General features: G+C 46.2%; 47 protein-coding genes and 4 tRNA genes (1 of these 51 running past the window's edge). 37 read left to right on the top strand and 14 right to left on the bottom strand.

Annotated features, from left to right (window positions below; genetic code table 11):
* The first annotated feature begins 16 nt into the window (after window positions 1–16).
* The 7 genes from AC58QM_RS33870 (at window position 17) to AC58QM_RS33900 (ending at window position 4,807) form a co-directional block, all read left to right on the top strand.
* Window positions 17–96: transfer RNA gene (locus tag AC58QM_RS33870), tRNA-Leu, on the top strand.
* 43 nt (window positions 97–139) lie between these two features.
* A tRNA-Gly gene (locus AC58QM_RS33875) sits at window positions 140–214 on the top strand.
* An 11-nt stretch (window positions 215–225) separates the two neighbouring features.
* Window positions 226–302: transfer RNA gene (locus AC58QM_RS33880), tRNA-Arg, on the top strand.
* 19 nt (window positions 303–321) lie between these two features.
* Window positions 322–395 (top strand) — tRNA-Pro (locus AC58QM_RS33885).
* Window positions 396–525: 130 nt separating this feature from the next.
* On the top strand, window positions 526–1,725 hold the full coding sequence (locus AC58QM_RS33890; RefSeq protein WP_497289122.1) for an MFS transporter: 1,200 nt from the start codon (window positions 526–528) through the stop codon (window positions 1,723–1,725).
* Between the two features lie 69 nt (window positions 1,726–1,794).
* Window positions 1,795–2,673, top strand: coding sequence for an aldo/keto reductase (locus AC58QM_RS33895; RefSeq protein WP_497289123.1), 879 nt, complete (start codon window positions 1,795–1,797; stop codon window positions 2,671–2,673).
* Window positions 2,674–2,794: 121 nt separating this feature from the next.
* Entirely contained in the window at window positions 2,795–4,807 is a 2,013-nt protein-coding gene (locus AC58QM_RS33900) for a transglycosylase domain-containing protein (RefSeq protein ID WP_497289124.1), read from the top strand.
* A 54-nt stretch (window positions 4,808–4,861) separates the two neighbouring features.
* Here AC58QM_RS33900 and AC58QM_RS33905 read toward each other — a convergent pair whose 3' ends face one another.
* The 3 genes from AC58QM_RS33905 to AC58QM_RS33915 form a co-directional block, all read right to left on the bottom strand.
* Window positions 4,862–5,749 carry a hypothetical protein gene (locus AC58QM_RS33905; protein WP_497289125.1) on the bottom strand — a complete coding sequence of 296 codons (888 nt, stop codon included), beginning with the start codon at window positions 5,747–5,749 and terminating at the stop codon, window positions 4,862–4,864.
* A gap of 85 nt (window positions 5,750–5,834) precedes the next feature.
* On the bottom strand, window positions 5,835–6,749 hold the full coding sequence (gene hprK / locus AC58QM_RS33910; RefSeq protein WP_497289126.1) for an HPr(Ser) kinase/phosphatase: 915 nt from the start codon (window positions 6,747–6,749) through the stop codon (window positions 5,835–5,837).
* Between the two features lie 237 nt (window positions 6,750–6,986).
* Entirely contained in the window at window positions 6,987–7,157 is a 171-nt protein-coding gene (locus AC58QM_RS33915) for a hypothetical protein (protein WP_155993910.1), read from the bottom strand.
* A 186-nt stretch (window positions 7,158–7,343) separates the two neighbouring features.
* Between AC58QM_RS33915 and AC58QM_RS33920 the strand changes: the two genes are divergently transcribed.
* Window positions 7,344–7,865: a GNAT family N-acetyltransferase gene (locus AC58QM_RS33920; protein WP_497289127.1), complete on the top strand. Its 522-nt coding sequence runs from the start codon at window positions 7,344–7,346 to the stop codon at window positions 7,863–7,865.
* 115 nt (window positions 7,866–7,980) lie between these two features.
* Here the strand turns inward: AC58QM_RS33920 and AC58QM_RS33925 are convergent, their stop codons facing one another.
* From AC58QM_RS33925 to AC58QM_RS33935, 3 genes are read right to left on the bottom strand one after another with little or no spacing between them, the layout of a single operon-like run.
* Window positions 7,981–9,363: a DUF4129 domain-containing protein gene (locus AC58QM_RS33925; protein WP_497289128.1), complete on the bottom strand. Its 1,383-nt coding sequence runs from the start codon at window positions 9,361–9,363 to the stop codon at window positions 7,981–7,983.
* Window positions 9,344–10,477, bottom strand: coding sequence for a DUF58 domain-containing protein (locus tag AC58QM_RS33930; protein ID WP_497289129.1), 1,134 nt, complete (start codon window positions 10,475–10,477; stop codon window positions 9,344–9,346). Before AC58QM_RS33930 ends, AC58QM_RS33925 begins: the two co-directional genes overlap by 20 nt.
* Before the next feature lie 2 nt (window positions 10,478–10,479).
* Window positions 10,480–11,436 carry an AAA family ATPase gene (locus tag AC58QM_RS33935; protein ID WP_497289130.1) on the bottom strand — a complete coding sequence of 319 codons (957 nt, stop codon included), beginning with the start codon at window positions 11,434–11,436 and terminating at the stop codon, window positions 10,480–10,482.
* A 324-nt stretch (window positions 11,437–11,760) separates the two neighbouring features.
* Here AC58QM_RS33935 and AC58QM_RS33940 point away from each other — a divergent pair, with 324 nt between their 5' ends.
* The 12 genes from AC58QM_RS33940 (at window position 11,761) to AC58QM_RS33995 (ending at window position 26,906) form a co-directional block, all read left to right on the top strand.
* Window positions 11,761–13,419: a response regulator gene (locus AC58QM_RS33940; protein WP_497289131.1), complete on the top strand. Its 1,659-nt coding sequence runs from the start codon at window positions 11,761–11,763 to the stop codon at window positions 13,417–13,419.
* A 79-nt stretch (window positions 13,420–13,498) separates the two neighbouring features.
* Entirely contained in the window at window positions 13,499–15,241 is a 1,743-nt protein-coding gene (locus tag AC58QM_RS33945) for a sensor histidine kinase family protein (RefSeq protein ID WP_497289172.1), read from the top strand.
* Entirely contained in the window at window positions 15,238–16,206 is a 969-nt protein-coding gene (locus AC58QM_RS33950) for a substrate-binding domain-containing protein (RefSeq protein WP_497289132.1), read from the top strand. Before AC58QM_RS33945 ends, AC58QM_RS33950 begins: the two co-directional genes overlap by 4 nt.
* A gap of 129 nt (window positions 16,207–16,335) precedes the next feature.
* Entirely contained in the window at window positions 16,336–17,412 is a 1,077-nt protein-coding gene (locus tag AC58QM_RS33955; protein ID WP_497289133.1) for a galactose ABC transporter substrate-binding protein, read from the top strand.
* 149 nt (window positions 17,413–17,561) lie between these two features.
* Window positions 17,562–19,076, top strand: coding sequence for a sugar ABC transporter ATP-binding protein (locus tag AC58QM_RS33960; RefSeq protein ID WP_497289134.1), 1,515 nt, complete (start codon window positions 17,562–17,564; stop codon window positions 19,074–19,076).
* Between the two features lie 18 nt (window positions 19,077–19,094).
* Window positions 19,095–20,126: a galactose/methyl galactoside ABC transporter permease MglC gene (gene mglC, locus AC58QM_RS33965; protein WP_497289135.1), complete on the top strand. Its 1,032-nt coding sequence runs from the start codon at window positions 19,095–19,097 to the stop codon at window positions 20,124–20,126.
* An 82-nt stretch (window positions 20,127–20,208) separates the two neighbouring features.
* Window positions 20,209–21,954: a methyl-accepting chemotaxis protein gene (locus AC58QM_RS33970; RefSeq protein ID WP_497289136.1), complete on the top strand. Its 1,746-nt coding sequence runs from the start codon at window positions 20,209–20,211 to the stop codon at window positions 21,952–21,954.
* A gap of 268 nt (window positions 21,955–22,222) precedes the next feature.
* Window positions 22,223–22,585, top strand: a complete 363-nt coding sequence (locus tag AC58QM_RS33975; protein ID WP_497289137.1) for a type II toxin-antitoxin system RelE/ParE family toxin — start codon at window positions 22,223–22,225, stop codon at window positions 22,583–22,585.
* Window positions 22,586–22,625: 40 nt separating this feature from the next.
* Window positions 22,626–22,925, top strand: a complete 300-nt coding sequence (locus AC58QM_RS33980) for a helix-turn-helix domain-containing protein (RefSeq protein WP_497289138.1) — start codon at window positions 22,626–22,628, stop codon at window positions 22,923–22,925.
* A 362-nt stretch (window positions 22,926–23,287) separates the two neighbouring features.
* The gene (locus AC58QM_RS33985) at window positions 23,288–24,031 is read left to right on the top strand and encodes a hypothetical protein (RefSeq protein WP_497289139.1); all 744 of its coding nucleotides are present in this window, start codon (window positions 23,288–23,290) and stop codon (window positions 24,029–24,031) included.
* A gap of 16 nt (window positions 24,032–24,047) precedes the next feature.
* Window positions 24,048–25,733 carry a vWA domain-containing protein gene (locus tag AC58QM_RS33990; protein ID WP_497289140.1) on the top strand — a complete coding sequence of 562 codons (1,686 nt, stop codon included), beginning with the start codon at window positions 24,048–24,050 and terminating at the stop codon, window positions 25,731–25,733.
* A gap of 33 nt (window positions 25,734–25,766) precedes the next feature.
* Window positions 25,767–26,906 (top strand): toxic anion resistance protein, encoded by a 1,140-nt coding sequence (locus AC58QM_RS33995; protein ID WP_497289141.1) that lies wholly within the window; start codon window positions 25,767–25,769, stop codon window positions 26,904–26,906.
* 328 nt (window positions 26,907–27,234) lie between these two features.
* On the opposite strand, the gene AC58QM_RS34000 is transcribed toward AC58QM_RS33995, so the two are convergent.
* Genes AC58QM_RS34000 through AC58QM_RS34015 form a run of 4 tightly spaced genes read right to left on the bottom strand, consistent with a single transcriptional unit; the run spans window position 27,235 to window position 31,143 of the window.
* The gene (locus AC58QM_RS34000) at window positions 27,235–27,699 is read right to left on the bottom strand and encodes a RidA family protein (RefSeq protein ID WP_497289142.1); all 465 of its coding nucleotides are present in this window, start codon (window positions 27,697–27,699) and stop codon (window positions 27,235–27,237) included.
* Window positions 27,700–27,755: 56 nt separating this feature from the next.
* On the bottom strand, window positions 27,756–29,360 hold the full coding sequence (locus AC58QM_RS34005; protein WP_497289143.1) for an N-acyl-D-amino-acid deacylase family protein: 1,605 nt from the start codon (window positions 29,358–29,360) through the stop codon (window positions 27,756–27,758).
* A gap of 20 nt (window positions 29,361–29,380) precedes the next feature.
* Window positions 29,381–30,487: an alanine racemase gene (locus AC58QM_RS34010; protein ID WP_497289144.1), complete on the bottom strand. Its 1,107-nt coding sequence runs from the start codon at window positions 30,485–30,487 to the stop codon at window positions 29,381–29,383.
* Window positions 30,484–31,143, bottom strand: coding sequence for a helix-turn-helix transcriptional regulator (locus tag AC58QM_RS34015; RefSeq protein ID WP_497289145.1), 660 nt, complete (start codon window positions 31,141–31,143; stop codon window positions 30,484–30,486). The genes AC58QM_RS34010 and AC58QM_RS34015 overlap by 4 nt, the downstream gene beginning before the upstream one ends.
* Before the next feature lie 203 nt (window positions 31,144–31,346).
* Between AC58QM_RS34015 and AC58QM_RS34020 the strand changes: the two genes are divergently transcribed.
* The 5 genes from AC58QM_RS34020 (at window position 31,347) to AC58QM_RS34040 (ending at window position 38,040) form a co-directional block, all read left to right on the top strand.
* Window positions 31,347–33,140, top strand: coding sequence for a sensor histidine kinase (locus tag AC58QM_RS34020; protein WP_497289146.1), 1,794 nt, complete (start codon window positions 31,347–31,349; stop codon window positions 33,138–33,140).
* On the top strand, window positions 33,137–34,690 hold the full coding sequence (locus tag AC58QM_RS34025) for a response regulator transcription factor (protein WP_497289147.1): 1,554 nt from the start codon (window positions 33,137–33,139) through the stop codon (window positions 34,688–34,690). Before AC58QM_RS34020 ends, AC58QM_RS34025 begins: the two co-directional genes overlap by 4 nt.
* Window positions 34,691–34,822: 132 nt before the next feature.
* Window positions 34,823–36,169, top strand: coding sequence for an extracellular solute-binding protein (locus AC58QM_RS34030; protein ID WP_497289148.1), 1,347 nt, complete (start codon window positions 34,823–34,825; stop codon window positions 36,167–36,169).
* 75 nt (window positions 36,170–36,244) lie between these two features.
* Window positions 36,245–37,120, top strand: coding sequence for a carbohydrate ABC transporter permease (locus AC58QM_RS34035; protein WP_057313884.1), 876 nt, complete (start codon window positions 36,245–36,247; stop codon window positions 37,118–37,120).
* A gap of 65 nt (window positions 37,121–37,185) precedes the next feature.
* A complete protein-coding gene (locus tag AC58QM_RS34040) occupies window positions 37,186–38,040 on the top strand; it encodes a carbohydrate ABC transporter permease (protein ID WP_497289173.1) in 855 nt (284 codons plus the stop codon).
* 89 nt (window positions 38,041–38,129) lie between these two features.
* Here the strand turns inward: AC58QM_RS34040 and AC58QM_RS34045 are convergent, their stop codons facing one another.
* The gene (locus tag AC58QM_RS34045; protein WP_497289149.1) at window positions 38,130–40,439 is read right to left on the bottom strand and encodes a helix-turn-helix domain-containing protein; all 2,310 of its coding nucleotides are present in this window, start codon (window positions 40,437–40,439) and stop codon (window positions 38,130–38,132) included.
* A 255-nt stretch (window positions 40,440–40,694) separates the two neighbouring features.
* Here AC58QM_RS34045 and AC58QM_RS34050 point away from each other — a divergent pair, with 255 nt between their 5' ends.
* From AC58QM_RS34050 to AC58QM_RS34070, 5 genes are all read left to right on the top strand, one after another.
* Entirely contained in the window at window positions 40,695–41,648 is a 954-nt protein-coding gene (locus tag AC58QM_RS34050; protein WP_497289150.1) for an ABC transporter permease, read from the top strand.
* A complete protein-coding gene (locus AC58QM_RS34055) occupies window positions 41,642–42,502 on the top strand; it encodes a carbohydrate ABC transporter permease (protein ID WP_497289151.1) in 861 nt (286 codons plus the stop codon). The genes AC58QM_RS34050 and AC58QM_RS34055 overlap by 7 nt, the downstream gene beginning before the upstream one ends.
* A 45-nt stretch (window positions 42,503–42,547) precedes the next feature.
* Window positions 42,548–44,119: an extracellular solute-binding protein gene (locus tag AC58QM_RS34060; protein WP_497289152.1), complete on the top strand. Its 1,572-nt coding sequence runs from the start codon at window positions 42,548–42,550 to the stop codon at window positions 44,117–44,119.
* A gap of 85 nt (window positions 44,120–44,204) precedes the next feature.
* Complete coding sequence (locus tag AC58QM_RS34065; RefSeq protein WP_497289153.1) at window positions 44,205–46,583, top strand: DUF7402 domain-containing protein; 2,379 nt, start codon at window positions 44,205–44,207, stop codon at window positions 46,581–46,583.
* Between the two features lie 50 nt (window positions 46,584–46,633).
* Window positions 46,634–48,991, top strand: a complete 2,358-nt coding sequence (locus AC58QM_RS34070; protein WP_497289154.1) for an FAD-dependent oxidoreductase — start codon at window positions 46,634–46,636, stop codon at window positions 48,989–48,991.
* 72 nt (window positions 48,992–49,063) lie between these two features.
* Here the strand turns inward: AC58QM_RS34070 and AC58QM_RS34075 are convergent, their stop codons facing one another.
* A complete protein-coding gene (locus AC58QM_RS34075) occupies window positions 49,064–49,918 on the bottom strand; it encodes an SDR family oxidoreductase (protein ID WP_497289155.1) in 855 nt (284 codons plus the stop codon).
* Window positions 49,919–50,137: 219 nt separating this feature from the next.
* On the opposite strand from AC58QM_RS34075, the gene AC58QM_RS34080 reads away from it, so the two are divergent.
* The gene (locus AC58QM_RS34080; RefSeq protein ID WP_497289156.1) at window positions 50,138–50,593 is read left to right on the top strand and encodes a GNAT family N-acetyltransferase; all 456 of its coding nucleotides are present in this window, start codon (window positions 50,138–50,140) and stop codon (window positions 50,591–50,593) included.
* Window positions 50,594–50,651: 58 nt separating this feature from the next.
* On the opposite strand, the gene AC58QM_RS34085 is transcribed toward AC58QM_RS34080, so the two are convergent.
* Both AC58QM_RS34085 and AC58QM_RS34090 read right to left on the bottom strand, forming a co-directional pair.
* Window positions 50,652–51,281 carry a class I SAM-dependent methyltransferase gene (locus tag AC58QM_RS34085; protein WP_497289157.1) on the bottom strand — a complete coding sequence of 210 codons (630 nt, stop codon included), beginning with the start codon at window positions 51,279–51,281 and terminating at the stop codon, window positions 50,652–50,654.
* A gap of 123 nt (window positions 51,282–51,404) precedes the next feature.
* Window positions 51,405–52,202: a Cof-type HAD-IIB family hydrolase gene (locus tag AC58QM_RS34090; RefSeq protein ID WP_310502595.1), complete on the bottom strand. Its 798-nt coding sequence runs from the start codon at window positions 52,200–52,202 to the stop codon at window positions 51,405–51,407.
* A gap of 117 nt (window positions 52,203–52,319) precedes the next feature.
* Between AC58QM_RS34090 and AC58QM_RS34095 the strand changes: the two genes are divergently transcribed.
* The 6 genes from AC58QM_RS34095 to AC58QM_RS34120 all read left to right on the top strand — a co-directional run.
* Complete coding sequence (locus AC58QM_RS34095) at window positions 52,320–53,009, top strand: DNA alkylation repair protein (protein ID WP_497289158.1); 690 nt, start codon at window positions 52,320–52,322, stop codon at window positions 53,007–53,009.
* Window positions 53,010–53,113: 104 nt separating this feature from the next.
* Window positions 53,114–54,124 (top strand): ABC transporter substrate-binding protein, encoded by a 1,011-nt coding sequence (locus tag AC58QM_RS34100; protein ID WP_497289159.1) that lies wholly within the window; start codon window positions 53,114–53,116, stop codon window positions 54,122–54,124.
* A gap of 14 nt (window positions 54,125–54,138) precedes the next feature.
* Window positions 54,139–55,179, top strand: a complete 1,041-nt coding sequence (locus AC58QM_RS34105) for a FecCD family ABC transporter permease (protein WP_497289160.1) — start codon at window positions 54,139–54,141, stop codon at window positions 55,177–55,179.
* A 2-nt stretch (window positions 55,180–55,181) separates the two neighbouring features.
* Window positions 55,182–56,204, top strand: a complete 1,023-nt coding sequence (locus tag AC58QM_RS34110; protein WP_497289161.1) for a FecCD family ABC transporter permease — start codon at window positions 55,182–55,184, stop codon at window positions 56,202–56,204.
* A 235-nt stretch (window positions 56,205–56,439) separates the two neighbouring features.
* Window positions 56,440–57,477 (top strand): adenosine deaminase, encoded by a 1,038-nt coding sequence (add, locus tag AC58QM_RS34115; protein WP_497289162.1) that lies wholly within the window; start codon window positions 56,440–56,442, stop codon window positions 57,475–57,477.
* Window positions 57,478–57,594: 117 nt separating this feature from the next.
* A protein-coding gene (locus AC58QM_RS34120; protein ID WP_497289163.1) for a hypothetical protein crosses the window boundary here: on the top strand, window positions 57,595–57,671 show its beginning. It continues 370 nt past the right edge of the window; only the first 77 of its 447 coding nucleotides appear in the window; the start codon lies at window positions 57,595–57,597; its stop codon lies beyond the right edge, outside the window.

The following is a 57,671-nucleotide window of genomic DNA, read 5'->3' on the forward strand; positions in this document are numbered from 1 at the left end:
GCCTTATTTACAGCATGCGCGTATGGCGGAATTGGCAGACGCACTAGACTTAGGATCTAGCGGGTGACCGTGGGGGTTCAAGTCCCTCTACGCGCATCAAACATCCCCAAGTCGTAGCTTACGGCTTGGGGATCCCTATGCGGAAGTGGCTCAGCGGTAGAGCATCGCCTTGCCAAGGCGAGGGTCGCGGGTTCGATCCCCGTCTTCCGCTCCATTTTTTATTAAGCGCCCTTAGCTCAGCTGGATAGAGTATTTGACTACGAATCAAAAGGTCGGGAGTTCGAATCTCTCAGGGCGCGCCATTTTTTATCACTATTGTATCGGGACGTAGCTCAGCTTGGTAGAGCACCTGCTTTGGGAGCAGGGGGTCGCATGTTCAAATCGTGTCGTCCCGATCAAGAAAGAAAGCATAGACTGTCAGCTTCATGCTGATGAGGTCTATGCTTTTTTTGTGCATACGCAACTGCTAATAACTGGGATTCGAGGGTAGGTTGGTGTATAGTAGACAAGGAGGAGGGCTACAACATGGAATTACGATGGAGGAAAAATCTATTTATTTTATGGATTGGAGCATTCTTTTGCGCGATGGCGTACACGCTTTCCATCCCATTTATCCCTATCTTTTTGCAAGAGGACTTGGGTATACATAGCGGGTTGGAGGCATGGTCGGGGATCACGTTCTCTGTGAGCTTTCTGGCGAGTGCGTTAATCGCACCGTATTGGGGCTCTCTAGCAGACAAATACGGTAGAAAACCGATGCTGCTTCGCTCAGGACTAAGCTTAAGTGCTGTCTATTTTCTTAATTATTTTGTGAATGATCCCTATATGTTTATTGTTGTCCGTGTTCTACAGGGACTTATGGCGGGCTATATTCCCGCATCGATGGCATTGGTTAGTACGAATACCCCAGAGAAGCACGTAGGGTATGCATTAAGTGTTATGTCCACAGCGACAGCAGCGGGGAGTATCCTAGGACCCTTGTTTGGCGGGATGCTCAGCCATTGGGTAGGTACGAGAGAATGCTTTCTAGCATCAGGCTTCGTCGTCCTGATCTCGGCTGTAATAGCCGTAGTTGGTGTGAAGGAAGTGCATCACAAGAAAGCGGGAGCGCGGCCAAGTGTGCTTCAGGATATTAAACAAGCGACCGCAAATAAGCGTTTGTTATCTATTTTTGGATTAACGGTGCTGGTAGCCACCTCGGTGATGATTTTAGAACCATTATTAACAATTTATGTGGTTCAAATCGGTGGAAGTGCCAAGGGAGCCTCCTTAAGCTCGGGGATTATTTTTTCTGCTGCGGGGGTGGCGACAGTCATCATGGGATCGAGATGGGGCATTATCGGGCAACGCATTGGCTACGACAAAACGCTGCTCATTGGCTTAATCGGTGGAGGTATCGGGAATCTGTTGCAATTAACGGTATATAATCTCGTTGCGTTCGGTGTGCTTCGTTTTAGTTATGGATTGTTTTTTGCTGCCGTGTATCCGGCTCTCAGTGCCCTTATTGTGAAATATTCAGATGCCGATTTCCGAGGTCGAGCGATGAGTTTAAATCAATCATCGAGTCAATTGGGAATGATGATCGGTCCTTTAATTGGCGGATTCCTAGGTGGTTTAGTGGGCATTCATTTTGTATTTTTATTAACGGGGTGTGCGCTGCTATTAGCAGCTGGCTTACTGCAGGTTAATCTGCGGAAGCAGTTGAAAGAGATATCGCCAGACTGAGGTTTTAAAGCACAGAGATTTGTAAATAAAGAGAATACATACTCGATTATAGAAGGAGCAAATCTAATTATGTTGAAGCGAACATTAGGCCGATTGAATAGAGAAACCTCTGTAGTGATGTTTGGCGCAGCTAGTCTAGGTCAAGTCACTCAGCAAGAGGCAGATGCCTCGATCGCTTACGCACTGGAACATGGTGTCGATCATTTCGATACAGCGGCGAGCTATGGAGACGCAGAAATACGGATGGGCCCGACGATTAGCCGGGTGCGTAATGACATTTTTTTAGCTACCAAAACAGGGCAAAGAACGAAGAAAGAAGCGAAAGAAGAGATTTATCGCTCCTTGGAGAGAATGAAGGTGTCATCGGTAGATCTGCTGCAGCTGCATGCCGTGGGATCAATGGAGGAATTGGACAAATGTACGGCCAAGGGAGGCGCGCTGGAAGCGGTTTTGGAGGCGCAAAGCGAAGGCATTGTGAAGGATATTGGCATTACAGGACATGGACATGAGGCGCCTGCTGTTCATTTGGAGGCCTTGCGCAGGTTCCCATTCGCTACGATCCTTTTTCCACTGAACTATTATATGTATGGCTTACCGGAATATCGTGAGGCCGTTGATGCCCTAATGGAGGAAGCGAACAAGCAGCAGACGGCGATTCGAGTAATCAAAGCGATTGCGAAGGCGCCTTGGGTTGAAGGAGCGGAGCGTCCTTATGCGACGTGGTACGAGCCTTTTGATCAGCAACAGATTATCGATGCTTGTGTGCATTTCGTGCTGTCGTTCCCAAGCGTGTGTGGCTTTGCGAGTGCGGGGGATGTGCATCTTTTTCCCAAAATCGTTGATGCGGTGGAGCGCTATGGTACGATGAGCAAAGAGGAAATGGAACGCGTTTTGAGCGGGATTAGCGGGTATGCGAGTGTTTTTGGAGCGCCAACGTCAATCGCTTAATGTGAGAAGTCTTCAGCCCAGGGATTCTGGGTTGAAGGCTTTTTTGTGTCTTCCAACACGCATAGGACACTTATTGGAAGTGTCATACGAATAGCTATGGGGTATGTTAGGAGGCATGACAATGTTTAAATTAAAGGCAGTACCTCGACGCATTTGGCAATGGGGTGTTGGTATAGTCCTACTCGTGAGTGTGGGCATGGTGTTAATGAGCTTTTTATATATAAAAAGACTTGATGTGTCGATGCTGAATCAGCCGCTTCCCGAGGCTTCCATCGTGCTCGATAAAAATGGTCAAATCGCTTCACAGCTGTCCGCGTCAAAGATTGATGCTGTGCCTTTTAAAGACATCCCACAGGTGCTTATCGATGCGATTGTCGCGGTGGAAGATCGACGTTTCTATGAGCATAAGGGGGTCGACATGAAGTCGATTGTCCGCGCCGTTGCTCGGGATGTGCTCAAAGGAAGCTATTCTGAGGGAGCGAGTACCATTACGCAGCAGTTGGCACGTAATCTTTTTCTTACTGCGGATAAAACGGTAGGGCGGAAATTGCGGGAAGCTGCTTATGCGATCCAAATAGAAGCTAGTTTTAGTAAGGATGACATTTTGGAAATGTATCTGAACAAAATCTATTTCGGGGAAGGCAGTTGGGGTGTGCAGGGGGCTGCGAAAACGTATTTTAATAAAAATGTAAAGGACCTCACCTTGCCAGAGGCAGCGGTGTTAGCGGCATTGCCTAAGGCACCAAGCCATTACTCCCCTTTTCAGAACGAAGAACAAGCGTTGGAGAGAAGGAATACGGTCCTTAAGCTGATGCAGAAGGAAGGTAAAATCTCTCAAGAGGAGTACGAGAAAGCATCTGCTACAGCACTGGGTGCCGTGAAGACGGTCAACACGAATGAGGCCAAAGGGCGATATCGGGCATATGTTGATGCCGTTATCGAGGAGGCTGTGACCCTGTATGGATTTACGGAAGAACAATTGCTAACTGGTGGATTGCGGATTAAGACAGAGTTAGATCCTGCGGTACAGAAAGCAGTAACCGATGTGGTTAACAACGACAGTCTGTTCCCTGCGAGTAAGCCAGATCAGCTTATTCAGACCGGCGCTGCAATAGTGGATCAACAAACGGGAGGTGTTAGAGCCTTAGCCGGTGGACGGGGTGAGGGAGTCTTTCGGGGGTTCAGCCGTGCAACCCAATTAAAAAGACAGCCAGGCTCCGCTTTTAAGCCTGTGGCGGTATATGGCCCGGCTTTAGAAAGCGGGTATAAACCTTCGTCCATGTTGTTTGATGGACCCCTGAATATCGGAGGCTATCAGCCGCAAGATTGGGATCACCAATCCAGGGGGCAAGTCTCGATGCAAGAGGCTATCACATCATCCTGGAATATTCCTGCGGTGTGGCTTTTGCATGAGATAGGGATTGATAATGGTTTGAAATTCGCGAAGTCTCTGGGGATAACTTTACCCGCACAAGATCGGCAATTAGGGATTGCGCTTGGCGGCTTATCCGAGGGGGTATCACCCTTACAGATGGCGCAGGCTTTTAGTGCTTTTGCCGCGAAGGGAGTTCTGACTCCTGCCCATCTGATTACCCGTATAGAGACAAGTGATGGACACCTTCTAGTTCAATCGAAAGCAAAAGGAATATCGGTGATGCGCGCTGATACGGCCACGACCATGACGGCAATGCTGCAGACGGCAGTAGCACAAGGGACAGGGAAGAATGCGGCCATGAATCGCCCCGTAGCAGGGAAATCAGGGACAACGCAGCTCCCCGGTACGAAGGAGTTTGAGGGTATCGGCAGCGGAAGTGCCAAGGATGCGTGGTTCGTGGGCTACACGCCGGAGTTGACGGCAGCGGTATGGGTTGGTTATGACCGAACAGATGCGCAGCATTATTTAACAACCTCAGGCGGTGCAGTGCCTGCTGTATTATTTCGTGAGATGCTCAGTCGTGCGCTAGCTCAAACACCAGTTATTCCTTTTGACATTCCGATGAGCGTGACGGAGAAGCCTCAGAAGGAAGGCTCGACTACAGAGCCTCACTCCGCAGAGCCCCCAGGGAAGCCTGATAAGGAGCCGCACAAGCAAGAGGAACAAGGACATGGACATGGGAAAGAGAAACGGAGATAAATAAGAAAGCCCTCGAAATCCAATTAAGGAGGACGAGGGCTTTTTCTGTTCTAGTTAGTCATTTTTATTGTTGTTACCGGGCTTTTTGTCATTGTTTTTGTCTTTTTGAGGTTTCTTATCATCATTCTTATCATCTTTTTTGTCATCTTCTTTGTGATCTTCTTTGTCATCGGCATGTACGTTCAAATGAACATTCAATTTACCGGCTTCTAAATTGTATTGTTTGGCGAGCTGCTGGCTCACTATTTCCCGCGCATCAGGTGCAGATAAGTCAACAGAACCCAGAAGTTTGGAGATCCAAGCTTGAGCTTGCGATCCAGTAAGATGAATTCTGCCGGCATGCGGAGACTGGATGCTCAGATCATATTGAGAACCATGTGCTCCTTTCGTTTGCTTCAAATGAAAATTGAAATGCTGCCCATCTACGCTTATGTCCACATCCTTCAGGTTCGAACGATTGGTTGGCGGAGAAGCTTCTGGCTTATTCCCTACTTTCGTAGGGGAGGAAGTTGGCTCCGCGGATGAGCTAGGAGCCGCCGAAGAACTAGGGACCGGAATAGCTGCGGATGCAGGTGATTCGCTAGGAACCGGCGATGCAGACGCTGTTGCTGCAGAAGAAATCGCAGACGCTGAGGTCCCTTTCACATAGGCGGCCTGTTTTTTGTTATTGAGAATGACTTCGATTTCATCCCCCGTGTGTAAATCACGTAACTGCGCCTTCTCGTCATTTAGGTACACCCAGACGGATGTCGCCAAAGGAACGCTCTGATCGCCAGCATCCGTATGTAAAGTAATCGTATCCTCCGTTAGGGTTGCCAGCTTACCCAAGATAGTTGTTGACGTCGCCGAGCTGGATGACGTTGCAGCGTAAGCGGTCCAACCGCAGATCATTAAAGCAGCTATGACAATAGCTATAATTGTTAGTCGCATTCTTGTGAACATACAAAACACCTCCGCTAACAGCTTTCGAGCTGAAGGGAGGTTTTGGGACGGTACATATTTAATTCACTAGTTGCAGGAAGAACGATTAGTCGGTGTCGGATTGCAAGCGCTGCATGAATTCTTCAACTGCACTGTAGCCCTGCTGGCGCAAATACCAGCTGTTGGCAGCAGCTTCAATAAGTCCCGCAACATCACGTCCCGGCTGTAACTGGATCTCAATATGCGGAATTTGAATATCCATATAATCGGTAAATGTGGGTTCTAGCTCGAGATCATTGTTCAGCGCATGTTCCTGCCACTTCGTAAGCTCGATATCGAGTACGATGCGTGTTTCATCTTGAAAAGCCTTGCGGCCATAGAGCCGTGAGACATTGATGAGTCCGACACTGCGCAGTGCGAGGAACTCCTTCGTTTTGCCATTATGCGTACCAAGCAGTGTTTCAGGGCTAATCTTCTTGAGCACGACGATATCATCGGCGACAAGACGATGCCCTCTGCGGATCAGTGTGTGGGCGGTTTCGCTTTTACCAACACCGGATTTCCCGCGCAGCAGGATGCCGATCCCCGAAACATTGACGCAAACCCCATGGACGGCAATTTCCTGGGCAAGTGACTTACTCAAAAATAAATCGACCAAGTCTTGAAATTTACTCGTTGGCGAACTGGTGCGCAGAAGAGGGATTCGTTCTTCTTCACAGTATTTGGTTAAGTATTTCAAGCCTTCTTGGTTTCGCGTTACGACAAAACAAGGCGGATGGTATTTGACAATATTACCGATGTGCAAATTTCGTTCATTTTCGGTGAGCTTATGCAGGTAGGTAATTTCTTTGCGACCAAGGAGCTGTACATGTGCTTGTGGAAAATATTCGAAATAGCCGACGAATTCCAGACCGGGACGATGTGCCTTTGTTTTAGTAATAGGACGGTGGAGTTCCGAATGGCCAGCGAGAACTTCGAGCGAAAAACGTTTAACTAAATCATTCACAGTGACGGACTTCAAACGGGAGATCCTCCTTCAAGATGAGCGGTAGTAAGGTAAATCTAACAGTACAGATAAACACGACATGAGATTTGAACTGTCTTTACTAAATTCTCTTTAACCTAGTCACAATCCTTTATTGAAAGCGTTTAAAAGCGTTTAAACAGGGGAAATGAAACAAATAACGCCCTGCACCTTGAGGGTGAAGAGCGTTTAGGAGTCTCTTTATTTAAACCACCTCTCTGTATGTAAAAGCAGCTATCTGTGAAAGCCGCATTTTTTGGCAAGTGTTGGCCATGTCGAGAGAAACATGCTTTCCCACCTGTCTTCAGGTAATACGAGGATCCATCTGGCGATTTGATCCAAGCCCATTTCGTAAAGCGTGTGAAGCACTTCTTCTTTTTCAGAACCGGTTTTTAATGCTAACATCTCAAAACCACCTCAATCTAATGTATTCAAACAATTATGTATATGCGAAATTTTGAAAATATGTGACGGTTATTTTCAAAACGCTCATTTTGAAGCAAGGGGAGAGCATGTTCTTTGTACCATTTTGGAGATAAAAGTGTATGATTTAGGGTAGGCTTGTCTAAAGAATTGGAGGCGAACGCGGCAATGGTACACATTAGAATGGAGCATGAATCTGATAATGAGCAAGTGTTTCAGTTGAACTATGAAGCATTCGGGAATAGGGAAGATGAATCCAAATTGATTGAAAGAATTCGTACGTCCGAGGGATTTATACCGGATCTGTCGCTTGTAGCAGATGACCAGGGACTGATTGTTGGTCACGTGCTATTGAGCAAAGCGGAGGTGGTTGATGGCGACAATAGGCAGGAAGTCATTGTGTTAGCTCCTATTGCGGTAAGACCAAGTCATCAAAAACAGGGCGTCGGAGCTAGCCTTATACAAGCTGGATTGCAGCGTTGCGAAGAGCTGGGGTATGGATATGTTTTCTTAATCGGACATCCTTCGTATTATCCCAAGTTCGGTTTTAAGCCTGCAAGAGCAGATGGCTTTGAGCTAACGCAGTTCCAAGTACCGGATGAGGTGTTTATGGTTTATCCATTAAAACAAGCGGCTACTGACCACCAGATCAAAGGGGAATTGTTGTATCCCCCGTATTTTTTAGGCTAGGTGGCTACATATACAACACAAAAGGTATCCGCGTGGGAGACACGAAGGATACCTTTTGTCAGTCGGAGTGGTACATGGCATGTATCGTGGTGGTAAGCCACTCACATTCACATAGTCATTTCAGCTGATTCCGTATGCTCGGATCCAGCGTTTGGAGCACCTGAGCCAGCTCTTCGTCTGAAATCGCTTCTCGTCCGTAACGCACCCGATTATAAACAGTAGTGAGTGCACGGACAGAAGCCTCTGCAAGCGGTGTTTGATGCGTGAGCTCCCAGCCTGTTTCGTTAGGGGTTAACGCGCGTTTGAAGGTATAACCGCTCTTGCTCGCCTGCCCGATCAACACACGGTACAGATAGCGGACACGCTCCTGGTTATTCGCCAGTTGTGACCAAGACGGATCACGCTGTGAATTTGGCCACAACGATGAGCTAGCTTTGCGCCACCATAGTTGAGGAAGCTCTCTCCAGTCGAGAAGGGCTTCTTTCTCGTCCGTATATCCATCGGATGTATCTCCTTGTTCACTTCGCAGCGACTGCTTCCAAAAGCGCCTCAGGAAAGAAAGAAGGGCTGGGGCAAGCTTCTTTAGGAGCAGATAGAGGCATAACAACACAAGTGCAATGACGAGTACATAGCCGATAACTTGCGCAATAACCTGCATGAGAACGTCGAACCATCCTGGCTCATCCGGTGTTGCTGGTGGAAACGCCATTGGAGGGGGCGCAGAAGGGCTTGCCACGGGCACATCAGGTGGTGCTTCAGAGGACATAAGCCCTAAGAGCCAAGCAATCATGCCAAGTAGAAGGTTCGTTAGTCCTTGTTTAATTTGCTGAAAATAACCGACGGCAGCGATCACCGCAATAAAGCCGATGAGCCAAATGCGACTCGAGCGTTTCACAGTTTGCGACAGTGACGAGGCGGCATCGCGATCATTCCCTGCTAAGGTGGCGATAAGGAGCTGCGCGCGATTCGTTATAAAGAAGTAGAGAATCAGCGTGCCGAATCCGAGTCCATTTAAGGCCAAATGATAAGGCTGAATCATTTCCACTCTTGTCATGATGGGAACGCCAATGAAGTACATCACCCCTGAGATGACGAAAATGCCAGGTGTATACTGCGAACTCCAGCCATCTTTGGTGTACCGTATGCCCCGATAGACGAGAAGGGCTCCTATGGCCGCACCGAGCGCAATGTGCAAAACAGATAATTGAAACAAATAGGATAATCCAAAACCTATAGCTACACAGATAAGGAACTCGTACCCTTTTCGAGACAGCCATGTTAACTGACCGAAATAGGCGCCGATTACATAGCATAGCAGTAGTTGGATACAAGTAATAACAAGCGCGCTATCTAAGGCATAGACCTGAGCTAACATAACTAGGGGAGCAAAGATAATAAGCTCGGCAAAGCCGAATAGAAGTGCAAGGCCGTATGTACGTAAGATGGCGTACAGATGATTAGAGCGAGAGTGCGTGTGATTAAGCAAAGGCTTGAGCATCGGAAGGAGTCACCTCCTTCTCGTCGAGTTCAAGCAGGTTATGATCTAAAGGAACAATGAATACGGAATGTCCTAAGGCTTCCAGTCGTTCGATGCTTCGTGCGATCCCCTCAGAAACGTAGGCCGTCACTAGAATGATATCCAAAGCCTCGCCTACAACCTCAATGCCATAATCGAGAAAATCCTCACAGGAGCGTGCACATGAAATAGCGAGCTTGGCCATTGTTTGATAAAGATGCTCCAACTGCGCCCAGCCGCCATCGGGTTCACAATAGACGGGAACACCAGGCTCATTCAGCAGCCAACCGTTGTAGCCAAAGCCAACAGGAACCCCTCGGCTGATGGCATGTTCAGCTAATGTTGCTGCATAGGAGAGGGCTTTCTCCACGAGTTCAGGATCGGTAACGGCATCCCACATCGTTGGCGTGACTTGGCTGTTAACAACGATAAGTAATCGGGGATCTGCCGTGAACTCCCGATTGTATACTTGAAGCCGCCCACTTCGAGCGGTGGCTTTCCAGTGGATACTGTTCATCGTATCCCCATAACGGTATTCCCTTACACCGGATACGAGAAACGGATCCGGCATGATCCAGCGTTGAACCGTCACGTCACCCTGCCATCGGCTGGAGAGGAGTGGTATATCATCACGATTAACCAAACGTGGGTATACCAGCAGCTCGACGTGCATGGAATGGGTGGTCGAAGCTGCTTGCACACCGACGAAATCACCGATAGTTGCCGCAACGGTTTCCAGCTTGTACCAACCGCGTTTTGCTGCGTGTACGCCATGGCGCCGGACGATGCGTGTGTACGGCATAAGGCTGAACAAGCTGCGGTGATTTTGAAAAAGGGAGCCGCTGCTCACTTCCAGATTATTCATCCGGGTGAAATGGAGCCCCGCATGAATCGTGGATTCCAAGCGCAGCCAGGGAATTGGTGCGAGCTTACGATTCACGATGGTCTCGATCATTTGAATCTCATCACCGACATGGCAATGGGTCTTGTTGAAGGTTCGTTCAATACGAAGTCCGCGAAACCCCCAGCGGGCAAAAAACTGAAACTGGAGGAAGAAGAGAGCGGCAGCGATAATCACAATCCAGCTTATGCTCATCGTTACCCCAGCTTCACTTCCGTAGGAACGGGGGTAGCGGCAATGATGCGAGTCAGCAGCGCAAGCACTTGCTGGTCCTGCTGGCGCGAGCGCGTGCGCAGCATAATGCGGTGCGCCCAGACGGGCGCGAGCAGCGCCTTGACGTCGTCCGGCAGCACATAATCGCGGCCGCGCAGCGCCGCGTAGACCTGCGCCGCCTTCATCAATGCGCGCACGCCGCGCGGGCTGACGCCGAGCGCGGCATCGGCATGCGTGCGCGTCGCTTCCGCGAGCTGCACGATGTAGTGCAGCAGCTCGTCGCTGACGCGCACCTGCGTGAACAGCAGCTGCGCTTCGAGCAGCTCCGCGCGGCTCACGACCGGCAGCAGCTGATCCAGTGGATCTTGCTGCTGGTAGCGCTGCAAGATCACGACCTGCTCAGCTGCCGTCGGATAGCCGAGGGACAGCTTCATCAGGAAGCGGTCGAGCTGCGCTTCCGGCAAGGGAAACGTCCCCTGATTCTCGACAGGGTTCTGCGTGGCAATGACGAGGAACGGCGCTTCGAGCTTGCGCGTTTCCCCGTCGATGCTAACCTGGCGCTCCTCCATGCTCTCCAGCAAGCTGGACTGTGTGCGCGGCGTCGCGCGGTTAATCTCATCGGCGAGCACGATGTGCGCGAAGAGCGGACCTGGGCGGAATTCGAATTCGCCCAGCTTCTGGTTGAAGAAATTGATGCCGCTTACATCGGAAGGCAGCAAGTCAGGCGTGAACTGGATGCGCTTCATGGAGCCGTCCAGGGAGCGGGCAAGTGCTTTGGCTAGCTGGGTTTTACCAGTGCCGGGAACATCTTCGAGCAGCACATGGCCCGATGCAATCAGCGCGATGACCATGAGCTCAATGGTGTCATCTTTGCCTATAATAACGTGACCAACGTTTTCTTTGATGAGGGAAGCGATGCGTGAGATAGGTGCGATATTCAAATGATTAACCTCCTAAATAATGAATGATACGAATGATTGCTGTGGTTGATAGCTGAAGTGTAAGAATTGACATATACGTGACTTAATTTTACCACTCAACAGGTGATTTTTACCAACTATTCATTTGCGATTGTTAGCAGAGAAAAGAAGCGTGAGGTTTACCCCTTATTTATTCCTTGAAGAAATGGAGGTTTATTTGAATGTTCCCATACACACACATCTCGATTTCTATTTGTATATTGGGTAGCCAGTGAGTACAATGATGGTGATAATTAGTAACGTTAAGGTAGATGCTTCTAATATGGGAAGTCCTAGGAGGTCAGCATGTACAAGCTGCTGTTAGTGGATGACGAAGAGGATGTACGCGAAGGCGTCGTCCGTGAAATAAATTGGGAAGCCATTGGCTTTGAAGTTGTCGACAAGGCGGAGAACGGGAAAGAAGCGCTGGAGATGGTCGAGCGTTTGCAACCGGATGTGGTTGTGACGGACATTCAAATGCCTTTTATGAATGGCTTACAGCTAGCAGAAGCAATTAGAGAGCGCTTTCCGACGATTAAGCTCATCATCCTGACAGGGCATGATGAATTTGAGTACGCGCAGCGGGCGATTAAGCTGCATATTGATGAATATGTGCTGAAGCCCTTTTCTGCACAGGAATTGGTTAATGCTCTTTTGAAGGTAAAAGGACACATCCAGGAAGAGGTTGCACATCGGGAGGATGTGCAGCTGCTGAAGGAGCATTATCGGAAGAGTATGCCCGTGCTGAAAGAGAATTTCTTAGCGACATTAATGAATCGTAAACTTCCGCGAGACGAAGTGATTGAGAAAGCAGCGAATTACGGGATAGCCCTAAGCGGCAATAGCTATGTGGTGGCTGTGTTGAGCATCGATGGGGTCTTTATTTCTGAAGAGGATTCGGAGAACCGGGAAGAACTGTCGAAGTCTTTGTCGTTGAAGTACTCCGAAGATCAGGCACTGAAGTATTTCGCACTCTTAAATATTTCGGAAGAGATTGCGAGCAAGCGCGGGCTTGGCCTCGTTTTCATGCATGATGATCAAGTTGTCTTGTTAGCAGCAAGAGAGAATCACGATCAGGAAGCGGCGCTGCAAGAAACAATGCGAGTGTTGGAAGAAATTCGACAGAGTGTGGAAAAATATTTGAAATTCACCCTGACCGTCGGAGTCGGAAGTGTGATGAAGGATGTAACGAAAATCAGCTATTCGTATGAAGATGCTGTGCTTTCCCTTGACTACAGACTGATTCTGGGCAGTAACCGTATGATTTACATTGATGATGTGGAGAAGCGCAGCGTTGATAAGATTCGATTCGATGATGTGAAGGAACATGCGTTGACTCGTTGCATTAAGGTAGGCACGACGCAAGAGATTCGGGAGACGATTGATGAGCTGTTTCAAGGCATAGAGGCCGGTGTGTCGGTAAAGGATTATCAAATTTATCTGCTTGAAATTCTTACTTGTATTCTCAAAGCAGCCAAGGACTCCAACCTGAATGTGGACGAGGTGTTTGGCGAAAGCTTCATTCCTTTTACGGAGATTAATAAGTTCACTTCCTTGGAAGAAGCGAAGCATTGGTTGACCGAGTTGTGCGCCAGCATGATGACTCATATTGCAACGGATCGTCAGTATACCTATAAAAACTTGGTGGAGATGGCGAAGGATTATACGAAAAGCCATTATCATGAAGGGGATATTACGATTAATAAGGTGTGCGGACATCTGCATATTAGCGCGGGGTATTTTAGTTCGATTTTCAAAAAAGAAACGAAAATGACCTTCGTGAACTACTTGAACCACATACGGATGGAAGCTGCGAAAGAGCTTTTGCGCTCTACGGACATGAAAGCGTTGGAAATCGCTGAGAAGGTGGGCTATGCCGATGCTAATTATTTCAGCTTCTCATTCCGCAAAAATGTTGGCGTTTCCCCGAAGGAGTATCGCAATAACAGCACCAAAGGGCTGTAGGAACTAGAAAGGGGAGAGTTGGTTGAAACGCAGAGTGAGTACGCTGCTGAAGGCTTTATATAACGTTTTAAACGACACGATGCGGGTAAAAAGTATTCAGTTTACAATTACAATGTCATTCATCCTTATTACTGTAACGGTCATGCTTATTGTCTCATTGGTCCTTTATAATAAATTCGCCAAAACAGCAGAAGAAGGAGCCTTCCTGAGTACGGCACAGGTCATTGAGCAAGTGCAATTCAACTTGGAGCAGTACATCAAGGGGATGTCGGATACATTTGAAGTCGTGGATGCTAAAATTGCAAAAAGCCGCGGCATCCCGTCGGACAAGCTGCTCGAACAGTTAGACACTATAGCCAGTACGCGTGAGGATATTGTGTCTATTCATTTATTTACAGCGGATGGTGGATTGGTCACGGGGGTGCCGATGACAGAAATGCGCAAAAATACACGACTGCTCGAGCAGCCGTGGTTTCGGTCTGCCCTCGATAATCCTAACCATCTTACTTTCTCTTTGCCGCATATCCAGAACCTATTCAAAGATCCCTACAAGTGGGTGGTTTCCATGAGTAAGGGGGTCACGATTGAACAGAATGGGAAACTGGTGAATGCGGTTATTTTGGTTGATATCAATTTCAAGACACTGGATGATGTGTTCCGTACGGTATCGCTTGGGAAGAAAGGTTACGTCTATATCATTGACGATTCTGCGGGAAGCATCGTGTACCATCCGCAGCAGCAGCTTATTTATATTGGTCTAAAGTATGAAAATGTGGAGCAGGCACTCAAATTTTCCTATGGCCAATACATGGACGAACGAGAGGGAGAGTCGCGGCTAAACGTCGTGCGGACGGTCAATAACATCGGATGGAAGATTATTGGGGTCTCCTATATGGATGAAATGGTGACAACACGCAAGGAAATCTCAACCTTCATGATCTGGCTGTTAGTGATTGTACTGCTGTTTATTCTGCTGATTTCCGCCTTCATGTCGGCAAGGATTTCGCAGCCTATCAAACGATTGAAGAAGTCGATGGAGATGGTGGAGAAAGGACATTTCGACACCTATATTCATGTGCGCGGAGCGGATGAGGTTGAACAGCTATCAAGGCGATTTAATCTGATGGTTTCTAGAGTTCGCGAGCTGATGAATCAGAGTATCGAGGAACAGGAAATAAAAAGGAAGAACGAGCTGGAGGTACTCCAGTCACAGATTAATCCCCATTTTTTATACAATACACTCAATTCGGTTGTTCGTATGGCTGGTAACGGGAGGAAGGAAGAGGTTGTGACAACGATTACGTCGCTCTCTAAGTTTTTCCGGATATCGCTGAGCAAAGGTAAAAATATTATTACCATCGGGGAAGAGATCGAGCATATTCGCAACTATTTGATCATTCAAAAAATGCGCTATAAAGACAAATTTGAATATGAAATCCGTGTCTCTGATGAGGTGCTTCCTTACAAAACGCTGAAGCTGATTCTACAGCCTTTTGTGGAAAATGCGCTCTATCACGGGATTGAGTACATGGTGGACGAAGGGTTAATTGAAATTAATGTGTCGATGGAAAAAGGGAAGATTCTCTTTGAGATTCGAGATAACGGGGTCGGGATGTCAGAGGAAACCCTGAAGAGCATTTTGTCCGGGCAAGTAAAAAGTGAAAAGGGCTCTGGAGTCGGATTGCGCAATGTGCATGAACGTATTCAGCTTTATTTCGGCATGGACTATGGCGTCCACGTGAGCAGTGAGCTTGAAGAAGGAACGGTCGTTCAGATTACCATTCCTGCTTTATTAGATGACGAAGGGGGAAGTGAAGGATGAAAATCAAACCGATCATGATCGCAGTCCTCATCGCTATGCTCTCGGTGTCCTCCTGCACCGAAAGTGTCGAACCCCTGCCAACAGAGCAAAAGAAACACTTGGAGGTCGTTCTCCGAAGTCAGGAGGGCGACTACTGGAAGACCGTAAAGCTAGGTGCAGAGGTCGCGGCGAAGGAGTTTGATGTTACACTGGATTTCCGTGCACCTGGTGATGAAGCCGATGTGAAAGGACAGATTGCCCTCATGGAGCAATCCATTTCAATTGGTCCAGATGCGATTGTTTTGGCGGCCAATGATTATAAAGAGCTGTCAGCTGTTGTTGATGAAGCGGACAAAGCGCATATACCTGTTATTACGATCGACTCCGAGGTAGAGAGCAAAAATGTACAAAGCTTTATTGGTGCAAATAATTATGAAGCGGGTCAATTAGCGGGGAAACAGCTGATCAAACTGATCGGCAGGAGTGGGCAAATCGCAATCGTCAGCTTTCAGCAAGGGGAACGAAATACCGAGCTGCGGGAGAAAGGCTTATTGGACGAGCTATCGAAGTATCCGGATGTTCAGGTGATCGACAAGGTCTACAGTTTGACGGATCGTGAACTTGCCGCGCAACTTACCCACATGGTGATTGATAAATATCCGCAGTTAGATGGGATTGTCGCGATGAGTGAAATATCGTCCGTCGGGGTTGCCAGCGCGGTTCAGAGTAGGAATTTGCAGGAGAAGGTGAAAATCATTACTTTCGATAGCACTTCCGAAGAACTCGAACTTTTACAGGAGGGCGTTATTCAGGCGACAATTATACAAAATCCGTTTAGCATCGGATATTTGGGTGTAAAAAGTGCGGTTGAAGCTGTCCGAGGTAAAAGTGTTGCAAAACGCGTAGATACAGGGATTAAGGCGATTGATATAAGCAATATGTTCTGGTCAGACAATCAAAAATTACTATTCCCATTCATTAAGTGATAGAAAAGTGATAGAAAAGTGATGAGAATTTCGATAGAAGACATGAGGATATTGCATTTGTTTATATCCTTTGAACCATTATAGTAAGGAATGTAAACAAACAACATACCTTTGAGGGAGGGTCTTATCTTGAAAAAATTACTTACACTTGCCGTAGCAGGCGCTCTAGTTGCAACCGTAGCAGGTTGTGGAAATAAAACAGAAACTCCAGCAGCATCAACAGCTCCAGCAGCTTCCACAGGTGCGGCAGCAACGACAGCTCCAGCGGCTGGTAAAAAACCAACAATCGGTGTTGCGATCTATAAATTTGACGATACATTCATGTCTGGTGTGCGTGCAGCGATCTCTGATGCAGCAAAAGATAAAGCAACTGTTGATATCGTAGACAGCCAAAACTCCCAACCAACACAAAACGATAAAGTTGACCTTTTCATCACGAAAAAAGTAAATGCGCTTGCAATCAACGCAGTTGATCGTACAGCAGCAGGCGTTATCATCGATAAAGCCAAAACAGCGAACATTCCAGTTGTCTTCTTGAACCGTGAGCCACTTGATACGGACATGAAGAAATGGGATAAAGTTTACTACGTAGGCGCTAAAGCTGAGCAATCCGGAACGATGGAAGGCCAACTATTGGTTGACTACTTCAAAGCTCACCCAGAAGCTGACAAAAACAAAGACGGAAAAATTCAATACGTTATGCTTAAAGGCGAGCCAGGACACCAAGATGCTGAGCTTCGTACGAAGTTCTCCATTCAAGCGATTACAGATGCTGGTTTGGGTGTAGAAAAAGTAGCAGAAGATACAGCAATGTGGGACCGCGTTAAAGGTCAAGAGAAAATGGCAGCATTCCTAGCTTCCAGCGAAAGCAAAATCGAAGCTGTTCTTGCGAACAACGATGATATGGCTCTAGGCGCTATCGAAGCTTTGAAAGCAAAAGGCTATTTCAAAGATGGTAAAACACTTCCGGTTGTTGGTGTAGATGCAACAGCTCCAGCTCTACAAGCACTTAGCGATGGAACGCTTTTAGGAACAGTTCTGAACGATGCGAAGAACCAAGGTGCTGCAACAACAAGCGTAGCAACAGCTCTTGCTAATGGGTTAGTACCAAGCAAAGAAACAACTGGCTATGATATCACGGACGGTAAATACGTTTGGATTTCCTACAAAAAAATCACAAAAGCGAACATGAACGAAGCGAAGTAATTGTGAGAACGGGCAAGAGAGGCGATATGTGATGAACAGTCGCGCTTTTGCCTTCCTTTTTTGGAAACCCGTGCAAAGATAAAGAGAAATAAGCTTCGAATAAAGGCTTCACTTTGTGGGGATTATCGTGAGCTGTAGGGGGAGTTACCATGACTGTACATGACTATTTATTGGAAATGAATCAAATCTCCAAAGAGTTCCCCGGCGTTAAAGCGCTGGATAATGTCACCCTCAAAGTTCGTCCAGGAAGCGTACACGCGCTGATGGGAGAGAACGGTGCGGGGAAATCGACGCTCATGAAATGCTTGTTCGGCATTTATAAGCCCGATGGTGGAGAAATTAAGCTTAATGGAGAAGTAGCTTCGATCACGAACTCCAACGATGCATTAGCGAATGGCATTTCCATGATTCACCAAGAGCTTCACCCCGTTCCACATCGCAATGTGATGGAGAACATTTGGTTAGGCAGATTCCCGCTAAAAGGTATCGGACCTTTGAAACTAGTGGACCACAAAAAAATGCGTACAGACACAGAGAGTTTGTTCAAACAACTCCAAATGGACATTAAGCCGGATACACTTGTTGGTACCCTATCGGTATCTAAAGTGCAATCCATTGAAATTGCTAAGGCTGTTTCTTTCAATTCGAAAGTCATTGTTATGGATGAGCCGACTTCCTCCCTTACGGGTAACGAAGTTGAGCAGTTGTTTCGTATCATTCGCGATCTGAGAAGCCGCGGTGTTTCGATCATCTATATTTCACATAAAATGGAAGAGATTTTGGAGATTTCCGACGAAGTAACGATTATGCGCGATGGTACCAAAATTGGTACATGGGCATCTTCCGAGCTTACGACAGACATGATCATCTCCAAGATGGTTGGACGTGATTTGAAAGAACGTTTCCCTGAGCGCAGTAATGTGCCAGAAGGCGTATTGATGAAGGTAGAGGACTTGACTTCGGTCGTTCCTAAATCATTCAAGAATGTGTCTTTTGAGTTGAAAAAGGGTGAGATTCTCGGTGTTGGTGGCCTTGTTGGGGCACAACGGACCGAATTAATAGAATCCCTATTTGGGATGAGAGGTATTGCTTCAGGAAGCATCTCTATTCACGGGAAACCTGTGAAGCTAAAATCGCCGATGGATGCGATTAAGCAGAAGATTGCTTTGCTAACGGAAGAACGCCGTGTAACAGGTATTTTCCCAGTGTTATCGATTCTGGAGAATACCGTTATTGCGAATTTGGATCGGTACATGAAGTTCGGTTTTATCCAAGAAGCAAAGCAAAGAAAAGAAGTAAAAGAAAGTATCGAGAAGCTTCGTGTAAAAACGCCTCACATGTATCAACTGATTAAAAACTTATCTGGTGGTAACCAACAAAAGGTATTGCTAGCCAGATGGCTGCTGACAGATCCTGAGATCCTTTTACTTGATGAACCGACACGGGGAATTGACGTAGGAGCGAAATTTGAGATTTACTCCATCATTGCTGACCTTGCGAAGCAGGGGAAAAGTATTATCATGATCTCTTCTGAAATGCCCGAGCTTCTAGGGATGTCAGACCGAATTATGGTTATGTGTGAGGGACGTCTTACGGGCATTGTAGAAGGAAATAAAGCAACAGAAGAAGAGATTATGCGCCTTGCTGCACAGCATATGGCATAATGGAGGGGGCCTAGAACCATGACTACAAAAACAGAAACATTGAAATCCAGAGACCTTAGCGGGTTCATTACCAAATACGCTATCTACATCGTACTAGTTGTTCTAGTGATTGGGATCGCGATTTATGATCCGAGATTTTTATCCGTAAGTATCTTACGTGATATCTTATTACAATCATCCACACGTGTTATTATCGCGTTGGGGGCTGCGTTCATCCTTATCACGGGCGGAACCGATTTATCAGCAGGTCGAATTGTTGGTTTATCGGCGGTTATCTCCGCATCGATGCTTCAAACAGAAGAGTACGGTAGAAGATTTTTCCCAGACTTACCGCAATTGCCTATGTTTATTCCGATTGTAATTGCAATTGTTGCAGGTTTATTAATTGGGTTAATTAATGGAATTGTCGTTGCTAAGTTCCGAGTCCCGCCATTCATTGCGACACTAGGAACGATGGTAGCCGTGTACGGTGCGAATTCTTTGTACTTCGATATGAAGCCAAATCAATCACAACCAATCGGTGGTCTTCGCCCTGATTTCAGTAGTCTAGGAACGGGAGCCATAGGATCAAGCTCAACTTACTCGATTCCTTATATCGTTATTTTCGCAATTGTTGTCTCGGTTATTGTATGGATCGTATTTAATAAAACAAAGCTTGGTAAATATATGTACGCGATTGGTGGCAACATTCACGCCGCTGTCGTTTCGGGTATTAACGTAAATCGTTACTTGATCTACATCTATGCGATTGCAGGTGCACTTTACGGACTTGCTGGGGTATTGGAAGCAGCTAGAACAGGTGGAGCAACGAATAACTACGGAAACATGTACGAGCTTGATGCGATTGCAGCTTGCGTCGTCGGTGGTGTATCGACTTCAGGTGGTATCGGAACGGTTCCTGGTGTTCTTGCCGGGGTATTGATTTTCAGCGTAATCAACTATGGTTTGACCTTTATCGGGATTAGCCCATACTGGCAGTTGATTATCAAAGGTGTGATCATCGTTGCTGCGGTAGCGTTTGATATGCGGAAATATATGAATTCGAAGTAAGTTATGCAGGCTGTCGACATTATCGGCAGCCTTTCTTATCGGAATTAATGTAAGCGTTTACGAACGGGGGCGGAGATTAACTATGAACACAAATCAATACACATCTAACAGCACACTTGACGGGAAGAAACGGATTTTTTTTATGTCTCTGCAAACCAAACTGGTAGGTGCTTTTGTTCTTGTCTCATTACTCGTTGGGATTACGAGCGGACTGTCTTATATGTATATTAAAAAAGTGGATAATTCGTATACAGAGCTGCTAGATAAGAATGTGAGGCTGCTTCATGATGTTGCAGAAATCAAAGTAAAAACACAGATGCAAACCAGCTTATTGTTTGGTTATGTGCTGGATCCGACGAAAGACAGGCAAAAGCTCCTAACAGATATGAATGGGACGCTCTCCTCGATCATCACGAAAATGCAAGATACGGGTGGGAATGAGGAGGAGCAATCTACTATTGGAGCTATGCTGGAGGCGAATCAAACTTTCGCTAGGCTGGTTCAGAAGGTCGTTGCGTACGGAGAAAAAGGTGACACAGCCTTAGCTAAAGCGGAAGCTATGCAGTGGGCAATCCCAACGACGGAAACCTTGACACAAGCAGCAGCTAAAATAGAAGAGCTAGAGGCTGTCATTCAAGCAGAGGCTTCTGCTCAGAATCATCAGACTGTCTCGGCGACGATAAAGACTTTGATTTGGGTGTGTGGAGCGGCGTTAGTATTTGCGCTAGCTTTGGGAATCTTTGTGTCACGCTCGATTGTTAAGCCAGTGCGAACGATGGTGAGAGCGGCAGAGCGAATCGCAAACTGCGATTTAACGGTCGGCGATATTGGGGTGAAAAGCCGCGGCGAGCTGCGTGATTTGGCGACTGCGTTTAATCAGATGAAGGACAATCTGCAGGGCTTGATTCGCCGGGTGGGCAGTAGCAGCGAGCAGGTTGCTGCGGCTTCGGAAGAGCTTAGCGCAAATGCCAATCAGGTTAGTGAGTTATCGGAGCGAATCATAGGAACGATTCAGAGCATCTCGCAAGGAACGAGCGCGCAGGTAGGTAGTGTGCATCAAGGTGTGGCTATCATGGAGGAAATGTCAGCAGCTGTCATGCAGATTGCTAGTGTGACGCAAACCGCGAATAAGCAGTCATTGTTGGCCCAACAGGAAGCAGGGGAAGGTACTGCAGCGATTGAAACGGCGATGGTGCAAATGAGAGCTATTCACCAGAAGATGACTGAACTGGCGGAATCGGTACATACATTAAGCGGTCGCTCGGAGAAAATCGTGGGCGCGAACGCGATGATTGCAGGCATTGCGCGGCAGACCAACATGCTGGCGCTCAATGCTTCGATTGAAGCGGCACGCGCAGGAGCCGCTGGCAAAGGGTTTGCCGTGGTTGCGGAAGAAGTCCGCAAACTGTCTATGCAGACCAGCGCAGCGGCGGAAGAAGTGGCTTTGCTCGTGACGAGTATCCAAGAGGAGACGAAGGGTGTCATGCACTCCACCGAAGCGGGAAGCCGCGAAGTGGAGACGGGGCTTGAGGTCGTCGGCGAAGCGGGAGCGACGTTCCGCCGCATTCGTTCGGCGATGGACGAGGTCGCTCGGCAGATCGAGGAAGTGGCGGGCTGCTCGGAGGCTATCTCCGAGAAGACGCTCGTCGCCGCTAACGTGATTCGCGCCATCGACGAAGTAGCGGGGCAGACTGCTGCGGGGACGAAGAACGTCTCCGCCAACATCGAGGGGCAGTACGCGAGCATGGAGGAGATCGTATCCTCCGCTACGGTGCTGAGCAGTATGGCTGCTGAGTTGCAGGTGTTGATTGGGCGTTTTCGGGTGTAAATCTACCCATATTTTTACATTTATGGTATAGTAGGAGTGAGGAATTGGTGGTGAAGCACACCCCTGACTGGCAAGCGTAGTTTATACGCCTGCTGGTCAGGGGTTTTTGCATTCACTTGCCTTCATTAGGAGGTAGTAGAAAGTAAATGGTTTAGTTAATAATGTACTAGATCATTTAAAAATTATGCCGAATATGATATAACTAATATCATATTCGGCATAATTTATTGCGCATAAACCAATTGCAATAAAGGAGCCAAACCAACAAATGTACGAAGTAGAAATTTACGAAGATGAAAATGGAGATTCCGAATTGAAAAATTGGCTCCGTGACCTTAAACGTCGGAAAGATCATGGAATAAAGGAAGCTAGAATCTTACTTAATCAGATACACTATTGCATTGAACGGATAAAATGGGAGGGAACATATGTCCCAGGACAAATTGCCAAGCACATTATTGATGACATTTGGGAACTGCGTCCAGATAAATATAGGGTCATGTTTTTCCAAGCAAAGGAGGGTAGGTTTATTTTATTAAATCACTTTCGCAAAGTAACACAGAAAACCCCGCCAAAACAAATAAGAAAAGCTATACAGTTAAGGGATGAATGGAATAAGAGTAATCATTAAATGATTAAAAAAACTTGATGGTATGGTTGGAGGCATCTCGATGAAATTCGAAGATTTTATGCATGAGATTGGCGAAAATACAATTGAAACGGAAACTACACGACAGATTGCAAGGATGGTTTCTGACATAGTAAAGCGGCGGAAAATACTTGGGTTAACTCAGATCGAAGTTGCGAAAATAGCTGGTCTTTCTCAAGCTCAGATTGCACGATTAGAAAACAGTTCCCAAATTCCGAGAGTTGACACTTTGATTAAAGTAGCCATAGCCCTAGGCATGAACATTCAATTGAATGAGACCGATGAGCATGCAGTGGGTGGAAGTCAGTTGGCACATGCATAGCTGCAGGTGTTGAATGAATAGTTTAGGAAGCAATAAAATCTAACAATCAATTCCGAAGCAGTTACCATTAAGTAGCTAGGAGCGGACTTACTTTGATCATGTGAAAAAATAATTACTTAAACCTTTGTGGGCTGTCCTCAAGTAGTCATATCTACTTCGAGGGACAGCCCATTTGTCATTCCTAGCGAGAATAGGCTGGCTTAGAGACATCTTTCCTTGCACTTTGAACAACAGAAAGCAGATATGTCCTATACGTCCTGCATATAATCCAATATCAGTAGTCTTTGTACGATAGCAAACGAACAGATGCTTTCTTGTGAATTCGGGGAGTCGAGATCGCAAAGAGAGGAGTTATTCCCTTGATGGAAGCTGCAAGTAAAATAATGAAATTAATGATGATTACGGTTGGGGTCGTTGTGTTTGATATTTTCTTGCTTTCACCAGGATTTATTGGCCTGCAGCTGGGTGGAGATCCCCTTCAGACGGCAACAGCGGCAGCTATTCTGCTAGCTAGCACGCTCGGGTTGCTCTTCAGCACGTATCGTATATTAATGAAGCCAACTATGGTGAAGTGGCCTCCCTTAGAACAGATGAAGGGTCCAGTAGATCTTGAACGCGCTTTGCAGGGTTACAAGGGTATGAAATCACTTGAGCAGGAAATCGCACTCGCTTTACATCAAATAGAGCGTATGCGTAAGAAGCAAGAGACTTTACTCATGGTATTGAACCAGCGATTTGAGCCTGCGGGACTAAGCTTTCAAAAATTTGCATCGGCGATACACGAGGTGGAGAAGTTATTTTTTCTCAATATCCGGAGTATGATAAACCGTCTTCATGTGTTCGATGAGAACGAGTTCCAGAGTGTCATGAACAAGTCTACGAGTCAATTATCTTCCAAACTTCTGCAGGAGAAACGAAGCTTTTATCAGACATACTTATCCTTTGTTCAAGGTGCCTTACATATGAATGAAGAAATTTTGCTCAAATTAGATAAGCTGCTTTTAGAAATCTCTCGGTTGGATAGTTTGGAGATCCGTGATATTGAGAAAATGTCCGGCATGCAAGAAATCGATGCTTTAATTAAACAAACGCATTACTACAAGTAGATGAGGTGAACTAGCTATGAAAAAGAGTAAGTTCTTCCTGCTATCTGTCTTTTTAATCATAATTGTATTTATTGCCGTCTATGCCGGCGTCAGCTATACGACCCATCTAGGCAAAACAGATCTGCAAATTACAGCAGAAGATGCTGCGAAACAATTGAGCAAAGCCTATGCGAAAATTTCTGTGACGAACGGAACGCCAGTCAAGGGTCAGATTGATATTAATCCAGCGGATGTGGCCTCATCATTACCGGATATTTCGAAATTTCCGATTACCGTGAACAATACGTCAGACAACTTTGTGGAAATATTCTCCTCGACTGAGAAATCCGGCAGTGGTGTTGACGGCTGGTTAACAGATGTTGCGAATGCTTTTAATAAAGCCCAAATTCAAGTGAATGGAAGGCCTGCATCAGTTAAAATCCGTAATATCGCTTCCGGGACAGCGGCGGACTATATCAAATCAGGTGCTTACCTGCCGGATGCCTATACACCTTCGAATGAGCTTTGGGGCGAGATGGTTAAGGCGGCTGGCGTAAAAACACAGCTTGTTGCCAAACGACTTGTTGGGAATGTGCCCGGCATTGTGATTTCAAAGAAAAAGTACGATACGCTAGTAGAAAAATACGGCCCGATCAATGTTCAAACGATGACTGAGGCGATTGCCAATAATGAATTTGCCATGGGCTACACGGACCCTTTCGCGAGCTCAACAGGTCTTAATTTTCTAGTCACGGCTTTACGTACCTTTGATAGCGCGAATCCAATTAGTGAGAAGGCTGTGCAAGGCTTCGAGAAGTTCCAAACGAACGTCCCTTTCATTGCGTCTACCACGCTTCAAATGCGGGATGCCGCTAAGTCTGGGATGCTGGATGGTTTCGTGCTAGAATACCAAACCTTTCAGAATGCACCGGAGCTTACGAGTGACTATATGTTTACACCTTTTGGCTATCGTCATGACAGTCCTCTCTACGCAATCGGGGATTTGCCAGCATCGAAGCTTAATGTGATTAACCAATTTGCCGAATTTATTGCACAAGCCAAATATCAACAAGCTGCTAAAGAAAAAGGTTTTAACGGACTTGAAAATTATAAAAATGATATCCCTATAATGGATGGCAGTATACTTACTACCGCGCAAAAAGTCTGGAAAGAAAAGAAAAATGGCAGCAAGCCGCTTGCAGCTGTGTTTGTGACGGATGTATCGGGCAGTATGGACGGAAAACCAATCAGTCGATTGAAAGAATCCCTGCTCAAGGGGCAGAAATACCTGGGCAAAGAAAATAGAATCGGTCTCGTCTCCTACTCGAACGGGGTGACCATTAATCTTCCAATCGCCAAGTATGATACCAATCAACAATCGCTTTTTGTAGGTACTGTGAATAGTCTGCAAGCAGGCGGGGGGACCGCAACCTTCGATGCCATCGTCGTAGCGATGAAAATGTTACAGGATTACATGGCCGCAGATCCTAATGTGAAACCGCTGATTTTCGTATTAAGTGATGGAGAAACCAATGCAGGTCATTCGTTGAAAGATATTCAAGGTATGATTGAAAGCTATCATATCCCCATCTACACAATTGGTTACAATGCAGATATTGAGGCGCTCCAGAATATTTCAAGCATCAACGAAGCAGCGAGTATTAATGCAGACACAGATGATGTTGTTTATAAAATAAGCAATCTGCTCAACGTCCAAATGTAAGGTAACTTATACCGTTCAGAGGGGGAGTTCGATTTGTCATTTTCGATGGAAATAGCAGGGGATGAAGAACTAAAAGCCGTTGTTGAGGAGCAGGTGAGGCCGGTTCCGGAGGAAGTCGTTAAGCTTAAAGCGCAAGCGGAAAAGAATGTCCTGACAATCATGGAGCTGGACCTTGACTCCTTGGAGAAACGCAAGCAAATTCTTGCGACAGTCGAAAACTTCGGCTTGGAGACCATGCGAGCCTCCTCGGAGAAAAATGCTTTGCTTCATGTAACCGTAGGTAAGCTTTCCAAAGCGGGGGATGAGGGGGGCGTCGTGGCGCAAGGGCTTGGCGAGCTTCAGATGCAAATGAAGGACCTCGATCCCAGCGGTATCGACTTCGCCAAACGTGGGTTTCTAGGGAAATTGTTCAACCCGATGAGAGCGTATTTTCATCAGTTTGATAAAGCCGATGTTGTTATTGCCAACATTATCGAGATGCTTAATAAGGGTAAAATGGGACTGAAGGATGACAATACGACACTTCTCATTGAACAACACGCACTACGGGAGCTGACCAAGAGGCTCCGTAAAGAGATCCAATTAGTTGCCTATATGGATGAATCGATTGAATCCCAAATTGCGCTGGCCAAAGCAAGAAACGACGATCCAGAGAAGATTAAATTTATTACAGAAGAGATCCTTTTTCCACTTCGTCAGAGAACGCTAGATATGCAAGCCATGATGGCAGTCAATCAACAAGGTTTCATTACCTTTGAGGTAGTTATACGTAATAATAAAGAGCTTATCCGTGGCGTTGATCGAGCGAGTACAGTCACAGTTGCAGCATTACGGGTCGCTGTAACAGCTGCGAGCGCCTTAGCGAATCAAAAAGTGGTGCTAAAACAGCTCAATGCTTTGTATACAACAACAAATACATTCATTGAACATACGGGACAGATGCTCAAGCAACAAGGTGTCGACATCCATAAAGGTGCCATTGCAGCCAGTATATCGGCGGACTCCCTTAAGAAAGCCTTCGTAGACAGCTTTGAGGCGCTGCATGCAATCAGCACCTACAAGCAAGAAGCGCTACCGAAGATGCGCGAAACGATTGCGCAGTTCCGTGAATTGGCGGAAACGGGCGAGAAACAGATTCTACGCCTCGAAAAAGGCGCAGCAGTGGGACTATAAACAAAGAGCAACCTCCGACTTCGTTGAAGTTGGAGGTTGCTTTTTGTTTACCTGTTAAAGTCGTTCAGGATAATCTGTCATCACTATCCCTTAGACTCAGACGACTTTTTCAATGGGGGTTCTGAGCAAAAGGGATAGTGGCTGTAGAAGATACTGTCGTCACTATCCCCTAGACTCAGGTGACCTGTAACAGTTGGCGATCTGAGCGAAAGGGATAGCGGTTGTAGAAGATATTATCGTCACTATCCCTTAAACTCAGAAGACCTCTATCATTGGGAATTCTGAGCGAAGGGGATAGTGCCAATAGATTTGTGTAGCATTCATATAGTTAGTCGCGGATTTCAACGATCAGCTCAATTTCCACAGGCGTGTGGAAAGGAAGATCACTAGTGCCGATCGCGGAGCGGGCATGCTTACCATTTTCGCCAAAGATATCAACGAGGAGGTTGGAAGCGCCGTTAATGACATAAGGCTGGTCACCAAAACCGGAGGCGCTGTTGACGAAGCCGAGCATTTTTACGATTTTGACTACACGATCTAAATCGCCCAAATAGCCTTTCATGACGGCTAAGCAGTTGATGATGGTCTGACGAGCTGCTTCTTGACCTTGCTCAATCGTGACTTCACGGCCGAGTTTACCTTCATACATGAGCTCACCGTTGATGCGGCAATCTTGACCTGACAAGTAAATTAAGTTACCGGTTTGCGTACATGGGAGATAGGTGAAACGCGCTTCTGGGGATGGGGGAAGTGTGATGCCAAGCTCTTGCAAACGTTTTTCGATAACGGACATAGGGATGACCTCCAAGTCAAAGTTAGGTTTTTGTTATAAGATTTTGCTCGAAAAGATTAATGACGACAGCAATGCTGTGCGCGAATGAAGCTGCCTTCTCGCGCTTGCGTGTGCTGACCACCGGTCAATGATAGCGCGCCATTCACAACAACATGCGAGATGCCATCTGGATACTGCCTTGGATTCTCGAATGTCGCATGATCCTGAATGGTATCGGGATTGAACACCGCCACATCCGCGATGTAGCCAGGAACAATCAGGCCCCGCTTACCAAGCTTGAAACGCTGAACAGGGAAGGAAGTCACTTTGCGTACCGCCTGCTCCAAGGTCAGAATGCGATGCTCACGAACGTACTTCGCGAATACATGAGGGAACGTCCCATATAAGCGGGGATGCGGCTTGCCGGTGTCACAAGTGAGACTATCTGACGCGATGAGCGATTTATCGTAAGCAACAACTTGCTTCACATCTTCGTCAGACATATGGAAGTAGACGATGGAGATGCGGCCTTCTTCTTCCAAAAGGAGATCCATCATACATTCCGCTGGCTCCTGCCCGCGAATCTCGCTGATCTCGGCAAGGTGTTTGCCTTCGAGATGGCGATTGCGATCCGTGTGCATGGCGGAAAGAAAAACGCTTTGCCAACCTGTGGAACAAACCAGGTTATCCCAGGTCGTCTGTTCGTGGCTTAATTCTTCACGAACACGGGCACGAAGCGAGGGATCTCGCAGCACTTCAAGCGCACTTTCTATGCCGCCTTCGAGCACCCATGGAGGGAGAATCGTCGTTAAACTGGTGGATCCAGCATTGTACGGATACACATCGCAAGTAACATCCATGCCGCGTGAGCGCGCATCTTCAATGAGCTCTAGCGCATCGGTAATTTGACCCCAATTGCGCTTGCCAGCTGCTTTGAGGTGAGAGATGTGCAGGGAAACGCCGGCTTTTTCGGCAATCCAAATGACTTCCTTCACAGAAGGCAATAGATTGTTGCCCTCACCGCGAATGTGTGTAGAGAAGAGTCCGTTATACTTCGGTAAGACAGAACAGAGCTCAGCAATTTCCTCTTTGCTCGTGTAGCTGCCCGGCGCGTAGAGCAGTCCGATGGAGAAGCCAATCGCACCAGCTTGCAGACCCTCTTCGAGCATAGCTTTCATCTGTGTGATTTCTGACGGGGTTGCTGGACGATTGGCAAAGCCCATCACCGCAATACGCAGTGCCCCGTGTGCAACGTAAGTTGCCATATGTTCAGATGGACGTGAATTAGCAACAGCATCCATATATTCAGCAACGGATTCCCATGGCCATTGCCATTTGGTTTGACCGAGCACAGGCTGCACATAGCTTTGAAGCAGCTCAGCTTGTGAGGGGACAAAGGGAGCAGGAGCGAGCCCACAGTTGCCGACGACTTCGGCGGTAACGCCTTGTCGCATTTTGATTTCACTGTGTGGATAATCGAAGATCATAAGATCGGAATGGCAATGCCCATCAATAAAGCCAGGTGAGATCACTTGCTTGTTCACGTCGATGACCTTCAAAGCTTCCTCATGAAGCTGGCCAACAGCGACGATCTGATTCCCTCGGATACCGACATCACCGGCAAACCAAGGATTTCCTGTGCCATCGACGATGCGGCCGTTTTTTAAAATAAGATCCAACATCAGGTCTTCACCTCCGGAATTTATTCCAACATGCCCCGTGCAAGCACAGGCAAGCGTTCGAATGTGTCTCCACGCTGCATGACAACATGATTGTGCAGGTTAATGGTACTGCATATATGATTCGGAATAATGCGCAGCTGATCTCCGACTTGCAGGTTGGCTGCTTGAGCCAACGGGCCAAGCTCGACCATGCCATGCTCTTCGGTCATGCGCACGAGTAGGGCATCTTCCAGGCCATGAATATGGCCGAAACCGCGCAGCTGCAAGGGATGCGTGCCTGGTTGCACGTCGGTCGCGAATGTTTTGCTTCCGCCGTCGATGATCGCCAGATCCGCCGAAGGACGGCTCACGACTGTGACGAGCACGCTGCCGGCGCTGTCACCAAGCCCGCAGACGCCTAGCTGCGCCTGCATCCGGTCTTGATACACGTAGGTGCCGGGACGAACTTCCGTCACCCCTTTGACTGCCGCCGCATAGAGTGCCGTCGGCGTCGATCCCACGCTGACATCCGCGATGGCGATGCCAGCGGCTCTAAGGCGGTCGGCCAGCTCAACCATCAGCTGGCCTTCCTCCAAGCCGGCTGCTGCCACGTCGAGCGTGGGCTTGCCGGCAAGCAGGGCACCGCGGAACGTGTAGATGCCGGTTAGCCGCAAGTGCGGCATGCGGGCAATCTCCGTCGCCAGCGCGGCGGCCTCTTCATACGGCACACCGGTTCTGCGCAGCCCGGTGTCAATCTCTAACCGAACCTGCAGCGTATGGCCATGCTTGGCCGCGGTCTGCTCCATGAGCTGAGCACCAGCCAAGCTATCTACGCCCACGATCAGCTCGATCTCCTCGCTAAGACGAATTGCTCGTTCAATCTTACTCGCAGTCACCAACGGATAAGCGATAAAGATATTCAGAATCCCATGCGCAGCCATGACTTCGGCTTCGGAAACTTTGGCCACGGTTATGCCGACGGCACCTGCATCAATTTGTCGATGGGCGACAACTGGAAGCTTATGTGTCTTGGCATGCGGACGCAGTTGAACACCATGCTGCTGAACACGTTCTGCCATGGTTGCTATATTCCGTGCCATGATTTCAGTATCAATAAGGACACAAGGCGTTTCTAAGGAGATTGTCATAGGGATTCACTCTCTTTCGCGTTGCTTTTACCTTCTTCCAGATGGCTGTACAAGGTGTACTTGGAGATGTTGAGATACGTGCAAATTTTCTCGCCGCCTTTTTTAATCAGAAAAGCACCCTTGGCATCGAGAAGCTGAATCATTCGCATCTTATCTTCTTTGGTCATGACGGCAACGGGTTTGCCGATCACTTCTTGTGCTTCTTGGATCAGGGCATCGAGCAGGTCGCTAACACTCGTAACGAAGGATTCTTTGATCTCCGTTTGCTCACCTGGGTTGATGAGGTTTTTTAATGTTTTCTCGGCGACCATAAGATCCGTGATATCCATGTTGATACAAAGTGAACCGATGATTTTGCCTGCTTTATTCTTCATATACATCGAGCTGGAGCGCAGAATGCGGCCGTCCTTCGTTTGGGTCAAATAGTTAAATTTGTTGCCGTTTACATGATTGCCTCGCAGCAGCTCAAGACCTAGATTCGTGCCAGGATCTCCGACTTTGCGTCCCGTGATGTGACCGTTGGCAATGGCGACGATGGTGCTCTCATAAGAACCCGTCAAATCGTGCAGTACGACCTCGCAGTTCTCGCCGAATTGAGCGGCAAGTCCAGTCACCAAATCGGCTAAAAATACGAATTCATCCTGAATGGATTCCATACCGGTTATCCCCCTCACAGCTTATAGGTTATTCTGAGCAAAATGGTAACACAAACTTTTCGAATGTCAAACAAAAAGTTTGTTAGGCTAAAAAAAAGTATGATTTTCCAGGTTCGCTCATGATAATATGGTAAAAAGATCATGGTAAGAGGAATGCTAAGTGTTGCCAGAAGATGGATGGCTAGATGAATGGAGGATTTCCCATGAAGCGGTGGTTTGCTAAATCGCTCAATCGCAAGCTCTCATTGCTAATTTTATTCGCAGTTGTATTACCTTTACTTACGATGGGAACGGTCTCTTATCGGATTGCAACCTCGGTCACGGAAGATAAAGCGAAGGAAGCAGGGATGAATACCCTGAAGCAGATGACAGATAAGCTCGATTTTGTTATTCAGGACGTCGAGAATATGTCGATCTTTTTGATCGGTCAGCGGGATGTTCAGTCTTACTTAGGCAAGGAAGAAAGCGATATCAATTTATATTCGCAGCTTATCGCGACCTTATGGAACTTATCCTATTCCAAAAAGTATATTGCCAACATTACGATTACGCCGAAAAACAGCAATCCTGCCTTATTTACTACAACGATCATGAATTCAGGATTAGCGCCACTTTTGCAGCAGTACGAAACCGTATATAAATCAGCGCCAAAATGGTGGTCACCGCTCTATGACATTCAAACCTCCGACGGTTTGCGAAAGGTGATTTCACTGGTCAGACCGATTCGGGATTTCAGCCTATTCAAAACATTAGGAACTTTATCTTTTTCTTTAGATCAATCAGAGATTGAACATTATTTGACGGAAGCGGGCTGGGAATCAAGTGGCTTTGTTGTGCTGGTAGACGCTAACAATCACATTATTGCTGGTGGAGACCGATCGTGGCTAATGCGTAATATGGCTGATGTATTCCCTAATTTGCAGGGACTTACGGGAACGAGCGGTGTCTCGAGTGTGATGCAGGGGATGCATCCCTATACGGTTCTCTACAACGGAATTCCTCGTGTGGGCTGGAAGTTAGTCGGCTTCATTCCGACTGAAATTTACCAAAAGCAGAATGGATTCGTGCTGACGGTAACGGCAATCACGATCATCATTGCGCTCTTGCTGGCGATGGTGCTGGTTATTTATTTCTTGCGATGGGTAACGAATCCGTTGATGAAGTTGACCAAATATTTAAAAGATCTGAATCCAGATGAGACGATTCCTACGTTTGAAGTGAAAAGCGTAGATGAGGTGGGCCTCCTAGTTCACAGCTACAATAAGCTCAGCGACCGGATCAGTCGTCTGAAGGATCAAGTTCAGCTGAACGAAGCGATGAAGAAGGAGGCGGATATTATGGCGCTGCAAGCACAGATTAATCCGCATTTTTTATATAACACCTTGTCGTCTATCCACTGGATTGCCTTGATGAATAAGGATCGACAAATTGCGGAGATGGTCGGTGCGCTCAGTGATTTCTTGCGTTTTAGCTTAAATAAGGGGGAGGAGTTCTGTGTTGTCCAGCAAGAGGTTTCTCATGCACAGAACTATGCCTATATTCAGGCGATTCGGTTCCCAGAGCAGTTCGAGATTGAGTTCTTTATCGATCCAGCGATGACACAAAGTGTGATGCTCAAGCTGCTGCTTCAACCCTTGATTGAAAATAGTCTGATACACGGCATTCAGAAGAAAAAAACCAAAGGACATATCTATGTGCACGGCGAGCTGCGAGAGCATGATATGAAATTTGTGGTGGAGGATACGGGAATCGGGATGGATGAAACAAAGTTGAGAGATATTCATGGACAACTGGCTTCGGCTAATCAGAAGCTCGGCATTCGAAGTGAGGCAGATGAAGAGAGGAAGAAAGTTGTGACTAGCTATGGACTCATTAATGTTCATCGCAGGTTACTGCTGCATTATGGAGCGGGGGCAGGCTTAGTTCTGGAGAGTACGCTGGGAACAGGTACCCGAATTACATTCCTAATTCCGCGTGAGAGAGGAGAGTCGGTATGAGAATTCTGATCGTGGATGACGAGGTTATTATTCGAACCGGTCTATGTACCGTGATTGATTGGAAAGAGCTTGGGTTGGAGCTGCTGCCAGCCGCTTCATCAGCGGAGGAGGCTTTAGAACGCATTCCGCAGGAGAAGCCCCATATTGTTTTGACCGACATTCGGATGTCAGGGATGGATGGGATTGAACTTGCCCGGGAAATTAAACTAATTCTACCGGATACGGAGATTGTTATTCTCACGGGATATGATGATTTTAACTATGCGCAGCAGGCTTTGCGCGGTGGTGTAACGGATTATTTGCTGAAAACCAGCCGTCCGGAAGAGATCATTAAAGCGGCGCTGAAAGCAAAGCAGAACATTATGGATAAATGGGAGTCGTTGAAGCAGGATAATCGCAGACAGGCCGCGCTGCGCACACAATTGCTAGAAAGGGCTCTGAATCGTGGCTTGCACGATGATGAGGAGGCGCGCGCTCAACTGCATCAGTGGTTTCACAAAAATGGGGTCGATATCTCGCTGGATGATAGCGAGGCGATTGCAAGGCAAGTGCTTCTTGTCTCTTGTACGGGTTGGGTAACGTTTGCTAATCTGCTGCAAGGAGCCGCAGAGAATATGTTGTACGAGCTTCTCCCATGTGTGACGCTGATGAATAAAGATCATTTCATACTTGTCGTCCGATACGAAGTTGGTATAACGGATGCCGCGGGGCTTCTTAAGGCGCTGGGGCGTGTCACAGAAACACTCAAGTGCGCTGTTTTCGCTGCGCTTGGGCCCGTTGCGCATGATGATGAGGGACTGCGCGAGTCCTTTCGCGCTGCCAAGGAAGTTTTCGCCTACCAGGGGCTGCTGGGCTCAACGGGACTTTACACACCCCAAGATATTCGTGATCGAAGCGGGAGCCGCACGGTGTGTACGGAGAAAGAGGAGTCGGAGCTTGCCGCGATTCTCATGAATGATAATGCGACGGACCTCAGACACTGGGTCAATCAGAAGGTTCGCACACAGCTGGAGGATCATGCGGCTACACCGCTTTCCGTCCAAGGGTACATACAGTCGCTGGTGGTAGCTGGACATCGTTGGTTAGAGAGAGCCAGTACGACAGAGCAGGATCTATCGGCATTAAGCGCACTCTCTAAGCTAGAGGGGGAAGGCCGTCCTGAAGAGGAAGTATTCAAGGTGCTGTCAGCCATCATGAACATCTTCCATCAGGGACTTGATCAGAATAAGTATGGCTACATCCATAAAGCGATTGCGTATATTCGGGATAATCTGCATCAGCCCATATCGCTCCAGCAAGTTGCAGGTTTCGTCCATATTAATCCCAATCATTTCAGTGAGGTATTTAAGCGGGAGACCGGCTGCACCTATATTGAGTTTGTTACTCGGGAACGTATGAAGCTAGCCACGGACATTGTGCAAAGCACGCAAATGAAAGTGAGCGATATTGCTAGACGCGTGGGTTATGAAGATATCAAATACTTTACGCAGCAGTTCAAAAAGCACACGGGAAGAACACCATCCGAGTTTCGACAAGGTGGCAAAGACTGAAATATGTCCCCCTTCGCACCGAAGTCTCTCCCGTACCTTGGCAGACGAATGTCCCCTATACTAAAGGAGTAACGAAGAGCGCTCGCAAGTAAAGGAGCTAGTTGCTACGAAACTTTTAGGAGGTCCGAACGAATGAAAAAGTCATTTATCGTTACACTGGCGGCTGCGATGTCACTTTCGTTGATAGCAGGTTGTGGGTCGAGCGGAACTACAGATGGGGCACAAGGCAGCACAGCACCAGCTAAAACAGAGACAGCGAAGCCTGGTGAGAAAGTAAAGCTTTCCATTTGGCATAACTATACAGGCGAAGATTTACGTGCCAAAACGATGCGTGAATATATGGAGAAATTCAAGAAGGATCATCCGAATGTGGAGTTGGATATTCAAGGGATACCACCCGATGGGTACCGCCCGCGTCTAAAAACCGTAGCAGCAGCCAATGAAATGCCGGATCTGTTCGTTATGTGGCCAGGTGTAATGACGAAGGAGTTCGTCGGTGGTGATTTGATCCAACCGATTAATGAGCTTCTGGATAGTAAAGCAGAGTGGAAGGGCAACTTTATGCCAGGTTCCTTCGACGATTTCACCATTTCTGGCAAAACGTACGCAGCTCCAATGGCCTTATCGCCAACATCCATCCTTTATTACAACAAAGAAATCTTCAATAAATATAATGTACAACCGCCAAAAACATGGGATGACATGATGAAGCTGGTGGATACGTTCAAAAAGAACAACGTCACACCAATTGCGCTTGGAAATAAAGCGGCGTGGGTAGCACAATCCAGTATCCTAAGTTCATTGGCTGACCGTGTGACAGGAACGGAGTGGTTCTTGAAAGCTGTTGATCAAAATGGCGCGAAGTTCACGGATCCAGAATTCGTTCAATCTCTGACGTATCTACAACAGCTTGGTAAAGCCGGTGCTTTCCAAGATGGGTTCAACAGCATTGATAACACGCAGATGGAACAAATGTTTGCCCAAGGTAAAGCGGCGATGATGATTGACGGAGGCTGGGCATTGCCTAACCTAGCAGCGAACGCTTCTAAAGAAGCTTTGGCGAACATGGCTGTTACGGTATTGCCTTCTGTACCGAATGGTAAGGGTGATCCGAATACGTTATCTGGTGTTGTTGGAACAGGTCTAGGTATGAGCAAAAAAGTAACTGGCGCGCAAAAAGCGGCTGCTTATGAATTGATTTATGCTTTGTCCGGTCCTGAAGCACAGAAAGCGATTTTGGAAAGCAATCAGCTCGTGAGCTATAAAGTTGCTTTGGATACTACGAAAGTATCTTCCTTATTCGCGGAAGTTTACAAAATGATGGGCACTGTGAAAATGACGCCTGTCTACGACGGCAGACTAAGCTCCTCAAGCGCAGATGTAGTCAATAATGGACTTCAAGAGCTTCTGATGGGCGGCAAGCCAGAGGAGATTGCGAAGAAAGTACAAGAAGCGCAAGCGAAAGCTCTCGGTAAATAAGGTTAGGCCAAAGGACTCCAGCCTCAGCTCGGCTGGAGCCTTTTTTCCAAAAAAAAGCTTACAAGGAGGGGCATCATGAACGTGTCCGCAAGAATGAGAGGATTCATTACATTAGGTCTCCTTCCAGCCTTAATCATCTATTTGTTTTTTGTAGTTGTTCCACTGTTTTGGTCGGCGTACTACGGCTTCTTTGACTGGAAAGGCATTGGCGCAGCGAAGTTTATTGGGATGGATAACTATATCGAAGTTTTTACTGATCCGATCTTTTGGAAAGCTTTTAAAAATAACATGCTTATCGTTGCCGCCTCTGTCTTTGGGCAGGTGCCGATCGCGATGATCCTAGCGCTACTCTTGATGCGCAGCACACCTTTTCAACGTATCATTCGTGCTTCCGTCTTTATGCCCATGGTATTATCCTCTGTCGTTGTCGGGATTATCTGGGGATACATCTACCATCCGCAAATTGGTATTCTGAACTTCTTGCTAGATGGCGTTGGTCTTGATAGCTGGAAGAAAGCTTGGCTCTCCGATCCGAAAGTATCGATGTTCGCACTGATGGTGCCGATCATCTGGAATTATATTGGTCCTTATATGATTATGTTCATTGCTGCCTTACAAAATATTTCTCCTGAAATCGAAGATGCTGCTCAGCTGGATGGCGTCGGACCGGTGCGCAAACTATTTGCAGTCACACTGCCTATGATTTGGGATACGGTGAAGGTTGCGATCGTGCTTTGTATTTCGGGCTCCTTGAAGGCGTTCGATCTAATCTACGTCATGACAGGCGGCGGTCCTGCACATTCCACGGAATTGCTGGCTTCCTATATGTATAACAGTACCTTCAATGTGTATCGCTTCGGATTCGGTAGTGCACTTTCCACCGCGATTATTATTCTTAGCTTGCTATTGATCGTGGGCAGTCAATATCTAATGAAGCGAGACTATCGTTAGGCAGATCATACCAGTATCATCATTCATCTCTTGTAGGAGGGACATCTATGAAGCAGGTTGTAGCAATGCAGACGGGTTTTCCCGCTGGAGCTAAACAACGTAAAGTATGGACGCGCGGCGCCATCAATGCCGTTCTTTCCTTATATGCACTAGTCACGTTGTATCCATTAATATGGTTATTTATTAGTGCCGTTAAATCAAATGAAGAGTTTTATTCCCGGCCTTTTCTGCTGCCAACCGTGTGGAAGTGGGATAACCTCGTCCGTGCATGGAAAGTTTCCGGAATGGGGCTCTCCTTGTGGAACTCCACAGTTGTAACGGTGGCTTCCTTAGTGTTAACGCTAATTCTAGGCGCATTGGCAGCCTTTGTGATCGCGCGGTTTGAGTTTAAATTGAAGGCATTCTTTACAGGGCTATTCCTGTTAGGTATGCTCATTCCGATTCACAGTACATTAGTACCTCTATTTATTATCATGAAAAAAATAGGGCTGTTGAACACGTACGGCGCACTAGTGCTGCCCTATGTCGCATTTGAGTTGCCATTAGCCATCTTCATCGTAGCAGCGTATCTAGTCAGTATTCCAAAAGAAATCGAAGAGGCCGCGCTGATTGATGGTACTGGCTATTGGGGCATTTTCTTCCGCATGATGCTTCCGCTCAGTGTACCAGCGCTTTCTACAGTAGCCATTCTTGGATTTCTACGGTTCTGGAATGACTTCGCTTTCGCCCTCGTTTTCATTAGTAAGCCAGCACTCAAAACCGTACCGCTTAGCTTATCTGCTTTTGCCACAGGCTACATGACCGATTACGAATTGACCATGGCTGCACTCGCGATTGCCGTGCTTCCGACGATTGTCGTGTTCTTGCTGTTCCAGGAGCAGATTATGAAGGGGATGACGGCGGGGGCTGTGAAGGGGTAGTCGTACAAACAAACAGTCCACCAAGCAGAATCCTCTGCATGGTGGACTGTTTTGTATTAAAGCTTGCGGGTCATCTCGTAAGCGAACCCCTAGCTTTGGGCTCGCTTTTCACGATACTGACTTGGTGTTAGTCCTGTTGCCTTTTTAAAAGCGGTAAAAAAGTGGCTCTTAGATTGAAAGCCAGACTGGGCAGCAATCTCAACGATAGACCAATTGGTTTCCAAGAGCAGTTCTTTTACTTTTTCAATTCTGCTCTCTAGAATGTAGTCTGAAACAGAAAATTGATAGTGTTCTTTAAATATTAATCGGACATAGTTCACAGAAAAAGAGACATGATGGGCAATATCGTCGATGGTCAGCATGGGATCATGAAGGTGATTAGCAATGTAGGTGAGGATGTCCGTGAACACCTCTTCCTTTTGTGCATGACGATTCGACATGTCTTCCATGAGGTTTAATAGTAACTGTATAAGCCAGGCCTGAATTTCTCGGAGATTCGTAAATTCATTTAATTTATTTTCAATATCTTCCATAGCAAGGGGACCTTGAATTTGTTTGAAAGATTTCTGCAAAGTGAACAGGAGCTGTGTTAACTGCAGTTTAGATTCATTGGCTGGCAAGACTTTTAATTCTTCAAAAAACGTATGCATTAGTTTAAGAACCGCATCTTTATCACGTACCCGTATGGACTGAATTAAGGCAATAAGCTGATCGATATCTAGCCCGCTAACTTGCCCCTCTTTGATAATCGTACCAAGATCACTTTGTCTGAAAACAAGATTTTCGCCTGTAATAAAACTAAGCTTAGATAATTCGTACGCGGATAGATACTTCTTATTTATATCAGTGGCAGGAGAGGTCGTAGATTCACTGAGTCCAACCACGGCGGGGATATCAATCCAGCGATGCAATTGAATTTTTGCTTCTTCAAGGATTTTGACAACGGCAGCCTCCGTGTGTTGCTCGCATTCACGAGAAGATATCAGCATAACAATATGGTCAGCGCCTAAGTCCGCGGACTCAGAGGTTAAACCGTAATTCGTAACAACCTCGCTAATAATATTCTGCATAGCAAATTTCATCAGCTTCCGAGACTGGAAGCTATAGTTTGCATTAAATTTACTGTAATTTTCAATTCGAAACACAGCAAAGCGAATCGGTTCATCCAGATTAATTTGGATCATCTGCCCAAGTTCTTCCTTCAACGAAGAGTTGATCGTGTTGCTTGATATCCACTGTCGAAGCAGTTCCCCCTTGACAATGTGACCGCTATTTTTGATTGAACGGTCTTGTTCCTCGACACGATCCACAAGTGTATCGAACCCCGAATGGATCAGCTTATATCCTTTACTAAGTGAATACCAAGACATATCCTCTTCGATTGTTTTACTTCCGCCATAATAGTTGCGAATTTTTTGGAGCACCTCAACAAAGGGTTTAAATGTCTGCTTGGACAGAAAATACAGTAACACCAATAAGAAAGCAATCATGATAAAAAATGAACCTAGAATCTTCAAATTCAAGTTAAATAGCTTGTCTTTCCATATGCCTAAAGGGGATACCAGATACAATTTCCAATGATCACCAGCTAATGAGATAGACTGAACGCCCCACTCTTGCCCGTCATATTTCCAATCAAAACCTTCAACGACAGCATTATCTTCCGGTAGATTATGGCTGCCTTTGTTAGTACCGCTTAAAAATTGATGAAACGCTGACTCAAAGGTATGGTTGATGTCGCCCATTAACAGGGAGTTATCTGAATCAAGGACCAACAGTTTGCTTTGGAACTCATTGTTGTCTAGTAGAAGTTCTTCTGTAAGCAGCTTCTGATCTAATACAACGGCTAATCGTCCTTGTTGGGTGACATTGATGTCTTCACTTGGGAAAAAGAGCATAATCTCAGGATTGCCATTTAACACTTGCTTCGAGAACTGAAGAGGTCCTTCTGGCTTTTGGATAATTTTTTGCAGGAAATTTTGATCGCTAAATCCATTAAAAGGACTAGAGCCGCCATTTGCGGCTAGAATCTCCCGTGTAGCGGGATTGAAGAGATATACCTCTTTTACAAGTCGCTCGGAGGCTTTGAAGTCGATAAGTGATAAATCCACTAAGTGATCCAGATACGTATCTCGCTCCTGGGTGGATAACCAATAGCCCACATTACGGTTTTGATATAAGTTAATGCTATTAATTTTTAACCGTTGAAGAATCAGTTCCATGCTATTTTTCACATGAGTAATCTTTATTGAAGCAACGTCGTTAACTTCATTAATGGCATACTTTGAAATTTGACTCGTTAAGTAGTAAGAATACAGACTAGCCATCGTCAAAAAAAATAAAGCCACCAATAAAAAAATTCGCATATATAAACCTTGCATGCGATTCAATTTTAGCATCCGTCGTTCCCCCAAGATGTGAGATTAAGTTATAATTCTACCTATTTGTATTGTGGATGCGCCTAGCTTAAATTGCAATACAGTAAACCTGAAATCGTGAGTATTCAAACAGGGAGTGAGAAGCAGAACCTAGGAATCGTTCGTTTCAGAACCACCTGTAGATTCAGAACTATTCAACCATGAAATCATCCATTATGATCAGGGCAATCCATCGATTCCAAGCATGCATGCGAGATCGAGAAGAAAGGTGACTTCATGGAAAAGATCGTTGTACATCGTGAGAGGGTGCGTGAGAATGCTTTAGTTCGATTGATAAAGTTGATGCACCTTCATAGGGTCCATTACTTTATGCTAGTGCCGGGAATTCTCTATTTTATTGTTTATAAATATTTACCTATGTACGGGGCCGTTATTGCGTTTAAGGATTTTAACATTACCGAAGGGATTGTAAACAGTCCGTGGGCAAATCCATGGTATAAGCATTTTAAATACTTTTATGATTCTCCTTACTTTGCTCAAATCATGACCAATACGTTATTAATCAGCGTTTATAAGCTGGTATGGCTCATGCCTCCTGCCATTCTGCTGGCGATTTTATTATCTGAAATTCGAGGCAAGTACGTTCGCAATGTTGTTCAATCGATTTTGTATATGCCGCATTTTATTTCTTGGGTCATTATTTATGGGATTTGTCTCTCTCTGTTTTCAGAGGCAGATGGTCTTATCAATTTGATGCTCAAAGATTTTGGCATGAAGGCAGTTCCCTTTTTAACGACAAACGAATGGATACGCTTATTAATTGTAGGAACAGATCTTTGGCAAAATTTGGGGTGGGGAGCGATTGTGTATTTGGCGGCAATTGCCGGAATCGATCCAACCTTATATGAGGCGGGTAGAGTAGACGGTGCGGGAAGAATTCGTATGATTTGGCATATTACCCTGCCAGGTATTCGAAATGTCATCGTACTCATGTTTATTTTACGCTTAGGTACGATATTAGACGCAGGCTTTGAACAGATCTATGTGATGTACAACATTCAAGTGTATGAAAAAATCGATATTATCGATACGTGGGTGTTTCGAACAGGTCTTGAACAATTCAATTTCAGTCTTGGCGCAGCCGTAGGTCTCTTTAAATCGCTAATTGCTTTAATCTTAGTCGTTGGAGCGAATAGCTTAGCGAAGCGATCGGGGGGGAGTATATGGTAATGGATTGGAAGGAACGGCTATTTAGCAGTCTAATCTATGCAATCCTGCTGTTATTATCGGTGTGCGTTTTGTTTCCTTTGCTATACGTACTTTCGGTTTCCCTGACGCCCTTCAGCGAAGTATTGAAGAACGGCGGCTTTGCGATCATACCCAAAAAAGTGACTTTCGAGGCGTATGCTTTATTTCTACAAACATCGGCCATCCCAAAAGCTTACGGCATTTCGTTTTTTGTAACGGTAATTGGTACGCTCATCAATGTTGCTCTTACCATATTAATGGCGTACCCACTTAGCAAGAAGACGCTGCCTGGGCGCTCGCTACTCTTATTTTTAATCATGTTTACAATGATGTTTAGCGGGGGGATTATTCCTACCTATTTAATAGTAAAAGCAACAGGATTACTGAACTCTGTTTGGGCCATGATTATCCCTACAGCAGTGGGAACATTTTCCTTGTTAATTACGAAGACGTTTTTTGAAAATATTCCGGAATCTTTAATCGAGGCTGCACGAATTGATGGTGCATCAGAGAGCAGAGTACTCCTCAGCGTGATCTTGCCGATGTCGCTTCCTGTTATTGCAACGATCAGCACCTTCTATGGTGTGATGCATTGGAATGAGTTTTTCAATGCGATTATGTATATTACGGATGCTTCCTTATATCCACTACAAGTGGTGTTACGCAATATATTGAATGCTTCAATGTCTGCCGAAATTAATTTGGAACAGACCGTTCCTTCAACAACACTTCAAATGGCAGGGGTCATCCTGACCGCACTTCCAATTGTGATTGTCTATCCTTTCATCCAAAAGTATTTCACTAAAGGAATGCTAGTTGGCGCAGTGAAGGGTTAGCAGTTAACATAAAGCTACAAGAATAAATAATAAGGGGATGTTCGTATGAAGAAAAAGTTGAAATTAGGTGCTGCAGCATGTCTATCTCTAAGTTTAGTGCTGAGCGGATGCGCTTCCAAAAGTGATGGTACGAAAACAGAAGGTGCTCAGAGCAGTCCTATTACGTCAAGCGCACCTGAGAAAGCGCCAGAGAAATCAACCACTCCTGTTAAACTGAGTGTGCTCGTATCTGGACCTGGGCTTAGTGATGAAGACAAAGCCATTCAAGGCGATATCGGCAAAAAATTGAACATCAATTTTGATTACAATGCCATTGCCCCAGGCAGCAATAACGAATATGCCAATCAGATCAATGTAAGAGTCGCATCGAATAATGCGCCGGATATTTTCACTGTTTCCAACGATCAGATGCTGCAGTTTACCAAGCAAGGAGCTATTCTAGACCTTACGAAATATTTAGATAAAATGCCAAATGTCAAAAAGGCTTATACCGAAATAGATTTATCCAAAGGGAAAGTCGACGGTAAGCAGATGTCACTTCCAAAGCGTGCGACTGTCCCTTATCGAGCACTAATGATTCGTCAAGATTGGCTGGATAAATTAAAGCTGCCAGTACCGAAAACACTGGATGAACTAGCAGCAACGATTAATGCCTTCCATGATAAGGATCCCGATGGCAATGGGAAACAGGATACCTATGGTCTAACAGGATATGGCTTAGATGCATTCGCGCCAATCTTCGGTGCATTCGGAACTAGCTATGGCTATTTTAACGCATCGTTATCGATTGGTAATCTGATCGTTAAAGATAACAAGGCGATGTACTCCACCACACAACCAGAAATGAAACAAGCCTTGACGTACATCCAGAACTTATTTGCAAACGGTGCCATTGATCCAGATTTGTTAACGAATAAAGGTACTGCCGCACCAACGAAAGCTCAAAAGGGCCAGGTGGGTATGATCTATGCGAACTGGTCTGATATGTTTAAGGATGAGCACATTAAACTAATAACAGAAACGAATCCCAATGCGAAATTCATCGCCATTGATCCTCCTGTAGGGCCAGGCGGCAAATTTATGGGAGCATTCGACGACAGTGCAGCAGATTGGCGTGTCGCTTTGCCAAAATCGCTGGAAAAATCACCAGAGAAATTGGATCGAGCATTATCTTATTTGGATTATATTACAGGCGCTGGTGAGGGACAAAACTTAGTCATGTTTGGTAACGAGGGCGTTCATTATACCAAATCAGGTACGACGATTACGCCTTTACCTGAGATGTCAAAGCTTGGAACGACGTACCAATTGCAACTAACGGGCAGGGATGAACTTCCGTATCTGTACACCAAATTTCCAAAACAGAAAGAATATATCGACCAGGCCGTAAAACAGCCTTATCTTAAAGTGTTCAATAACTTCTCCGCCATTCCTGAGGGGGTTAATAAATCCGATAAGGATCGCTATGAGAATGAAGAAATGATTAAATTTATGTTTGGCAAACGTCCTTTAGCCGAATTTGATGCTTTCCTTAAAACGTTAAACACGACGTACCAATTGCAAAAGTATGTGGATGAAGCAAGTAAAGCTTTCAAAAGTCAGGGACTAATTAAATAAGTCACGCACAAGTACAAGGAGATAAGGCGCGCTTTGTCTCCTTGTTGTTTTTACATGCCCAATTAGAAAGGTGGTTGATACGATTATGCAATTGTGGAAATTAATGAGTCGGAAAATTGTGGCTGTATGCGTCGTTTTGACTTTGATCGCTGCACTAAACCCAATGTCTCTGCTTCCCGAACCTAAGGCACATGCGGCTGTAAATGGTTTTGTGAAAAGAAACATCGATAAACTGTATGAGGATCTGAATGGTAATAACGTTCAGGACGCTGCTGAACCAGATTTCCGTTATATCTCCGTCAATATCCCTGATGCGTTATTAATTAACATTTATTCGCCAATGGGAAATGATTCAGAACGTTTTCGAATCCCATCGGATGATGAACTGTTGGATGCAGTGAGAACGGTCAAAGCAATGGGCGGCAGAGTATTTCGCGTTTTTGCGATGAGTTCTAGTACGACTTACAATGCAGTTCGAATGATTAACACGAATAGTGCGAGTCCGAGTGCAGCTGTAACCTTAAATGAAGATGCCATGAAGGCGTTTGATAAATTACTGCAATACTGCAACCAAGAAGGAGTGCGTGTATCGGTCGGATTTACGGATAACTGGGCCTATGTTGGGGGGTATAGTGATTATGGAGCGAACTTTTTTACACCAGGAAATGCCACTAATTTAAAGTTTAAAAACATGATTTCGCAAATTCTGAATAGAACGAATAGCTACACAGGAGAGCAATATAAAAATGACAAAGCAATCTTTGCATGGGAGTCCGGCAATGAATTGAGTGCCAGCAATGATGGCGTATTAGATACATGGGTGTCTGATTTAGCGAATTATGTAAAGGGAGTCGACGCGAACCATCTATTCATTGACGGTAGAAATTCGCCTGCTACGTTTTATAATCGGTATACCGTAATGAATAATGCCAATATTGATGTGCTATCCTACCACACTTATATTAGTTTATCGGGTATGAATGCTGTGCAAACCTTAACGGCTATGCGTAACTATACGAAAGACCAAAAGGTGCTGAATGTGGGAGAAATTGCAATGACCATGCCTACGAGCACGCTGTTGAGTTTCTTGGATGAGTTGATCAGTGGGGGGACCAGCAGTGCAAGTTGGTGGGCTCTGCGGTTTCATGCACGAGAAGGCGGATTCTATCATCATGCGTCCTATGAAGATCTTCACTGGCCAGGCTTTACCAATGCAAGTGGAATTTCAGAAATCGCAACAGAGAAGGATCTGGTTACGGCTCTGGCGGATCATGCCTATGAAATTCAAGGATTAACAAGGCCAGCCATTGCTGTGCCATTGCCGCCAGTGCTCCTGCCAATCCCTGATACAGGTCACATTTCCTGGAGAGGATCTACGAATGCAAGCGCCTACGATGTAGAGAGAGCTACCAGTAGCAGTGGACCTTGGACGGTCATTGCTGCTGAAGTCATGGATAATCTGATTGTTAACCGGGCGCTTCTGTCTGATACGACCACATCTCCAGGCGGAACCTATTATTACAGAGTAAAAGCTAAAAATTCTTCCGGCACCTCAGGCTATTCCAATGTGGTTGGGCCGGTCGTGGCAAGCGCGCGGTGGTTGATAGACGACTTGTTTGATACAACGAAAATGAGCTCTCATTCCTCCAATATGGTTATTGGCAAGAGCTACTCCAACAAGGAGGTAGGTAATGATCTAGCTGTACTTTATAGGAATGACGCGAATACAGGAGAGATTGTCTACACGACCCAAGAGGCAATAAGCTCTTTCAGAATTGAAACGTATTCGTATAACACGACCGATGTAAGTGTGCTGACTTCGGCAGATGGGATAACCTATGCTAGTTTTACACCCGTCATAAGCTCCTACTCAGGCAGCTATAACAAGCCCAAGGTGGTATATACCTCATCCAATCTTCCTACGGGTACGAAATATTTGAAAATTTCAGAGCAAGGTACCGATCAACCTTACAAGAAGATTAGCCGGATCGAGATCGAATCGGGGCTCACGACTGTTGTACCTCCGACACCTACCAATATAGCTCCGACAGCAACATTAACTGTAGATTCGTCAAATGTCAGCTATGCCAAAACAAAAGCGGTGGATGGAGTCAAAAACGATAACAATAGCCGCTGGATTTCAGCGAATACGGCAGGAACCCACGTCTTCCAGATGGATTGGCCGACAGCCAAAACAATTAACAATGTTAAGCTTTGGAGTGGCTCGGTAACGGTTGGGGATACACAAATTCGTGACTTTACCATTCAATACTGGAATGGCAGTGCCTGGCAGGTGCTCGCTACCGTCGTAGATAATGTGATAGATGCCTATAACGGTCAATTTAATGAGTTTAGCTTTTCACCGATTACGACGACCAAACTCAAAGTGGACATCACGGACAGCTGTGATTATTTAACGTATGAGGACGCTAGAATCTTGGAAATCGAAGTATACGGGTATTAGTTGGAATACACGATGACCAAGGAAATACGCATGTTGGAGGCAAGGAAAATATGGATGAACGAATCAAAAGAGGAATTCTAGAGCACCACGAATACGACTTCATCGTTGCGGGTGGTGGTTTGGCAGGGGTGTGCTGTGCAATTGCAGCAGCAAGAGGAGGACTTCGTACAGCCATTATTCAGAATCGACCTGCTTTTGGGGGCAATTCCTCAAGTGAAATTCGAATCGTACCTGTTGGGAGTGTCGATTTCAATTCATGGACGATGGAGAGTGGGATTATTGGTGAGATTCTGCTCGAGGATCGGGCAACCAATCATGAAAAGTTCGGAGATGGCGCGATTAACACGCTGTATGACTTGAATTTGTATCAAGCCATCTTAAAGGAACCGAATTTGACGGCTTATTTGGATACACAAGTAAACGGCGTAGAAGTAGATCCACAAGCGGATGGCGTTAGTTCCGAGCTGAAGGCGATTTATGCGACGCAGCTCGGAAGCGGGAAAGCCTTTAAATTTACAGCTCTTCAATTCGCTGATTGTACGGGGGATGCTGAGCTTGGCTTTTTGGCGGGAGCTCCTTATCGTTACGGCAGAGAGGCGAGAAGTGAATTTGGAGAGCTTCTTGCACCTGTGGAAGCAGATAATCACACCATGGGAAGCAGTATCACTTTCTATGCCCGTAATGCCGGTAGGGAGGTACCGTTTACGGCGCCTGCCTGGGCACACCGATATGAATCCGCTGAAGATGTAGGCATATATCGAGATATTAATCACATTAAACATGATCGCTTAGCTGGCTTTTGGTGGATGGAGCTGGCAAATCCATTTCATCAGGTCGAAGACTTTGCTGCAATGAAGCATGAATTGTTGCGGTATGTGCTCGGCTACTGGGATTTTCTTAAGAACCGGAGCAAGTATCAGGAAACACTGTCCAGTTATTCGATTGATTGGATTGGCATGTATCCCGGGAAAAGAGAGAGCAGACGTCTGGAAGGCGATGTTATCTTATCCGAGCGCCATATTTACGAGGATCCATGTTGGTCTGATCGCGTAAGCACCTCTGGCATGTTTGTGGATATCCATATTAATGGAGGTCTCTTAAATAGGGGGGAACCGCCAGAGCTTTCAAATGCTGATGCCAACTATAAGGATTATACGTTGGTTGCGCCTTATTCCATTCCGTTGCGATCATTATACAGTCGTACCATCGCCAATCTATGGATGGCAGGCCGCAACATTAGTGTTAGTCGAGTAGCACTGGGCTCTGTTCGCAATCAAGTTATTCTGGCGAATATAGGTCAAGCGGTAGGCACAGCTGCAGGATATGCAATCCGCCATCAAATTTCGCCAAGAGAAGCTGCTGCCGGAGCACATGGACATATTCAAGCCATTCAGCAACAATTGCTGCTGGATGATGTGCCAATTATTGGACTGCATAATGAAGACAAACAAGATTTGGCAAGAGAGGCGACAGCGACAGCTTCGAGCGAGCAAGCTTTGTATCTGAATGAGCCTGATGAGACGACGCTAGTGCCACTTGAATCAACGTGGGCACAAGTGCTCCCTATAACCACTGATCGAATTGAGGCTGTCGAGTTTTACTTAAGCAATACTTCAGAAGAAGCCGTTACATTGAAGGTGTCTGTCTACCAATTGGAGCGTATATGGGATAAAGGGCAGGGGGTTTCCGTTGGAATCTCGGAGATCTTCATTCCTCCGCTGCATAAGGGGTGGGTCTGTGCGAAATTGAACCTCTCCGTAGCAGCGGGCAAACCGCACCGTATTGCACTTCAAAGCAATGAACATATCGCATGGGCCAAATCGGCTCAACAAGCAACAGGGACACTAGCTCAGTATTATGTTAAATGCGAAGGGGGACCTCAACCTGAAAATAGGCATTATCCTTCATTTCAGGAAAATGAGCTTATCGTCCCACCTTATGAGCGGTGGAATGAGATCAAACGAAAACGCTTTTCGTTTGCGTTGAACGTACACCCTTGTCCTGCTCCGTATGGGGCGGATCAAGTATTGAGCGGAGTAGCTAGACCATTCGCGATGCCGGGACTATGGATATCGGATGGAGCGAGTGCATTTCCACAACATATGGCGTTGGAGTGGGAAGAAGAGCGGACATTTAACCAGGTCGTTGTTAATTTTGATACCAATTTAAATCAGAGCTATGCGTATATGCCTGCTTTTTGGAAAGCACCAGAGTGCGTGAAGGATTGGCGATTATGGGTGCTTGTCCATGACGAGTGGAAGTGTGTGTATGAAGAGTATGGGAACTATCATCGCAAAAGGACGGCCACATTTGATACCGTCACAGCTTCGGCTGTGAAGCTTGAGGTGCTCTCTACGAATGGCGATGTCAGTGCCAGAGTGTACGAGATGCGCGTTTACTGCAGATAATTAAAATAGAGAGTACTCTACGGCGATAGCCTGTGAGTGCTCTCTATTTTTGCTCCTCGCCTCTACGGCAAGCTACGATTTCCCCTTGCGGGACATCTCCGCAATCGAAACCCACTGCTCATCGGTCACCTCGAGCAGATCGTTGAACTGCCCGGCACCTTGCAGCCACTCGCCGCCGTCAATCGTGATCACTTCGCCGTTAATGTAGCCGGCGAAGTCCGAAATCAGATAAGCGGCGAGGTTCGCCAGCTCATCTTTTTCCCCAACGCGCCCCAGCGGGACGCGGTGCAAGAGCTTCTGCGACAGCTCGGGCGTGGGAGCCAATCGGCTCCACGCGCCGTCGGTCGGGAACAAACCCGGCGCGATAGCCACTTGCCGGATCCCATACCGCGCCCACTCGACGGCGAGTGAGCGGGTAAGGGCAAGCACGCCGGCCTTCGCTGCGGCGGAAGGCACAACAAAGGCGGATCCGGTGGAGGCGTAGGAGGTGACGATGTTCAGCATCGTACCTCCTACACCTTGCTCGATCCACCGCTTACCCAACTCCAACGTGGTGTAGAACGTCCCGTGGAGCACAATGTTCAGCACCGCATCGACCGCTCGCGGTGACAAGTTCTCGGTCGGGCTGGCAAAGTTGCCCGCCGCATTATTAATCAGCACGTCGATGCGACCGAAGTGCTGCTCCACGGCCGTGATCATGTCAGCAACCTGCTGCGGATCACGCACATCGCAGGGATGATAGAAGACATCCCCACCGCCATCAATGCTCATTTCGGCAGCGGCTTTCGCGAGCACTTCTTCTCGTCTACTCGTGATAGCCAGCTTAGCGCCGAGTGACAGGAATTTTTCACCCATCGCGCGGCCAAGACCCGTGCCACCGCCTGTAATGAGAACAACTTTATCTTGGAGTAATGCTCCGTCGAACATGAGACTCACGCTCCTTTTTGATGATGGATAGCGCTTACAATTTAGTCAGATAACTCATGTTCTCATATCAGTCACCGTACTGTCCAGTGGCAAGTCGAGCATTGGTATGATGCACAAGGCAGAGAGTGATCATTAGGCATAATCCCAAAAGCGGTTGAAATTGACCCATGTAATGTTGTATTCTAATGATTAAAAATTAGTGGCAGAAGAGAGGCAATCATGGAGATTAAAGTAGACGATTTATCCGGCCCTGAAGTAAGAGCGCTCATTATGGAGCACCTTCTACATATGCAATCCTTATCCCCACCTGAGAGTACACACGCTCTAAATGTGGATGGATTAAAAAAACCAGAAGTGACATTTTGGAGTGGATGGGAGCAAGGGGAATTAGTTGGATGCGGAGCGCTTAAAGAGCTAGATCATCAGCATGGTGAGTTAAAATCAATGCGAACTTCGTCCGCACATCACAGAAAAGGAATCGCCAAGAAAATTCTGGAACACATTATTAATGAAGCAAAGCGTCGCGGCTATACGCGAATCAGCTTGGAAACAGGCTCAATGGAAGCGTTCGAACCTGCAAGAAAGTTATATGAGAATTTTGGATTCACCTATTGTGGGCCATTTGCGGACTATACCTTAGATCCCAATAGTTCATTCATGACATTGGCCTTATGAGATTCATTTAACGGAGACCTTCAGTAAGTAGCTGGAGGTCTCTTTTTCAATCAAATGCTCATTGCACTTTTTGACACTTGATCATCATGAAAGTAAATGGAGGTTTATTTTCCATATTTTTATGAGGCTCAACGATTTTCTGGATGTCGATCAGTCCAAACTTCCCGAATTCTTGTGTAATCGAATCTGCATCATAAAAGAACATTTTGATTCCTTCCATGATCTCAAAATAGTCTTGACCCAGTTGTTTGCCTTTTCCAAACATGGGAGCTTCCTTTGAAATCGCAGTGAAAATCATATATCCGTTTGGCTTAAGTTGATGAAAACAATCTTGAATGAACTTCTCTCTCTCCTGACTGCTCAATAAGTGAATAAGTGCGTAACTAAAGACACCATCATAACGTTTGTTATCAAAAGGCATATCAGTCACTGAGCCATGAAAGATAGGCATATTCAGTCCATTTTTTCTTGCCAGATCAATCGCTGTGCTTGAAATTTCAATGCCAGTAACCTCGATGCCATGATCGATAAAAACCTTTGCGTTTCTACCATATCCAATACCAGGCAGCAAGATATCCTTAACTTTCTTTTCAAGGAAAAAGTCCTTGGTCATGATAGCGGAGTCCGCAGGTTCGAATCCCCACATCATTTGATTTTCTATAAAACTTGATTCCCAAAATTCGGTCATACGCTATCTCCTTACTATTAGGTTATTGTTTCTATTTTGCCTCATTACGTTAACAATTAAAAAATAGGCTGTCCCAATGAGAAAAAGGAGGTCTTAGTAGACCTCCTTCAATCATCCTTTTTATTACTCCGCCAAAACAAACTTCTCCAGCACATGCCTCACGCCATCCTCATTATTGCTCTTCGTCACGAAGTTCGCCAACGCTTTAAGCTCAGGCAGGGCATTCTCCATCGCAACGCCAAGGCCGGCGACTTCAAGCATTTCCCGATCATTCCAGGCATCGCCGAGGGCAATGACTTCATCTAAAGAACAACCGATGTGCTCTGCAAGGAACGTGATCGCATGCCCTTTGGTACCTTCTTTATGCATGAACTCCAGATAGTGAGGCTTGGACTTCGTAATATGCAATTGATCACCGAGCAGAGGGAGAAGCTCTTCACGGATTTGATCGCAAACTTCAGGTTTATCCACAATCAGCATTTTAGGCTGCGGAATATCAATCCACTGGCGCAAATCCCCAATGATATAAGGAGTTTTGGACAAGCTTACATAGTTTTTAATCTTATCGTTATCTTCAGCTGCATAAAGCTCGTCCCCATGGTAAAGCTGAAGATGGTAGTTGTTCTTCTCGCAGTAATCGAGCAGGAAGCGGGCGCTCTCTACAGGAACTGTGCGCTCGTAGAGCACTTTTTCGTCTAATAAATTTTTGATCAAAGCCCCTTGATACGTAATAATAGGTACGTTAAGTCCAATGCGATTGGCAATTTTGGCAGCGGAAGGGAAGCTTCTTCCCGTGGCGATGGTCACCAAGACCCCTTTGGCAACAGCTTGATGCATAGCCTCAACTGTCTCTTGGGAAATCGTCAAATCATCACGCAGCAGCGTATCATCTAAGTCAGCAGCAACTAATTTATACGTCATGTTTCTCACCGATCCTATTCGTCATCTCTATTAAAATTCTGCTAATAGCATACCCGAATTGCTAGCGAATTGCTACAATAAGCGCATAGGAAATAGCTAAAAGGAGGTTCTTTTACGGTGACATCAGCTTATACAAATGATATTGAAATATGGCTTAGAGTCCATGCGAACGCGGAAAATGCCCCGAGCATGGAAGCTTATATGAAGAATCACTTTCCTTTTCTTGGCATTCGCAATCCGGAACGTGTTGCGTTGACCAAGCAATTCACCAAGGAACATGGTTTTCCCAAAGGGGAGGAGGCAGTTCGCGTCGCACAGGAGCTGTGGCAATTGCCCGAGCGCGAGTTTGCTTACACGGCCATTCTGATGTTGCTGCAAGTAAGAAAAACAGTGAATGCTGAACATCTTGACGTGTTAGAGCACTTTATTGTAACGCAATCATGGTGGGATACCGTAGATACGGTTGCTGATCACTTGATCGGTTATCATCTGCAGCGATTCCCAGCCTTAATACCAAGTTATGTAGAGAAATGGTTAGCTTCTAACAACATGTGGCTGCAGCGCACTGCTATTCTTTTCCAATTGAAGTATAAAACGAAAACGGATGTCCCGTTGCTTTTTCATTGCATTAGCGAAATGGCGGAATCGAAGGAGTTCTTCATCCGCAAAGCGATAGGCTGGGCGCTGCGCGAGTACTCCAAAACCGATGCTGCAACCGTACAAGCTTTCGTTGCAAGCACGGAGTTATCACCGCTAAGCGTCAGAGAGGCATTGAAGGTCATACATAAGAAATTAGCAGAAAATTAGAACATATCTACAGGAGCCTCTGATATATTGACATTGAGAATCATTTTCATTATTATGAAATGAGAATCAATATCATAGCTAAGAGATAATCAGGAGGGTTTCCCGTGCTTCGTTTTAACCAAACCAAAACAACTAAAGTTTCATTTACTGTCCTTTCCGTGTGTATGGCAGCACTACTAGTAACTGCTTGTGGAAGTAATAAAGATGCAGCAAGCACAACAACACCAGCAACTTCAACTGCTCCAGCAGCTACGGCAGCGGCGACAGCAACACCGGCTCCAGCTGTTGATAAAGTTATTAAAGATAGCATGGGTCACGATGTTAAGGTTCCAGCCAACCCGAAAGCAGTTATCGCATCCTACTTAGAGGATCCGCTTCTAGCACTTGGTGTTAAACCAATTGTTCAATGGTCTGTTAAAGAAACAAGTGTGCAAGATTATTTGCAAACACAGCTAGCTGGTGTTCCTACAATCCCTTCCAATCTTCCTGTGGAATCCATTTTGAAAGCTACCCCAGATTTCATGATCGTGGGAAGTGAGTCAGCAGTTGAGAAAGGTCTGTATGAGCAATACTCCAAAGTTGTACCGACATTCGTTCTTGGTAGCGAAGTAACTGCGGACTTCCGTAAGACGCTTTTGAAAATGGGCGAAATTCTAAATAAAACAGATGCGGCGAACGCTGCTCTAAAAAAATATGATCAAAAAGTAACAGATACAAAAGCAAAACTTGCTCCAATACTTGGTGATAAAAAGGTTGCCATTCTATGGGTAACGAATAAAAACTTTTATGTCGTTAACGGTAAAGTTGCCAGCGGCGCGGTTGCTTACGGCGATCTTGGTTTGAAACTGCCTAACATTTTGGCTGTATTACCGGACGCGAAAGCGAATTGGGTGCCAATTTCACTAGAAAAGCTTGCTCAATTAGATGCAGATTACATTTTCTTGGTTAACAGCGATAAAGGTCAAGCAGGGAACCTGGAAGACCCGCTATGGAAGAACGTTCCTGCTGTGAAATCAGGTAAAGTGTTTGAAATGGACAAGACAAGCAGCTGGTTGTACAACGGTGTAATCGCTGGCGAGCGCGTCATGGACGATATGGTTAAAGTCATTAAGTAAATTGGGGGCTGTGTATGATGGGTTCAAATAAGCAAGTTCCCTCAGCTAAACCCTCATTGAAATCGCGTCCTCTTACTGCGACAGTCATTATGATAGGTGGATTAGCCTTGCTAGTGATCAGTTTAATCACCTCCATTTCAGTAGGTGCAGCTGATATCACTTTCGGTGAAGTATGGCGAGCGATCTTCCATTTTAATGCGGATAATACACAACATTTGATTATCCAACAACTTAGACTTCCGCGAGCAATCGCTGGAGCCCTGGTTGGGTCTGCTTTTGCTGTAGCAGGTGCGATTATGCAAGGTGTAACACGCAATCCATTATCGGACCCGGGTATTCTTGGTATTAACGCAGGTGCAGGCTTTATGCTTGCCCTGTGTTTTGCCTTTTTTCCGAAGCTGCCGTTTCACTATGTCATTTTATTTTCCTTTTTAGGTGCAGCGGTAGGGACCGCGCTGGTATATGGTATTAGCGCGTTGGCTAAGGGAGGCGTAACACCGGTTCGAATCGTCCTAGCGGGGTCAGCTGTTAGTGCTTTATTGCTGGCACTCAGTGAAGGGATTGCGATCTCCTATCATATTGGACAGGATCTCGCTTTTTGGTTTGCAGGAGGGATTGCAGGTACGAAGTGGTTACAAGTTGACATCATGGCACCATGGATTGTCGTTGCTTTACTAGGTGCGCTTCTCGTCTCACCCTGGATTACGCTGTTAAGCATGGGGGAAGATGTTGCTATAGGCCTCGGATTACGGATAGGATACGTTAAGCTAGCCGCATTCGTGCTAGTTCTGGTCCTTGCTGGTGCGTCTGTGGCAGCAGTAGGAGCAATTGGATTCATTGGCCTTATTATTCCACATGTTGTTCGCTATCTCGTAGGTGTTGATTATCGTTGGATTATCCCGACGTCAGCCGTATTAGGCGCTTTGTTAGTCGTGGCTGCTGATATCGGAGCTCGTATGGTGAACCCTCCTTTTGAGACGCCAATAGGTGCGATTATTGCGCTGATTGGTGTACCTTTCTTCCTCTATCTAGCACGTAGAAAGGGGAGGGACTAAGCATGGGAAATACGAAGAAACCGAGATTGTCAAAAGCCATCACGGTCCTATCGATTTTAAGCGTACTCATTATTATCGTTTTTATTATAAGCATGAATACAGGTGTGATTCGTTTGAGTCCGCTTGATGTGTTGCGAACAATCTTCGGTGGCGGGACTGCGAAGCAGGAACTTATCCTCTTCGATTTTCGACTTCCGCGTATCGTGATTTCGATTTTGGTTGGAGCGGGCCTAGCGGTTTCTGGAGCCATCCTACAAGGGATATCGCGAAATATGCTAGCGGACCCAGGGATACTGGGTATTAATGCGGGGGCAGGGCTTGCGATTATTCTAGTCGTCTCCTTTTATAAGAATAATGCAGCGGGTCCATTGTTCTTCATGCCGATGATCGCAATGCTGGGTGCGGGTTTGGCCGCTCTGCTCATTTATACCCTCTCATATGTCAAAGGCAAAGGCATCTCGTCATCTCGTCTTCTGCTTGTGGGAATCGCGGTTTCTGCGGGTATTGCTGCTCTAATGATGGTCCTATCCATTCGCTTGGATCCAACCGATTTTCAGTTCGTACAGGTGTGGTTAGCGGGTAGTATTTGGGGGACGAATTGGAAGTTCGTTCTCGCCTTATTACCATGGATCATCATCCTCATTCCTTATGTCATGTTCAAAGCGAATGTGTTGAATGTGTTGAATCTAGGGGAGATGACGTCCATCGGATTGGGGATCAGGATGGAACGGGAACGTATTGGATTGCTTGTTGCAGCTGTTGCGCTTGCAGGTGCTTGTGTCGCTGTCGGCGGCGGGATTGGTTTCGTAGGATTGATAGGTCCCCATCTAGCTAGAAGGCTAGTGGGACCTAAGCATCAATACTTGCTTCCAGCCTCAGCGCTTACTGGTGGGTTGATACTAATCGTCGCGGATACGCTAGCGCGGGGGATGTTTCAACCAACCGAGGTTCCGACGGGCATTGTGGCCGCTGTTATCGGGGCGCCATACTTCCTGTATTTATTAGTTCGAACGAGGACTTCCTAAGAGGTTGGAGATAGAGATCCACAATGGGCTTCATAGCCTGTTGTGGATTTTTTTATTAATTACTGCTCTGATGTAAATGTTAGATAACATGACGCATATAATAAATAAATCTAAATAAAACGAATTATTGTTATATATATTGACATAATACTTACATTCGTTTAAAGTAATAAAAATTCTTCTCAAGCGCACTAGCGCCATTGAGAGACAAAGGGAGAGATGGGAGATGGCTCACATGCGAACACATGATTTGTTAGCTAGATTACCAAAGGTGGATCTTCATTTACACTTGGATGGCAGTGTGAAGCCCGAGACGATTTTGGAACTCGCTCTCGAACAAGGTATATCACTCCCTGTTTACGATACGGATGGGCTTATCCCACATATGCGAGTGACGGACACTTGTGGAAGTTTAATTGAATACTTAGGTAAATTCGATTTCACAACACGCTTCTTACAAACGGGCGCAGCCTTAGAGCGTGTTGCTTATGAAGTGGTTGAACAATCCGTTGAGCACAATTGTCGGTATGTGGAGGTTCGTTTTGCTCCACAATTGCATCGCAACATGGGGCTAACGCTCGAAGACACGTTCCACTACGTGACGCAAGGGTTGAAGCGTGCACAACGCGAGTTCGGAACGAGATTCGGTGTAATTGCCATTTGTATGCGAAATCACACTTGTGCAGATAATTTGGAAGTTATTGAAGCAGCGGCTAAATTCTTAGGCAAGGGGGTCGTTGCCGTTGATTTAGCGGGGGATGAGGCGAATTATCCTCCTGAATTTTTCCGAGAAGTGTTTGCTAGATCACATACATTAGGCATTCCTGTCACTATTCATGCAGGTGAAGCGGCAGGCGCAGTTAACGTTTACAATGCTGTTACACATTTGGGGGCTACGCGCATTGGGCATGGGGTAAGACTTCGTGAGAATGCGGAGATTCTAGGAATGATCAAAGATCGCCGTATCCCGCTAGAAATGTGCCCGATCTCCAATATCCAAACGAAAGCAGTGGCTTCCTGGGAGGCCTACCCGATCCGTGAATACTTGGATCAAGGGCTGATCATAACGATCAATACGGATAATCCTAGCGTGTCTGGTACGAATATTACGAAGGAGTATCGCGCGATTGCCGATCGATTCGCTTTTACAACACCAGAACTAGTGAAGTTAATCATGAATGGTGTGGAAGCCGCTTTTATGGAAGAACATGATAAAGTGCTGTTCCGACAAGAGATGGAAGCTGAGCTTAGCAGTTTGGGTGTATATAATTAAATGGACATTGGATGGGATCTGTTGCGATGAGCAGCAGATTTTTTTATGCTTAAGAAGGTGTATGTTATGTTAAAATAAGGGAAACTTCTCAAATTTTTGCGGCAGGAGGCGAGCGATGTGAAGGTCTCATATTTGATTGTGCTTGCGTATGTTATCTATATGCTAGTGAAATCTTACAAATCTAGTAAAGCCAA

It is taken from the genome of Paenibacillus sp. J22P165, from assembly GCF_059692015.1.

Coding starts and splice junctions, on each gene's coding strand:
- AC58QM_RS33990 (WP_497289140.1), top strand. CDS start 24,048: ATGAAAAAGAGTAAGTTCTTCCTGCTATCTGTCTTTTTAATCATAATT.
- AC58QM_RS34035 (WP_057313884.1), top strand. CDS start 36,245: ATGAACGTGTCCGCAAGAATGAGAGGATTCATTACATTAGGTCTCCTT.
- AC58QM_RS33950 (WP_497289132.1), top strand. CDS start 15,238: ATGAAAATCAAACCGATCATGATCGCAGTCCTCATCGCTATGCTCTCG.
- AC58QM_RS33890 (WP_497289122.1), top strand. CDS start 526: ATGGAATTACGATGGAGGAAAAATCTATTTATTTTATGGATTGGAGCA.
- AC58QM_RS34005 (WP_497289143.1), bottom strand. CDS start 29,360: ATGTTGGATCTTATTTTAAAAAACGGCCGCATCGTCGATGGCACAGGA.
- AC58QM_RS33900 (WP_497289124.1), top strand. CDS start 2,795: ATGTTTAAATTAAAGGCAGTACCTCGACGCATTTGGCAATGGGGTGTT.
- AC58QM_RS33980 (WP_497289138.1), top strand. CDS start 22,626: ATGAAATTCGAAGATTTTATGCATGAGATTGGCGAAAATACAATTGAA.
- AC58QM_RS34090 (WP_310502595.1), bottom strand. CDS start 52,202: ATGACGTATAAATTAGTTGCTGCTGACTTAGATGATACGCTGCTGCGT.
- AC58QM_RS33985 (WP_497289139.1), top strand. CDS start 23,288: ATGGAAGCTGCAAGTAAAATAATGAAATTAATGATGATTACGGTTGGG.
- AC58QM_RS34075 (WP_497289155.1), bottom strand. CDS start 49,918: ATGTTCGACGGAGCATTACTCCAAGATAAAGTTGTTCTCATTACAGGC.
- AC58QM_RS33960 (WP_497289134.1), top strand. CDS start 17,562: ATGACTGTACATGACTATTTATTGGAAATGAATCAAATCTCCAAAGAG.
- AC58QM_RS34065 (WP_497289153.1), top strand. CDS start 44,205: ATGCAATTGTGGAAATTAATGAGTCGGAAAATTGTGGCTGTATGCGTC.
- AC58QM_RS33975 (WP_497289137.1), top strand. CDS start 22,223: ATGTACGAAGTAGAAATTTACGAAGATGAAAATGGAGATTCCGAATTG.
- AC58QM_RS34110 (WP_497289161.1), top strand. CDS start 55,182: ATGGGAAATACGAAGAAACCGAGATTGTCAAAAGCCATCACGGTCCTA.
- AC58QM_RS34070 (WP_497289154.1), top strand. CDS start 46,634: ATGGATGAACGAATCAAAAGAGGAATTCTAGAGCACCACGAATACGAC.
- AC58QM_RS34050 (WP_497289150.1), top strand. CDS start 40,695: ATGGAAAAGATCGTTGTACATCGTGAGAGGGTGCGTGAGAATGCTTTA.
- AC58QM_RS34045 (WP_497289149.1), bottom strand. CDS start 40,439: ATGCTAAAATTGAATCGCATGCAAGGTTTATATATGCGAATTTTTTTA.
- AC58QM_RS34000 (WP_497289142.1), bottom strand. CDS start 27,699: ATGTCCGTTATCGAAAAACGTTTGCAAGAGCTTGGCATCACACTTCCC.
- mglC (WP_497289135.1), top strand. CDS start 19,095: ATGACTACAAAAACAGAAACATTGAAATCCAGAGACCTTAGCGGGTTC.
- AC58QM_RS34055 (WP_497289151.1), top strand. CDS start 41,642: ATGGTAATGGATTGGAAGGAACGGCTATTTAGCAGTCTAATCTATGCA.
- add (WP_497289162.1), top strand. CDS start 56,440: ATGCGAACACATGATTTGTTAGCTAGATTACCAAAGGTGGATCTTCAT.
- AC58QM_RS33925 (WP_497289128.1), bottom strand. CDS start 9,363: ATGCTCAAGCCTTTGCTTAATCACACGCACTCTCGCTCTAATCATCTG.
- AC58QM_RS33930 (WP_497289129.1), bottom strand. CDS start 10,477: ATGAGCATAAGCTGGATTGTGATTATCGCTGCCGCTCTCTTCTTCCTC.
- AC58QM_RS33920 (WP_497289127.1), top strand. CDS start 7,344: ATGGTACACATTAGAATGGAGCATGAATCTGATAATGAGCAAGTGTTT.
- AC58QM_RS34085 (WP_497289157.1), bottom strand. CDS start 51,281: ATGACCGAATTTTGGGAATCAAGTTTTATAGAAAATCAAATGATGTGG.
- AC58QM_RS34040 (WP_497289173.1), top strand. CDS start 37,186: ATGCAGACGGGTTTTCCCGCTGGAGCTAAACAACGTAAAGTATGGACG.
- AC58QM_RS34020 (WP_497289146.1), top strand. CDS start 31,347: ATGAAGCGGTGGTTTGCTAAATCGCTCAATCGCAAGCTCTCATTGCTA.
- AC58QM_RS33945 (WP_497289172.1), top strand. CDS start 13,499: ATGCGGGTAAAAAGTATTCAGTTTACAATTACAATGTCATTCATCCTT.
- AC58QM_RS34015 (WP_497289145.1), bottom strand. CDS start 31,143: ATGGAATCCATTCAGGATGAATTCGTATTTTTAGCCGATTTGGTGACT.
- AC58QM_RS34030 (WP_497289148.1), top strand. CDS start 34,823: ATGAAAAAGTCATTTATCGTTACACTGGCGGCTGCGATGTCACTTTCG.
- AC58QM_RS33905 (WP_497289125.1), bottom strand. CDS start 5,749: ATGTTCACAAGAATGCGACTAACAATTATAGCTATTGTCATAGCTGCT.
- AC58QM_RS33895 (WP_497289123.1), top strand. CDS start 1,795: ATGTTGAAGCGAACATTAGGCCGATTGAATAGAGAAACCTCTGTAGTG.
- AC58QM_RS34105 (WP_497289160.1), top strand. CDS start 54,139: ATGATGGGTTCAAATAAGCAAGTTCCCTCAGCTAAACCCTCATTGAAA.
- AC58QM_RS34080 (WP_497289156.1), top strand. CDS start 50,138: ATGGAGATTAAAGTAGACGATTTATCCGGCCCTGAAGTAAGAGCGCTC.
- AC58QM_RS34010 (WP_497289144.1), bottom strand. CDS start 30,487: ATGACAATCTCCTTAGAAACGCCTTGTGTCCTTATTGATACTGAAATC.
- AC58QM_RS33915 (WP_155993910.1), bottom strand. CDS start 7,157: ATGTTAGCATTAAAAACCGGTTCTGAAAAAGAAGAAGTGCTTCACACG.
- AC58QM_RS34025 (WP_497289147.1), top strand. CDS start 33,137: ATGAGAATTCTGATCGTGGATGACGAGGTTATTATTCGAACCGGTCTA.
- AC58QM_RS33970 (WP_497289136.1), top strand. CDS start 20,209: ATGAACACAAATCAATACACATCTAACAGCACACTTGACGGGAAGAAA.
- AC58QM_RS34060 (WP_497289152.1), top strand. CDS start 42,548: ATGAAGAAAAAGTTGAAATTAGGTGCTGCAGCATGTCTATCTCTAAGT.
- AC58QM_RS33940 (WP_497289131.1), top strand. CDS start 11,761: ATGTACAAGCTGCTGTTAGTGGATGACGAAGAGGATGTACGCGAAGGC.